Origin of the sequence: Haliscomenobacter sp. (genome assembly GCF_041740695.1) — a bacterium.
Taxonomy (GTDB): domain Bacteria; phylum Bacteroidota; class Bacteroidia; order Chitinophagales; family Saprospiraceae; genus Haliscomenobacter.
Genome location: NZ_JBGSLK010000074.1, coordinates 1 through 57,671 on the forward strand (window position 1 = coordinate 1; position 57,671 = coordinate 57,671).

The 57,671-nt window shown below is 48.9% G+C and carries 43 protein-coding genes (1 of these 43 running past the window's edge); 25 read left to right on the top strand and 18 right to left on the bottom strand.

Going from position 1 to position 57,671, the window contains the following annotated elements; genetic code table 11:
- Positions 1 to 97: 97 nt before the first annotated feature.
- Together ACEW9O_RS15290 and ACEW9O_RS15295 are read right to left on the bottom strand one after the other, a co-directional pair.
- On the bottom strand, positions 98 to 670 hold the full coding sequence (locus ACEW9O_RS15290) for an adenylate kinase (RefSeq protein WP_373551044.1): 573 nt from the start codon (positions 668 to 670) through the stop codon (positions 98 to 100).
- Between the two features lie 190 nt (positions 671 to 860).
- Positions 861 to 1,529, bottom strand: coding sequence for a C40 family peptidase (locus ACEW9O_RS15295; protein ID WP_373551045.1), 669 nt, complete (start codon positions 1,527 to 1,529; stop codon positions 861 to 863).
- A 303-nt stretch (positions 1,530 to 1,832) separates the two neighbouring features.
- Between ACEW9O_RS15295 and ACEW9O_RS15300 the strand changes: the two genes are divergently transcribed.
- Complete coding sequence (locus ACEW9O_RS15300; RefSeq protein WP_373551046.1) at positions 1,833 to 3,182, top strand: MFS transporter; 1,350 nt, start codon at positions 1,833 to 1,835, stop codon at positions 3,180 to 3,182.
- 8 nt (positions 3,183 to 3,190) lie between these two features.
- Here ACEW9O_RS15300 and ACEW9O_RS15305 read toward each other — a convergent pair whose 3' ends face one another.
- Positions 3,191 to 3,580, bottom strand: coding sequence for a type II toxin-antitoxin system VapC family toxin (locus tag ACEW9O_RS15305; protein ID WP_373551047.1), 390 nt, complete (start codon positions 3,578 to 3,580; stop codon positions 3,191 to 3,193).
- Positions 3,559 to 3,792, bottom strand: a complete 234-nt coding sequence (locus ACEW9O_RS15310; RefSeq protein ID WP_373551048.1) for a hypothetical protein — start codon at positions 3,790 to 3,792, stop codon at positions 3,559 to 3,561. The genes ACEW9O_RS15305 and ACEW9O_RS15310 overlap by 22 nt, the downstream gene beginning before the upstream one ends.
- 146 nt (positions 3,793 to 3,938) lie before the next feature.
- Between ACEW9O_RS15310 and ACEW9O_RS15315 the strand changes: the two genes are divergently transcribed.
- Positions 3,939 to 4,757, top strand: a complete 819-nt coding sequence (locus tag ACEW9O_RS15315; protein ID WP_373551049.1) for a 2,3,4,5-tetrahydropyridine-2,6-dicarboxylate N-succinyltransferase — start codon at positions 3,939 to 3,941, stop codon at positions 4,755 to 4,757.
- Positions 4,758 to 5,047: 290 nt separating this feature from the next.
- A complete protein-coding gene (gene pth, locus ACEW9O_RS15320) occupies positions 5,048 to 5,608 on the top strand; it encodes an aminoacyl-tRNA hydrolase (protein WP_373551050.1) in 561 nt (186 codons plus the stop codon).
- 290 nt (positions 5,609 to 5,898) lie between these two features.
- On the opposite strand, the gene ACEW9O_RS15325 is transcribed toward pth, so the two are convergent.
- The 3 genes from ACEW9O_RS15325 to ACEW9O_RS15335 form a co-directional block, all read right to left on the bottom strand.
- Entirely contained in the window at positions 5,899 to 6,300 is a 402-nt protein-coding gene (locus ACEW9O_RS15325) for a cyclic nucleotide-binding/CBS domain-containing protein (protein WP_373551051.1), read from the bottom strand.
- 285 nt (positions 6,301 to 6,585) lie between these two features.
- Complete coding sequence (locus ACEW9O_RS15330; protein WP_373551052.1) at positions 6,586 to 8,172, bottom strand: ATP-dependent DNA ligase; 1,587 nt, start codon at positions 8,170 to 8,172, stop codon at positions 6,586 to 6,588.
- 32 nt (positions 8,173 to 8,204) lie between these two features.
- Positions 8,205 to 10,073, bottom strand: a complete 1,869-nt coding sequence (locus tag ACEW9O_RS15335) for an ABC-F family ATP-binding cassette domain-containing protein (RefSeq protein WP_373551053.1) — start codon at positions 10,071 to 10,073, stop codon at positions 8,205 to 8,207.
- Between the two features lie 131 nt (positions 10,074 to 10,204).
- On the opposite strand from ACEW9O_RS15335, the gene egtB reads away from it, so the two are divergent.
- From egtB to ACEW9O_RS15375, 8 genes are all read left to right on the top strand, one after another.
- The gene (egtB, locus tag ACEW9O_RS15340) at positions 10,205 to 11,470 is read left to right on the top strand and encodes an ergothioneine biosynthesis protein EgtB (protein WP_373551091.1); all 1,266 of its coding nucleotides are present in this window, start codon (positions 10,205 to 10,207) and stop codon (positions 11,468 to 11,470) included.
- 134 nt (positions 11,471 to 11,604) lie between these two features.
- Positions 11,605 to 12,576 carry an L-histidine N(alpha)-methyltransferase gene (gene egtD, locus ACEW9O_RS15345; RefSeq protein WP_373551054.1) on the top strand — a complete coding sequence of 324 codons (972 nt, stop codon included), beginning with the start codon at positions 11,605 to 11,607 and terminating at the stop codon, positions 12,574 to 12,576.
- Between the two features lie 26 nt (positions 12,577 to 12,602).
- Entirely contained in the window at positions 12,603 to 12,872 is a 270-nt protein-coding gene (locus ACEW9O_RS15350) for a UBP-type zinc finger domain-containing protein (protein WP_373551055.1), read from the top strand.
- Positions 12,873 to 12,918: 46 nt separating this feature from the next.
- The gene (locus ACEW9O_RS15355) at positions 12,919 to 14,328 is read left to right on the top strand and encodes a sensor histidine kinase (RefSeq protein WP_373551056.1); all 1,410 of its coding nucleotides are present in this window, start codon (positions 12,919 to 12,921) and stop codon (positions 14,326 to 14,328) included.
- Between the two features lie 144 nt (positions 14,329 to 14,472).
- Positions 14,473 to 16,143, top strand: a complete 1,671-nt coding sequence (locus ACEW9O_RS15360; RefSeq protein ID WP_373551057.1) for an FAD-dependent oxidoreductase — start codon at positions 14,473 to 14,475, stop codon at positions 16,141 to 16,143.
- Positions 16,144 to 16,718: 575 nt separating this feature from the next.
- Complete coding sequence (locus tag ACEW9O_RS15365) at positions 16,719 to 18,104, top strand: TolC family protein (protein ID WP_373551058.1); 1,386 nt, start codon at positions 16,719 to 16,721, stop codon at positions 18,102 to 18,104.
- A 117-nt stretch (positions 18,105 to 18,221) separates the two neighbouring features.
- Positions 18,222 to 19,271, top strand: coding sequence for an efflux RND transporter periplasmic adaptor subunit (locus ACEW9O_RS15370; RefSeq protein WP_373551059.1), 1,050 nt, complete (start codon positions 18,222 to 18,224; stop codon positions 19,269 to 19,271).
- A 27-nt stretch (positions 19,272 to 19,298) separates the two neighbouring features.
- The gene (locus ACEW9O_RS15375) at positions 19,299 to 22,391 is read left to right on the top strand and encodes an efflux RND transporter permease subunit (RefSeq protein WP_373551060.1); all 3,093 of its coding nucleotides are present in this window, start codon (positions 19,299 to 19,301) and stop codon (positions 22,389 to 22,391) included.
- Positions 22,392 to 22,654: 263 nt separating this feature from the next.
- On the opposite strand, the gene ACEW9O_RS15380 is transcribed toward ACEW9O_RS15375, so the two are convergent.
- Positions 22,655 to 23,851 (bottom strand): anhydro-N-acetylmuramic acid kinase, encoded by a 1,197-nt coding sequence (locus ACEW9O_RS15380; RefSeq protein WP_373551061.1) that lies wholly within the window; start codon positions 23,849 to 23,851, stop codon positions 22,655 to 22,657.
- A 25-nt stretch (positions 23,852 to 23,876) separates the two neighbouring features.
- Entirely contained in the window at positions 23,877 to 24,866 is a 990-nt protein-coding gene (locus tag ACEW9O_RS15385) for an ABC transporter ATP-binding protein (RefSeq protein ID WP_373551062.1), read from the bottom strand.
- Between the two features lie 188 nt (positions 24,867 to 25,054).
- On the opposite strand from ACEW9O_RS15385, the gene ACEW9O_RS15390 reads away from it, so the two are divergent.
- Together ACEW9O_RS15390 and ACEW9O_RS15395 are read left to right on the top strand one after the other, a co-directional pair.
- A complete protein-coding gene (locus tag ACEW9O_RS15390; RefSeq protein WP_373551063.1) occupies positions 25,055 to 25,501 on the top strand; it encodes a GatB/YqeY domain-containing protein in 447 nt (148 codons plus the stop codon).
- A 290-nt stretch (positions 25,502 to 25,791) separates the two neighbouring features.
- Positions 25,792 to 27,321 carry an aldehyde dehydrogenase family protein gene (locus ACEW9O_RS15395; RefSeq protein ID WP_373551064.1) on the top strand — a complete coding sequence of 510 codons (1,530 nt, stop codon included), beginning with the start codon at positions 25,792 to 25,794 and terminating at the stop codon, positions 27,319 to 27,321.
- Between the two features lie 141 nt (positions 27,322 to 27,462).
- Here ACEW9O_RS15395 and ACEW9O_RS15400 read toward each other — a convergent pair whose 3' ends face one another.
- Both ACEW9O_RS15400 and ACEW9O_RS15405 read right to left on the bottom strand, forming a co-directional pair.
- Positions 27,463 to 28,239, bottom strand: a complete 777-nt coding sequence (locus tag ACEW9O_RS15400; RefSeq protein ID WP_373551065.1) for an Fpg/Nei family DNA glycosylase — start codon at positions 28,237 to 28,239, stop codon at positions 27,463 to 27,465.
- Between the two features lie 71 nt (positions 28,240 to 28,310).
- Entirely contained in the window at positions 28,311 to 29,405 is a 1,095-nt protein-coding gene (locus ACEW9O_RS15405) for a LacI family DNA-binding transcriptional regulator (protein ID WP_373551066.1), read from the bottom strand.
- A 302-nt stretch (positions 29,406 to 29,707) separates the two neighbouring features.
- Here ACEW9O_RS15405 and ACEW9O_RS15410 point away from each other — a divergent pair, with 302 nt between their 5' ends.
- From ACEW9O_RS15410 to ACEW9O_RS15435, 6 genes are all read left to right on the top strand, one after another.
- Complete coding sequence (locus ACEW9O_RS15410) at positions 29,708 to 32,725, top strand: SusC/RagA family TonB-linked outer membrane protein (protein ID WP_373551067.1); 3,018 nt, start codon at positions 29,708 to 29,710, stop codon at positions 32,723 to 32,725.
- A gap of 22 nt (positions 32,726 to 32,747) precedes the next feature.
- Positions 32,748 to 34,235 carry a RagB/SusD family nutrient uptake outer membrane protein gene (locus ACEW9O_RS15415; RefSeq protein WP_373551068.1) on the top strand — a complete coding sequence of 496 codons (1,488 nt, stop codon included), beginning with the start codon at positions 32,748 to 32,750 and terminating at the stop codon, positions 34,233 to 34,235.
- A 61-nt stretch (positions 34,236 to 34,296) separates the two neighbouring features.
- A complete protein-coding gene (locus ACEW9O_RS15420) occupies positions 34,297 to 36,204 on the top strand; it encodes a hypothetical protein (RefSeq protein WP_373551069.1) in 1,908 nt (635 codons plus the stop codon).
- 20 nt (positions 36,205 to 36,224) lie between these two features.
- Positions 36,225 to 38,732, top strand: a complete 2,508-nt coding sequence (locus ACEW9O_RS15425; RefSeq protein WP_373551070.1) for a glycerophosphoryl diester phosphodiesterase — start codon at positions 36,225 to 36,227, stop codon at positions 38,730 to 38,732.
- Between the two features lie 146 nt (positions 38,733 to 38,878).
- Positions 38,879 to 40,582 carry a sodium:solute symporter family protein gene (locus ACEW9O_RS15430; RefSeq protein WP_373551071.1) on the top strand — a complete coding sequence of 568 codons (1,704 nt, stop codon included), beginning with the start codon at positions 38,879 to 38,881 and terminating at the stop codon, positions 40,580 to 40,582.
- A 54-nt stretch (positions 40,583 to 40,636) separates the two neighbouring features.
- Positions 40,637 to 42,967 (top strand): FAD-dependent oxidoreductase, encoded by a 2,331-nt coding sequence (locus ACEW9O_RS15435; RefSeq protein WP_373551072.1) that lies wholly within the window; start codon positions 40,637 to 40,639, stop codon positions 42,965 to 42,967.
- Positions 42,968 to 43,139: 172 nt separating this feature from the next.
- Here the strand turns inward: ACEW9O_RS15435 and ACEW9O_RS15440 are convergent, their stop codons facing one another.
- Positions 43,140 to 43,898 (bottom strand): hypothetical protein, encoded by a 759-nt coding sequence (locus tag ACEW9O_RS15440; RefSeq protein WP_373551073.1) that lies wholly within the window; start codon positions 43,896 to 43,898, stop codon positions 43,140 to 43,142.
- Between the two features lie 209 nt (positions 43,899 to 44,107).
- Here ACEW9O_RS15440 and ACEW9O_RS15445 point away from each other — a divergent pair, with 209 nt between their 5' ends.
- Positions 44,108 to 44,452 (top strand): PadR family transcriptional regulator, encoded by a 345-nt coding sequence (locus ACEW9O_RS15445; RefSeq protein WP_373551074.1) that lies wholly within the window; start codon positions 44,108 to 44,110, stop codon positions 44,450 to 44,452.
- Positions 44,449 to 47,142: an ABC transporter permease gene (locus tag ACEW9O_RS15450; protein ID WP_373551075.1), complete on the top strand. Its 2,694-nt coding sequence runs from the start codon at positions 44,449 to 44,451 to the stop codon at positions 47,140 to 47,142. Before ACEW9O_RS15445 ends, ACEW9O_RS15450 begins: the two co-directional genes overlap by 4 nt.
- A 41-nt stretch (positions 47,143 to 47,183) precedes the next feature.
- Here the strand turns inward: ACEW9O_RS15450 and ACEW9O_RS15455 are convergent, their stop codons facing one another.
- Positions 47,184 to 47,594: an FdtA/QdtA family cupin domain-containing protein gene (locus ACEW9O_RS15455; RefSeq protein ID WP_373551076.1), complete on the bottom strand. Its 411-nt coding sequence runs from the start codon at positions 47,592 to 47,594 to the stop codon at positions 47,184 to 47,186.
- A 2-nt stretch (positions 47,595 to 47,596) separates the two neighbouring features.
- Positions 47,597 to 49,315 (bottom strand): ArnT family glycosyltransferase, encoded by a 1,719-nt coding sequence (locus tag ACEW9O_RS15460; RefSeq protein WP_373551077.1) that lies wholly within the window; start codon positions 49,313 to 49,315, stop codon positions 47,597 to 47,599.
- A 212-nt stretch (positions 49,316 to 49,527) separates the two neighbouring features.
- Between ACEW9O_RS15460 and ACEW9O_RS15465 the strand changes: the two genes are divergently transcribed.
- From ACEW9O_RS15465 to ACEW9O_RS15475, 3 genes are all read left to right on the top strand, one after another.
- The gene (locus ACEW9O_RS15465) at positions 49,528 to 50,634 is read left to right on the top strand and encodes a DegT/DnrJ/EryC1/StrS family aminotransferase (RefSeq protein ID WP_373551078.1); all 1,107 of its coding nucleotides are present in this window, start codon (positions 49,528 to 49,530) and stop codon (positions 50,632 to 50,634) included.
- 125 nt (positions 50,635 to 50,759) lie between these two features.
- Positions 50,760 to 51,353 carry a C40 family peptidase gene (locus tag ACEW9O_RS15470; protein ID WP_373551079.1) on the top strand — a complete coding sequence of 198 codons (594 nt, stop codon included), beginning with the start codon at positions 50,760 to 50,762 and terminating at the stop codon, positions 51,351 to 51,353.
- Positions 51,354 to 51,377: 24 nt separating this feature from the next.
- Complete coding sequence (locus ACEW9O_RS15475; protein WP_373551080.1) at positions 51,378 to 51,605, top strand: hypothetical protein; 228 nt, start codon at positions 51,378 to 51,380, stop codon at positions 51,603 to 51,605.
- 8 nt (positions 51,606 to 51,613) lie between these two features.
- On the opposite strand, the gene ACEW9O_RS15480 is transcribed toward ACEW9O_RS15475, so the two are convergent.
- A complete protein-coding gene (locus tag ACEW9O_RS15480; RefSeq protein ID WP_373551081.1) occupies positions 51,614 to 53,749 on the bottom strand; it encodes an endo-1,4-beta-xylanase in 2,136 nt (711 codons plus the stop codon).
- A gap of 95 nt (positions 53,750 to 53,844) precedes the next feature.
- On the opposite strand from ACEW9O_RS15480, the gene ACEW9O_RS15485 reads away from it, so the two are divergent.
- Positions 53,845 to 54,147 carry a DUF4286 family protein gene (locus tag ACEW9O_RS15485; protein ID WP_373551082.1) on the top strand — a complete coding sequence of 101 codons (303 nt, stop codon included), beginning with the start codon at positions 53,845 to 53,847 and terminating at the stop codon, positions 54,145 to 54,147.
- Between the two features lie 123 nt (positions 54,148 to 54,270).
- Here the strand turns inward: ACEW9O_RS15485 and ACEW9O_RS15490 are convergent, their stop codons facing one another.
- The 3 genes from ACEW9O_RS15490 to ACEW9O_RS15500 all read right to left on the bottom strand — a co-directional run.
- On the bottom strand, positions 54,271 to 54,918 hold the full coding sequence (locus ACEW9O_RS15490; RefSeq protein ID WP_373551083.1) for a carboxypeptidase-like regulatory domain-containing protein: 648 nt from the start codon (positions 54,916 to 54,918) through the stop codon (positions 54,271 to 54,273).
- A 136-nt stretch (positions 54,919 to 55,054) separates the two neighbouring features.
- Positions 55,055 to 57,109 carry a hypothetical protein gene (locus ACEW9O_RS15495; RefSeq protein WP_373551084.1) on the bottom strand — a complete coding sequence of 685 codons (2,055 nt, stop codon included), beginning with the start codon at positions 57,107 to 57,109 and terminating at the stop codon, positions 55,055 to 55,057.
- A 145-nt stretch (positions 57,110 to 57,254) separates the two neighbouring features.
- A protein-coding gene (locus tag ACEW9O_RS15500; protein ID WP_373551085.1) for a hypothetical protein crosses the window boundary here: on the bottom strand, positions 57,255 to 57,671 show its 3' portion. It continues 9 nt past the right edge of the window; 417 of the gene's 426 nt are visible here — the last part of the coding sequence; the start codon falls outside the window, past its right edge; the stop codon is at positions 57,255 to 57,257.

Below are 57,671 nucleotides of genomic sequence, written 5' to 3' on the forward strand. Positions count from 1 at the left end.
GGTTGAGGCTACCGCGAACAACTTTGACGAGAACTACGTCAACATCGCTCGCGGTAGCCTCAACCTTCTCAACCTTCTCAACCTTCTCGACTCATGATTAAAGACTATCGATCTCAGCGCACAAGCGCTCGAAAATTTCTGTTTTACTGCCCACTCCATCGATTTTAATCGAAAGGTTATACTCTGCATAAAAATCAAACACTGGTGATGTTTCCGCTTTGTAAACGTCGATGCGTCTGTGAATCACGTTTTCATTGGCGTCGTCGGGTCGTCCAGAGGATTTTCCCCGTTCCATTAAACGAACGACCAGCTCTTCATCGGGCACTTCCAACATAATCAGCTTGGAAATGCGCTGGTCTTTTTCAGCCATTAGTGCATTTAACGCTTCACTTTGGGGGATGGTGCGTGGAAAACCATCAAAAATATACCCGGCTACGTCGGGATTGGCTTCCACTTTATTGCGCAACATTCCAATGGTTACAGAATCTGGCACCAACATTCCCCGATCCATGAAACTTTTGGCTTCCAGGCCAAGGGGGGTACTATTTCCTATTTCATAACGAAAAAGATCACCAGTAGAAATGTGCAGGAGCTGATACTTATCAACCAGTTTAGCCGCTTGGGTTCCTTTACCTGATCCTGGAGGACCAAAGAGTATCAAATTGATCATATTTAAAGTAGGTTTTGCGTAGCAAAAGAAGCAAAAGTTATTGAAAAAATTAAGGGTTTGAAAGTTATTAATTAACTTTCAAACCCTCAAGTGATTTAGATGGAAAATGTAAAAGGTCGAGAAAGTGGAAAAGATTGAAGAAATTTAGAAACTAAACCGTATCAATTTTATCCACCTTCTCAACCTAATTTTACCTTCTTGATCCGATCGAAAAGCACCGAGTTTCAATTTCGGCAATCAAACCCATGGGTTCGATTTTTTCTTCGGGCACCAAGTTGAGCTGAGCAGTTACCACCTGAGCGGCAGTGGGTGCAGGAGCCACCTGCATGACTTGTGGGCCATACAACCCAACAAAATCGGCTTTTTGTACAATTCTTCGTGCGGAAACGCTTTTGGCGCTCCAGTAGCTTGATTCTTTCAGATTGTCGATAGCGATGCCTTTGGAGCAGCAGCTATGGATGAATCTGATACCATTTTCATCATTGGAGTAAACCATGGCGACGTGAAAAACTCTGCTGCTGGCCGAACGACGGAAAAAGAGCAGATCACCAGGTTGCGCAGCGCTCAGTTCAACTTTCTCGCCTTCCAGTTCCTGGGCGCGAGATGAACGTGAAACGTTGACTTTAAAATGAGCCAAAACGTAGGAAGTAAACCCGGAGCAGTCAAAACCACTTACCGGAGAATATCCGGCGTAACGGTATGGCAACCCCATGTAAAGCTGTGCATAATCTAGTACGTCCTTGCGGAATCGTTTTTCAGCTTCTGCTACCGTTGTAGGCAGATCGGCTGGAATGGATACGTTAAGCGTCGTAGGTGCACAAGTTCCTAAGGCTAAACAAGTAGTTAATACTTCTAGCATATAATAAGTACGTTGGTTCGCATGAATGATTTATGTATGGGACTACATGGGATGTGTAACTGGGTGAGTATTTGATAAATATGTTCGGATGGGACCGATGCAAAGATAAAGCAAAATTTCTGAAAGTTTCACCACTTGAAAGTGTTAAAACTTTCATTTTATTCATTTTCAAGTGCTTACAGGGAAATTTTGTTGAAAAAAGGTTCGAAAAACTGGCGAAATTTCGCCTCATGGGAGTGGAAAAAACTGAACAATGGCAAGATAGGAAATTTGTTTTGGATTTCGTACATCAATCTAAATAAAATGTCTACTTTCCGAAAAAAAGGAAGTCAATCCATGGAAAAAAACACCAATGAATCCGGCTCTTTAGCGATTCCTTTTGTAAAAAATCAACCCCGTATCCTCCAGGGTTGGGCTTTTTTTGACTGGGCCAACAGCGCTTATGCACTCGTGATAACGGTAGCTATTTTTCCAGGCTATTTTTTGCACGTTACCGCCGATGAGGTGAATATTTTGGGCTTAAAGATTAGTGATAGTGCCCTGTATTCGTATTCCTTGTCTTTTGCATACCTGTTGATTGCGCTGGTTTCACCCCTACTTTCGGGGATTGCCGACTATGGGGGGCGCAAAAAAGTTTTCCTGCGCTTTTTTACCACATTAGGTGCACTGGCCTGTATGGGGCTTTTATTTTTCACCGACATGAAAACCCTCTGGGTTGGGGTCACCTGTTTTATCCTGGCTACCATAGGTTTTTCCGGGGGATTGGTTTTTTACAATGCCTTTTTGCCGGAGATCGCTACGGAGGATCGTTACGACAAAGTGAGTGCCACTGGCTTTAGTTATGGATTTGCGGGGAGTATTATTTTGTTGGTGACCAATTTGATCGTGATTGAAAACTTTGAGTGGTTTGGTTTTTCCGAAAGTTTAAAAGCCGTTCCAGTAGCTTTTGTGATGGTAGGTTTGTGGTGGATAGGGTTTGCGCAAATCCCCCTACGTCGTTTGCCGGAAGACGCGCGCCATCCCTATTCCAAAGAATTACTCAAACGTGGCTATGAAGAAGTCAGCAAAACCGCCCGCCGGGTCTTGGCCCGCCCCAATATGTTGCGTTACCTGTCCGCTTTCTTTTTTGCCAATGCGGGGGTACAATCGGTATTGTACCTCGCCTCCATTTTTGCCGAAAAGGAATTGCATTTCAATACGTCGAACTTGATCGTGCTGATTTTGATTTTGCAGGTAGTCGGTATTGGGGGAGCGTATTTCTTTGCCTGGGTCTCTAGTAAACGGGGCAATAAAAATGCCATGATGTACATGATGGTCATTTGGACCCTGATTTGCATCGGTGGTTATGTGGTCAGAACGGGTCTCGATTTTTACTTTCTTGCCGCAGCTGTAGGCCTGGTGATGGGGGGCATGCAATCCCTGGCCAGGGCGACTTACGCCAAGTTGTTGCCTGAAGACACTCCCGATACTGCCTCTTACTTCAGTTTTTACGATATTCTGGATAAACTCTCCACCGTGATGGGCACTTTTGTTTTTGGTCTGATCACACAACTCAGTGGCGGAATGCGCAATTCGGTGTTGTCACTGGCCGTGTTTTTCATCATCGGTTTGATCCTGATGCGGCGGGTGGTGGTTACAAAGGTGGAAGTTTAAAGACTGACCTATAAAGCAAATGGATTTATAACTGAAAGGTTGTCAATTGACGAAAAATCAGAAGTATTACGCGTGATTAAAGCTAGTTCGTGGACTAAAGCAGTAGCAGCAATAATAGCATCTGGTAATTTGATTTTATGCATTCTGCGAATGGATATGGTCTTTAATGCAACTGCTTTGTCCAAGGGTAGGACAACAGTATCTGCAATTAAGTCTTCCATTTTTTGCAAATCTGTACCTGAATCAAATTTGAAACCCAACACTTCTATTTCAGTAATGACGGAAATCTTCGGATTTGCAGCTATTGCTTGAGATAAAAAAGTTATAGCTTGAGTATCTGATATTCCTTTCTGCAAATAAATCAAAATGTTGGTGTCTAGTAAGTATCTCTCTCCCATGTACTTCTGGTTTCATTGACATAATGTTCAAAAGCACTTACATCCAAAGAAGGTATTCCTCCGTTGTGCTTTTCGAAGAATGAATAGGGCTTGGGATCATTTTTTTGGACTTCTTCATCAATTCTTATCCTTTCCACAAAGTCCATTGACTTTAGAAGCTCAACTAAATAAAGCATTTTTTGCTGGTTGCTCACATCAATATGAATAGTCATTGGTCTTTTTTATTTAGGCCAAAGTTAAACAAACTTCATGATTGAGTCAACCAAGTAAAATTACTGCAGCTTATTCGGAGATGCTTTAAATGGATGGTTCCAATCGTTTTTCTATTTTTGCAGCTCGTTTTTAACATCCAATACAAATGAGCACGCTGCAACAAACGATTGAACAAGCCTGGGAGGATCGTAGTCTCCTGGCCCAGACTGAGGTCAAAGAAGCCGTATTTCAAGTAGTAGAGCTACTGGACAAAGGGCAACTCCGCGTAGCCGAACCCACTGCCGACGGCAACTGGAAGGTGAACGACTGGGTCAAAAAGGGGGTGGTGATGTACTTCCCACTGCGTCAAATGGAAACCATCGAGGTAGGCCCATTTGAATTTCACGATAAAATTCCACTCAAAAAATCATATGCCGAGATGGGTGTGCGGGTAGTTCCTAACGCCATTGCACGGTATGGCTCCTTTCTGGAGCGTGGCGTCATCCTGATGCCCAGCTACGTCAACATTGGTGCCTGGGTAGGTAGCGGCACCATGGTGGACACCTGGGCTACGGTAGGCTCCTGTGCCCAGATTGGCCGCAATGTGCACCTCAGCGGAGGTGTGGGTATTGGTGGAGTATTGGAACCACCCCAAGCCGCTCCCACGATCATCGAAGACGATTGTTTCATCGGCTCGCGCTGCATTGTCGTAGAAGGCGTAAGAATTGAAAAAGAATCTGTCCTGGGTGCCAACGTGGTACTTACCGACAGCACCCACATCATTGACGTGAGTGGCCCAGAGCCCATCACCTATCGGGGTCGGGTACCTGCGCGTTCGGTGGTCATTCCTGGCACTTACACCAAAGAATTTCCTGCCGGAACCTACCAGGTGCCTTGCGCGTTGATCATCGGGCAGCGCAAAGAAAGTACCGATAAAAAGGTATCGCTGAATAATGCGCTGCGGGATTATAGTGTAGCAGTTTAATGACCAATACTCGACATTTTTGCTCGGAGGACATGAATTGCCTCCAGCTTTAGCTGGTGGATAAGCAGTGAACGCTAGTTTTTGGGCTTTAGCCCCGTTTGCAAAATCGAGATTTGGGCTAAAGCCCATTCAAGGCCTGACCTTCGAACCACCAGCTAAAGCTGGAGGCAATTCAAACGCCAGTGCCTAAAGAACGGTCTTTTCAAAAAACTTCATAAGCCTGGGGCAATTCATGTCCTCCGAGCAAAACCGTCGAGTAGTGTGCGATTTAACTCCAGAACCTTGGAACCATGAAATACTTAATTGTCGGCCTGGGGAATGTCGGTGCCGAATACGCAGATACCCGGCACAACGTCGGCTTTCTGGTGGTGGATCAGCTGGCTAAAGATGCTGAAGCCAGTTGGGAAACCGAACATTTGGGTGCCCTGAGCAAAATCAAGCACAAAGGGCGTACCCTCATTTTGCTCAAACCTTCCACTTACATGAATCGCAGTGGCAAGTCGGTGAATTATTGGTTGCAGAAGGAAAAAATTCCCATCGAAAACCTGCTGATCGTGCTGGACGACCTCAATTTGGAATATGGGAAACAGCGCCTGCGCGGCAAGGGCAGCGATGGGGGCCACAATGGCCTCAAGGACATTGACCAGGTCATTGGCAACAACTACGCCCGCTTGCGCATCGGCATTGGCAACGATTTTCGCAAAGGACAGCAGGTGGATTTTGTACTCGGCGAATGGTCAGACGAGGAAAATGTAGATTTGCCCGAAATCATCAAGTACGCTGCCGATACGAGTAAAAGTTTTGCGGCGGTGGGTTTGGCACATACCATGAATACGTTTAATAAAAAGTGATTGCTGATTGCAGACTTGGAGGACATCAATTGCCTCCTGCTTTAGCTGGAGGGAGAGATGGATGTTCGATTTGGGCTTTAGCCCCAGCTTGAAAATCAAGGTTTGGGCTGAAGCCCATCAAGCGAGATGCCCCAAGCCACGAGCTAAAGCACGTGGCAATTGATGTCCTTCGCTTCTAAAAAACTAGGATAGGTTGAAATACAAAGGCACCAAGAGAACAAGTCTCTTGGTGCCTTCGCATTTGTACAGTGTACCATTGTTTGTTTAACCCAACATCAAATAAGCAATTGCTACACAAAAAACAAATGTGGTTGGAAAGTAATCGGTTTACTCGCCACCAATTTCAACAAATCAACTGAACTCAGAATCCCTACCACCGCATTGTCTTCCTTGACCAACAAATGATGAATGCCATTTTTCAACATCAAATTGGCTGCGGCAGCGGTGGAGTCATCATTGTTGATGTAACATAGTTTGGTACTCATCACACTCATTACTGGTAAAGTTGAATCCTTTACGTTACGCAGATCGCTGTCGGTTACAATGCCCATGATGCCTGCATCTGGGCCTTCGTCAGTAATGGGCACAGCACCAATGTCGTGTTGGCTCATTAATTTCCTTAAATCTTGCACAGTAGTCTCTACAGTGGCCATGACGACCGGACTACTCATGAGTTGCTTAATGGTCTTCATCAGTGGTATGGCTTTATAAATGATCAATAGTAGGTCTGCCCTAATCTTTGCAAGATTAGGGCCGTATTCCAAAGATTTTAGTCATGGCCAAGGTTGATTTTGGTCATGGCTATCAATAGCAGTGTTTGGTTATCAGCGTTGCAAGAGTTGGGGTTTTGCAGCAGCGAAAAGGGCTATAAATAAATTCAAGGTGATTGGAGAGGATCTTTCAAACTGCTTCAATTTAAAGCTATTGGGGGATTAATGCAAGGTCATATCGAGAAAAAAACCATCGATTGCACGTTTTTAACACATCAATTGTTTGAGCTTCGCCAGTTGATCGGCTACTGCGGCGGGTTTGTCTTTATGCCAACGCACAATCCGGGGAAAACGCAGCACAATGCCTGATTTGTGGCGCTTGGAAAACTGAATGCCTTCAAAAGCCAACTCAAATACCAACTCGGGCTTCACACTGCGTACAGGCCCAAAACGCTCCAGGGTATTTTCACGAACCCAGGTGTTGATTTCGTGGTATTCTGCATCGCTCAGGCCCGCATAAGTTTTGGTAAAAGGTACCAATTGCTCGCCGTCCCAGACGGCAAAAGTGAAATCTGTGTACAAATTGGCGTTCTCAGCATTTCCACTTTGGGCATAAATCAATACCGCATCTATGGTGTGGGGATCTACCTTCCATTTCCACCAATCGTCGCGCTGGCGGCCAGTGCCGTAAGGAGAATTTTTGCGCTTGAGCATCAGTCCGGTGCTGTTGAATTCACGCGAACGGGCACGTTCTGCATCCAGGGTTGACAAGGACTCAAAAGGTATAGTGGTGGATATTTGTAAAACTCCGCCACCAGGGGATTCCTGCACGAGCGCTTCCAACTGCGTACGCCGCTCGATCAAAGGGCGTTCGCGCCAATCTTCCCCCTGCCACTCTAACAAATCGTAGGCACGAAACACCACTGGAGCTTGTTGGAGCACACTTTTGTTCAGGTTTTTGCGGCTGATGCGGGTTTCTACTACTTGCAAAGGCAAAACTTGCCCATCTTTAAAAGGTAAAATTTCCCCATCGATGACAGTCCCATTGGGCAAGGCGGTTTTAAAAATCTGGAATTCGGGGAATTTATCGCTCAAGAGTTCTTCAGCGCGCGACCAGACAAACACTTCAGCACCTCGCACTACGATTTGCCCACGGATGCCATCCCAGAGGCGTTCTGCGAGCCATTCAGCGGCATCACCCAGGCTTTCAGATGCCTCATCCAAGGTGTAGGCCAAAAAGAAAGGATAAGGTTTGGAGGGGTCGGCTACAGTTTGGCCTGCCAGTACCAATGCCTCAAACGTGATGGAGTCGGGCGTCCAGTTGCTCATCAGGCGATGCGCCAGCACACTTTCCTCTTGGCTGGTCGCTTTGGCCAGGGCTTTGACCAGGATCATTTGGGCGATACTCATGCGGAAACCACCCGTGATAAGTTTGTTAAAAACAAAGCGCTCGTCAGGGTCCAATTGTGCCCAAGCGGCCTGTACCTGCTCCCGCCGCTGAGCTTCTTCGAGATTGGCCAGTTCGCGGATGTAATCAATCCAGTAACTAAGGCTTTCCTGAACTGGTCTTGGTGGATTGGGCAGTATCAAGCTGATGGTTTCGGTCAAGTCACCGACAACCTGGAAGGAGGCTTCAAATAGCCAGTCAGGTATGTTTGTATATTCCTGGGCCCACTCACGCAATTGGGCTATATTGACGCTGCGCTTGGGCCTATGTTGGGCGAGCAGCAAGGCAATGGCCCACAATTTATCTTTCGCTGCGGCTTTTTGGAAATAATCGGCCAGTGCCTCTACCTTGTCATCGGTTTGGGTACTTTGCTCCAATCTTTGAAAAAGCTGTACGAAGTTTTGCATGCTCAATTAAACACCAGAACAGCATCGAAGGCTCAAGCCAGCTCTGCCAATTCCATCCAACGCATTTCCTTTTCCTCGATTTGTCCCGTCAATTGATTGATTTCCTGCGAAAACTTTTTGATGTCATCCGGGGTCAAATCTGTACGATTGAACTGATCCGCCACCTGCGTCTTTTTTTCTTCCAGTTTTTGGATTTCTTTTTCGATGCGGTTCATTTCTTTGCGTTGGTCAAAAGTCAGGCCGGGTTTTGCTTCCTTTTGTTCGTCTTTGACCTTTTGTTGTTCGGCTTTCCCTTGGCGGCGTTGTTCGCGTTCTTTTTCGCGCTGGATTTCGCGGTAGTCGCTGTAGTCGCCGTTGAAGTCGCGGATTTGGCCATCGCCTTCAAATACGAAGAGGTGTTCCACCACCTTGTCCATAAAGTAGCGGTCGTGCGTGACGATGATCACGCAGCCGGGGAATTCGAGGAGGAAGTCTTCCAGAATATTGAGGGTGAGGATGTCCAGATCGTTGGTGGGCTCATCCAGGATCAGGAAGTTGGGGTTGCGCATCAAGATCATCAACAAAAACAGGCGGCGGCGCTCACCTCCACTCAATTGTGATACAAAGACCAACTGTTGTTTGCGGCTAAACAAAAAACGTTCCAGCAGTTGGGCCGCACTGAGTTTGAGTCCTTTTTCCAGGGGGATGTATTCGGCAATGTCTTGCACCGCGTCGATGACCCGTTTGTCTTCTTTGAGCTGGATGCCATCTTGGGTGTAATAGCCAAAGAGGGTATTGTCACCTTGCACAACCTTGCCAGTATCGGGGCGAATTTCGCCAGTGAGGATTTTGAGGAAAGTGGTTTTGCCCACACCATTGGGGCCTACAATGCCTACCCGCTCAAAAGGGCGAAACTTGTAGTTCATGCCCTCCACGATCTTTTGGTCCTTGAAACTTTTGCCGACATTGTGCAGCTCCAGCACTTTTTTACCCATGCGCTGGCCTTTGATGTCGATTTTCATTTCTTTTTCAACGGTGACGCTGGATACTTTTTCGTTGAGGTCGCTGTAAGAATCTACCCGTGACTTGGCCTTGGTGCTACGGGCTTTGGGTTGGCGGCGCACCCAGTCCAGTTCTTTTTTGAGCAGTTTACGGTCTTTCTCCAGCTCGATGTTTTCGTTTTCGGCGCGGGCGGCTTTTTTCTCCAAAAAATCCGAATAATTGCCGCTGTATTTGTATACCTGACCTTGATCCAATTCCACGATCTGGTTGCAAACCCGTTCCAGAAAGTAGCGGTCGTGGGTCACCATCAGGATGGTAAAATTGGGCTGCGCCAGGTATTCTTCCAACCACTCAATCATATCGAGGTCCAGGTGGTTGGTAGGTTCATCGAGGATCAAAAAATCAGGATCGGCCAGGATCATGCGCACCAGGGCGAGGCGTTTTTTTTGCCCGCCCGAAAGGGTCCGTACTGGCTGGGCATGATTGTTGATTCGAAAGCGGGTGAGCAGTTCTTTTAGTTTGGTGTCGAGGTCCCAGGCTTTAAGGTCGTCCATCTGGGTCATGGCCGCCTGCAGGATGGTTTCGTTGTCACTTTGCAACAGAGCCTCTTCGTAGGCTTTGATCGCCTTGAACGCTGGATTGTCGGCATCCAAAGCCGCTTCAATGATGATGTGGTTGGGGTTGAAAACCGGGTCTTGAAACAAAAAGCCTACCCGGGCATCGCGGTGCATGATCATGCGGGCTTGCTCGCCTTCGGACTTTTCCAGCCCCGCTACTACTCTGAGCAGGGTGGATTTGCCGGAGCCGTTTTTGGCTACGAGTCCCACTTTTTGGTTTTTGTTGACTTGCAGGTTGATGTTTTGGAAGAGTACTTTTTCCCCGTAGGTCTTGGTCACGTTTTCCAGCGTCAGGTAATTCACGGCGGTGTAGATTTTAGGGGGCGAAGATAGGAAAAATTGGGCGATGTTATGGGGGACATCTAGGATGGCAGATTTTTCCTGAAACAATTTTCCACTTTGTGTTATTTTTATAAAACCAACCCAAATCCATGATGCCAACAGCTACCCATATTTCCCTACGCACCCGCTATACTCAAATCCGCCAGCAATCCGAACAATTGTGTGCGCCCCTGGCCACCGAAGACTACGTGGTGCAACCCAGCCCCGACGTGAGTCCGCCCAAGTGGCATTTGGGGCATACGACCTGGTTTTTTGAAAATTTTCTACTCGTTCCTTACCTGAAAGATTACACCGTTTTTAATCCAAAATATCCCTTTTTTTTCAACAGTTATTACGAAAGCCAGGGGCCAAGGGTACACCGCAGCCACCGGGGGAACATGACCCGCCCTTCGGTGGAAGACATTTACAAGTTTCGCAAATACGTAGATCAACATTTGTTGGAACTCATTGAGCAAATTGAAACCAGCGATGAATCCTGGGCTACTGAAGCCCGCTTTACCCTCGAAGTTGGCTTGCAACACGAACAACAGCACCAGGAACTACTAGTAACGGACATCAAATACATCCTGGGCAACAACCCGCTTTTTCCGGTATATGATCCCCGCGAACCCTCAAGGGCCGAGCTCATTCGCCTGGCCAAATGGATTGAAATGGACGCCGGTTTGTATACCATCGGCCATCTTGGTGACGATTTTTGCTGGGACAACGAGCTCAATGCCCATCAGGTTTACCTACAGGAATACGCTATCCAGGATCGCCTGGTGACCAATGGCGAATACCTGGAATTTATGCTGGCTGGCGGTTATGACAACCATGAGCATTGGCTGGCAGAAGGTTGGGATTGGGTAAAAGGATTGGAAAGTAAATCGCCATTGTATTGGTACGCGGTAGAAGGAAAAGCTTGGCATCATTATACATTACAGGGATTTCGGCCCGTCGATTTGAACTTGCCCGTCACCCACGTCAGTTATTTTGAAGCTGATGCCTTTGCGCGTTGGAAGGGCTTGCGTTTGCCTACCGAGCAAGAGTGGGAAGCGGCCTGCCGGGTTGCTGAACCACAAATCAGCGGCAATTTTTTGGAACAAAACCATTGGCATCCTCATGGTGTTGGTCAAAGGGTGGCTACCCAGTTTTTGGGGGACGTATGGGAATGGACGGCCAGCGCCTACCTGCCTTACCCCAATTACCCTCGTTTCAAAGGCGCCTTGGGGGAATACAATGGCAAATTTATGATCAACCAGATGGTCTTGCGTGGTGGCTCAGTGGCTACGCCCCAATCGCATATGCGCGTCAGTTACCGCAATTTTTTCCAAACCGACAAACGTTGGCAATTCACCGGAATCCGTTTAGCACGCTAAGGGGCAATAAAAAATAAGTGTTTCATTTTGCCAAAGGATTAGATAATTAAACGGTTCATTTTAAGTGTCTTATCTAATCATTTGGCTCAGGAAAAATGAATACTTATTTTTGCCCCACTACTAAAACTTATTGAATGATTTTGACTGCTGAAACAAATACACAATTGTCTGCTTTTGCGCAGGATAGCCTCAAGGGTCTGAGTAGCCAGCCCAAATATTTGCTTTCCAAATACTTCTACGACGCGGCTGGGGATCGGCTTTTCCAGGACATCATGGAATTGCCGGAGTATTACCTGACCCGCTGCGAAGATGAAATTTTGCGCCAATACGCCGGGGATTTGGCACAATATCTGGGCGAAGCCCCTTTTGACCTCATCGAATTGGGGGCAGGTGATGGGCTCAAAACTCGCATCCTGCTGGAACAGTTTCAAAACCAGGCGCTGCATTTCCGTTACTTGCCCGTGGATATTTCTGCCAATATTTTGGCGCATTTGCAAGAAACGTTGAGTGCTTTGTGGCCGGATTTGACCGTCGTCCCGCTGGAAGGTGATTATTTTACCGCTTTGCACCAAATGCCCGCCGCCGAAACGCCGCGCCGTAAGTTGGTGTTGTTTTTGGGCTCGACCATCGGGAATATGACCTTGGCGGACTCCCGGGCTTTTTTGCAGCGACTCCGCGTTGAGTTGTCTCCCGGCGATTTGCTGCTGGTCGGTTTTGACCTCAAAAAAGACCCGGACATCATTCTGGCTGCTTACAACGATGCAGCGGGAGTAACCAGCGCTTTTAACCACAATCACCTGTTGCGCATCAATCGGGAACTGGGTGCCAATTTTGACGCACAAACTTTTTTGCATTGGCCGTTGTATCAACCTACTACAGGCCATACCAAAAGTTACCTATTGAGCACGATTGCACAAAAGGTGTACATCAAAGCACTGGATGTGAACATAGACTTTGCCGCCTGGGAAGCGATCGATATGGAGTTGTCCAAAAAATTTGATTTTGCAGAAATCGAGTCCCTGGCTGCTGATGCACAGTTAAAAGTGTTGACCTATTTTCAGGATCAAAAGCAGTATTTTAGCGACGTGTTATTTGTACTTGAATAATTTATCCTTGAATAAACAATCCAAACATGGCAAAAGCACCTTGTCAACATATGCCCCCACTCGACGAAGTCAAAGTGGCCAAAGCCCATGAATGCGCCGAGTGTGTCAAAACGGGCGGCCATTGGGTACACCTGCGCACCTGTCAAACCTGCGGCGAAACCCACTGCTGTGATTCGTCACCCAACAAACATGCAACCAAACATTTCCATGAGAGTGGGCACCCGGTGGTAAGCTCTGCCGAACCGGGTGAAAGTTGGTTGTGGTGTTTCGAAGAGAATGTTTTTTACCCGTATTGAATGAATGATCGAAGCAACCTTTTCCCTAAATCAACTGAATTCTTCTGTGAAAATCATCGATAAACACTCCGATTTGTTGTCCACCTTGGCCAAATTCGAAATCTTCGACGGGGTAGCCACCGAGGCCATTCAATGGTTCATCGACCGTGCGGAATACCGGCAATACCTGGAAGGGGAACATTTTATTCGCCCTGGCGACGAGGCCCAATACATGACTCTGGTAGTGAGAGGCCAGTACGTGTTGCGCATGCAACAAGGCAATGAATTTCGGGATTTAATGGAAGGTGGCCCAGGCGACGTGTCGGGGCTTTTGCCCTTTTCCCGCATGAAAAAATACTCCGGCTATGGCACCATCATCTGCCCCAGCATGGAGATTTTGGCACTGCATCGCTCTTGTTTTGCCCCCATGGCTCAGATCAGCTATGAATTGACCCAAAATCTGGTAGCGGCCATGTCTTCCCGCATCAAGAGCTACACCGAGCAGCGTTTACAGGAGGAAAAATTGATGTCGCTGGGCAAACTATCGGCGGGTTTAGCACACGAACTCAACAATCCAGCCGCGGCCCTGGTACGTGGTGCCGATGAGTTGTACCAACGACTACACATGTCCCCCGAACGCTTCAAGTCAATCATCACCATGCGGGTGACCCCAGAGGAAACCGACGCACTGAACGAAATCCTCTTTGCCAAAGCCCGTCAGGGCCCCATCAAAGAACTGAGCTTGATGGAGCGAGAAGGTTGTAAGGATGAACTGTTAGACTGGCTCGAAGACCACGACATCAACAATGCGGACGACATCGCCGAAACCTTCCTCGATTTTGGCCTGCACCTCGAAGACGCCGAAGCCATGAAAACCGCCCTCAATGGCAAGGAACTCAACCCCATGATGTGGTGGATTGAAAGTACCCTGAGTATGGAGCGACTGGTGCAAGAAATTCGGGAGTCGGCGGATCGGATCGGGAGTTTGGTGGGTTCCATCAAAGTGTATACGCACATGGATCAAAGCCAGGATTTGCAGCCTAGCGACTTGCACGAAGGCATCCGCAGCTCGATGATCATGCTCAAGCACCAGTTCAAGGATAAAGGCATTCAGGTGGTCAAAGATTTTGACCCGGAGATGCCTTTGGTCAAATTGTTCCCCGGCCAGATCAACCAGGTTTGGACCAACCTGATCGACAATGCCATCGATGCCATCCCAGCTACCAATGGAGTTTTGAAAGTGCATACCTATACCAAAAACCACAAAGCGGTAGTCGACATCATCGACAATGGTGCGGGCATCCCTGAAACGGTGCTCAGCAAAATATTTGACCCTTTTTTCACGACCAAAGAAGTAGGCAAAGGCACCGGAATGGGGCTGGAAATCACCCGCCGCATTGTGCTCAAACACCACGGTGAACTCAATGTAAAATCTAAGCCAGGCGAAACGATTTTTTCAGTTTGTCTTCCTCTTTAAAAAGTTGAGAAGGTTGAGGGAGGTTGAGGCTACCGCGAGCGACTTAGACAAGGACATTGTCAAAATCGCTCGCGGTAGCCTCAACCTTCTCAACCTTCCTCAACCTCCCTCAACCAATTAATTCAACGCTCAACTTTAACAATCATGGCTTCCGATAAAAAACCCATCATTTTTTCCATCGACGACGATCCACAAGTACTGCGCTCGCTCAAGAATGATTTGCGCAACGCCTACAAAAGTGAATACCGCATCTTCAGCACCGATTCACCCCTGGAGGCACTGAAAAGTTTACCCGATCTAAAAAAGCAAGGTGAAACAGTGGCGCTGTTTTTGTCCGACCAACGCATGCCCAACATGTTGGGGGTGGAGTTTCTGGAGCAAGCCAAAAGGTATTTTCCAGAAGCTAAGCGGGTGTTGCTCACCGCTTATTCAGATACCGAAGCGGCCATTCGCGCCATCAACAATGTGGGGCTGGATCACTACCTGATCAAACCCTGGGATCCACCCAGTGAAAAACTGTATCCGGTCATCGACAAACTCCTGGATCAATGGCAAAACAACTACATTCCTGAATTCCACGGCATCCGGCTGATTGGGTACCAGTATGTTCCAAAATCGCACGAAATCAAGGATTTTTTGGCCGGAAATCTCTTTCATTACCAATGGCTTGACATTGAAAACGATGAAAGAGCCAAAGAATGGCTGACCCTCCACAACCTGGAAACGAAGGACTTACCCCTGGTTTTATTAGAGGACGGCAGCCCGCTGGTAAATCCCAGCATTCCCGAGTTGGCCACAAAATTGGGCCTGGCTACCCAGGCATTGCAGGAAACTTACGACGTCACCATCATTGGTGCTGGGCCTGCTGGCCTGGCTGCGGCAGTATATGGTGGCTCGGAGGGCTTAAAAACCTTGTTGATTGAGCGCCGAGCACCGGGTGGACAGGCTGGTACAAGTTCGCGCATTGAAAACTACCTCGGTTTTCCCGATGGATTGAGTGGGTCCGATCTTACCCGCCGAGCCATCACTCAGGCCGTCCGCCTGGGCGCTGAGTTTTTATCCTCAACGGGGGTGGATAAAATTGAGATTGAAGGCAATTACAAAAAACTGACCCTCAAGGATGGCAATCAGATCAACACCAAAAGTGTAATCATTGCCACCGGGGTGGACTATCGTAAATTGCCCGCCAAGGGGGCGGATCAATTCACTGGAGCGGGCGTGTATTACGGCGCAGCCACCACCGAAGCCAATGCCTGTCGCGACAAGCAGATTTATGTGGTAGGCGGCGGCAACTCTGCTGGGCAGGGTGCCGTGTATCTTTCCCAATTTGCGAACAAAGTCCACATCGTCATTCGCCGCGAAGACCTGACCGCTACCATGTCTTCCTACCTGATTGACCAAATCAAGGCCATTCCCAACATCGAAATTTTGGGTAAAACTGAAATCATCGAGGCCCTGGGACACGACTTTCTGGAATGTGTCGTACTGGAAAACGTGGAAACCAAAACAACCCGTCAGGTCAAAGCGGATTCTTTGTTCATCTTCATCGGCACCCGCCCCGCTTCGGAGTGGTTGCCTTCCAACATTCTCTTAGACGACAAGGGCTTCATCGAAACGGGCAAGGAACTCAAACAATATCCCCAATTCAAATCGATCTGGAAACGCCAGCGCGAACCCTTCCTGTTGGAAACCTGCCAACCCGGGGTTTTTGCCGCCGGGGATGTACGCGCTGGAGCGATGAATCGGGTGGCTTCAGCAGTGGGTGAAGGGGCAATGGCGATTAAGTTTGTGCATGAGTATTTGGCGGAGGTGTAAGCCATTAAGGTTTGTATTTCAAATGATTCTTATAGGCACGATGTGGTGATATCGCTTCGTGCCTTCATTTTTTATGATGCGCCTAAGGCCTGTCGATTCACAAAACCGTACATTAATTGGATTCGGCTTCGCCAAATCTATTCAACACGACGACACAACGCAACGACGACACGACGTCCTCAGTGCTGCGCGCTGAGTTTCCCCAACGCTTGGCGTTGGGTGGTAGCGGGAGCTAATCGTCGTGTCGTCGTTGCGTTGTGTCGTTGTGTTAATACCAAGCAGCGAAGCTGCGCCAAAGCGCTAGATTTAGAAGATGGCAGCCCACTTCTTTCAAGATCGAGAGTTCTGAGGCTAAAAGCACAATCTCGCATTCAATGGGTGGATTTATGGTTTAGGTTCCTTAGGTGGTAAAAAAGAAAAAGACCTGCGAAGCAGGGCATTTCCCCAACAACTCAGACCCCCATACCTACAATTCAATGTCCTTTTGCCACAGCTCGGCAGCTTTCGCTGTCTTAGCCAATAAGTTACCTTTACCTTTACCACAGATTCACCCAAACATTGAATTGTAGTTGATCATGAAAACACCAAGGTCCCCACTCATACGTGGAATCATCCGACTGTTCTTTTTCCCGCTACTGTTTTTGCCCCTGATCGTTGTGGGGCAGTCCAACCCACTGGATGCCTACATCCAGGAAGCCATCCAAAACAGCCACGCCCTCAAAGAAAAGCAATTTGTGCTGGAGCGCAACCTGCTGGCGCTGGAAGAAGCCAAACGATTGTATTATCCCACCGTCAATTTGAACGGAACCTATACCCTCGCGGCAGGTGGCCGTCGACTGGAGTTTCCAGTTGGGGATTTGCTGAACCCCGTGTATTCCACCCTCAATCAAATGACCAACAGCAACCAATTTCCCCAAATTGAAAACGTCAACGAGTTGCTGGCCCCCAATAATTTTTACGACATCAAGGTGCGCACTCAGCAGCCCATCATCAATGCCGAAATCAAGATCAACCGCAGCATCAAAAGTGCCCAGGTGTCCCTCCAGGAAATCGACATGCAGGTGTACCGCCGCGAATTGGCAAAAAACGTAAAACTGGCCTACTACCAATACCTCCAGGCGCGGGAAGCCGCCCAGATTTACCAAAATGCCACCCAATTGCTCCAGGAAAGCAAACGGGTCAACGAAAGTCTGGTGCGCAACGACAAAGCCATCCCCAGCGTGATCACCCGCAGCAATTCCGAGATTGCCGCCGTAGAAGCCCAGGCCGTAGAAGCCCGTAACCAACAGCGCAACGCCGCAGCCTATTTCAATCACTTGCTGGGCCGCAGCCTCGATCAAACCATTGCCATTGATACCATCCAAATAGTTCAGGGGGGCGACCGTATTTTAGTGAGCGAACAGGAAGGTCGCCCCTTTATTTTTGAAAACCGCGAAGAAATTGTCCAGTTGAACAAGGCCCAGGAGATCAATCAACTGGTGGTCAACCTGGAAGAAACCTACCGCAAACCCAAGCTGGGTGCCCAACTCGATGTAGGTTCCCAAGCGTTCGGCCTGGATGTAGGCCCTTACGCGCTGCTGGGCATTTCCCTCGAAATCCCCCTCTGGACGGCCAACCGCAACAAACTACAAGTGCAACAAGCCGCCAGCAACGTCAGTGCCCTGAATGAGCAAATCGCCCAGGTCAAAGACCAGATTCAACTCCAAATCCGCATTGCCCAAAACGCCGTACAAGCCGAGCAGGAAATACTGCAAAGTTACAACACCCAGCAGGACGCCGCCCGCCAGTACTACCGCGACACCTTTCGCCGCTACAAAGAAGGAGTGACCAGTTACATCGAATTGCTTGACGCCCGCACCCAGGTCACCAACCTCGATGTGCGCCGTTCCATCTCCTACTACAACGTGCTGATGCGCAAAGCTGAACTGGAACGCGCCCTGGCAGCTTATCCTTTGAAATAATCTCGGATTTCGAGATTTCGGATTTCGGAGTCGCGTTGCCTTTTTGATGCAAAGCCAGCCCGAAATCCGAAATCGCATATCCGAAACCCTATATCTCCAATTTTACAATTTATTGTCATGAAAATACAGTTTTTTCCCTTACTTCTCTCCTTGTTGATTTTGGCAGCCTGCGGCAAAAAAGACCACAGCACCGAGACCAACAAACCCGCACCCGACACTTCGATTCCCGTAAAAATTGTAGACGTCAGCAGCGAAGTCATCTCCGTACCTGTACAAGTTTCGGGGATCGTGTCTGCGTCCAACGAAGCCCGGCCTGCATTTAAAACTGGCGGCATCATCGCCCGTATTTTGGTTGAGGAAGGTGCTTTCGTGCGCCAAGGTCAACTGTTGGCGACCCTCAACCTCACCGAAATCAATGCCCAGGTACAGCAAGCCAACGAAGCCGTTGGTAAATCCAACCGCGACCTCACCCGCGCCAAAAACCTCTACGCCGATAGTGTGGCCACCTTGGAACAGGTGCAAGATGCTACCACGGGTTTGAGTGTTGCAGAGCAAAATTTACAAATTGCCCGCTACAACCAGAGTTATTCCGAAATCCGCTCGCCGATCAGCGGCAAAGTGGTCAAAAAACTGATGAACCAGGGTGAAGTGGTCGGTCCGGGCACGCCCGTATTTTACATCCTCGGATCAGCCCAGGCCGATTGGGTGGTCAAAAGTGGCTTGGTTGACCGGGATTGGGCCAGACTCAGACTGGGCGACCGCGCCGAAGTACGTCTGGATGCTTACCCCAACCGCAATTTCACCGCTAAAGTCAAGCAATTAGCCGACGTCGGCAATCCACAAAGTGGCACTTTTGACGCTGAGTTTTCCTTCACTGGTACGATGCCGCGCCTGGCGGTTGGCCTGATTGCCTCCTTGAATATTTACCCCAAAGAGGATGGTGCACACCCCATCGTGCCCATTGATGCTTTGGTGGAAAGTAGTGGCACCAAAGCCTTCGTCTACGTGTTGCAAAGCGACAATACGGTCAAACGTACCGAAGTGAGCATCGGACAAATTTTTGAAAACAAAGCCATCATCGCCTCTGGATTGACTGCGGGAAGCCAGGTTGTTACTTCGGGTGCGCCGTATTTGGAGGATGGGAGTAAAGTCAAAGTGATCCAATAAACCCTAAACGACCCGAACCTTTCCAAGATGAAAATAGCCGAATTTTCCGTCAAAAATTACCAGTTCACCATCATCATTTTTGTGATGGTGCTGTTGCTGGGGCTCAGCGCCCTGTTCAATATGCCAAGGGGTGAAGATCCACCTTTTGGTGCCCCCATCTTTGTGGTCTTGGCCGTCTATCCCGGAGCAAGTCCGGAAGACATCGAAGAACTGCTGGCCGACCCCATCGAAGATGCCCTTTCCGAACTGGAAGACATCAAAAAGATCAACACCGACTGCGACGATGGTTTGCTGCGCCTGCAACTGGAATTCACTTACGGAGTAGACGTGGACGCCAAAAACAACGACGTCATCCGGGAAGTGAACCGTTTGCGCAGCAGCCTGCCCGATGACCTTTTGCTCCTGGACATCATCCGGGCTTCTTCTTCCGATGTGGCCATTTTACAAACCGCCATTACTTCGCCCACTGCTTCTTTTGAATCCATGAAAGAACAGGGTGAAGAATTGAAAAAACGTTTGGAAAAAATCCGCGACCTCAAGGAAATTGAAATCCAAGCTTACCCCGAGCGGGAGGTAAAAGTGGAAGTTAATTTGGAAAAAATGGCCCAAAACCGCCTGGGTTTGAACCAGGTATTGGGCGCCATTCAGGCCAACAACGTCAACATTCCCGGTGGCAGCGTGGATGTGGGTTCTAAAAAATTCAACATCGAAACCACCAGCAGTCTTGAAAATCTGGACGATTTGCGCAGCGTCGTGGTGCAAAGCACCTCGGAAGGGCGGGTCGTTTACTTGCGCGACATCGCCAATGTGCAATACGGCGAGGCCGACGAAGCCCACATCGCCCGCTTCAACGGCACCCGCGCCATTTGGGTGATCACCAAGTTGAAAGACCGCAAAAACATCATCCAGGCCGACGAAAAAATCAAACCTGTCGTCGCTGAATTTGCTAAAGAACTACCCGCCGACATGAAGTTGGATACGGGTTTTGACCAAGCAGTGAATGTGGAGCACCGTTTGGGTGGCCTGGGGCGTGACTTTGCCATCGCCGTATTTTTGGTGATGTTGACCCTGGTGCCCCTAGGTTGGCGGGCTTCGCTGGTGGTGATGATTTCCATACCCTTGTCCTTGTCGATTGGGTTGGCCATGCTCAATTTCTTTGGCTATACGCTCAATCAGTTGAGTATCGTAGGTTTAGTAGTATCGCTGGGTTTATTGGTGGACGACAGCATTGTAATCGTGGAAAACATCGAGCGCTTCCTGCGCATGGGCTATAGCCGCAAGGATGCAGCAATTTTGGCCACCAAGCAGATTGGCGTAGCCGTGGTAGGTTGTACTGCCACTTTGATCCTGGCCTTTTTGCCCCTCGCCTTTTTGCCGGAAGGTTCTGGCGAGTTCATCCGCAGTTTGCCCATGGCCGTGATGCTGACCGTGATTGCCTCCCTGTTTGTGGCCATTACCATCATCCCGTTTTTGTCCAGCATGTTGTTGCGCCAGCACGAGCAGGCGGAAGGCAATTTTTTCATGCGGGCCTTCAAACGGTATTTGAACGATCCTTACCGGGTGGTTTTGTTGTGGGGCTTCCGCCATCCATTTCTGACCCTTTTGTTTACGGGTTTGATTTTTATGGGCAGTTTGATGTTGGTACCCAGCATTGGCTTCAGCTTGTTCCCTGCATCGGAAAAACCGATGTTCAACGTGGACATTGAAACACCACTGGGTACCAGCTTGAAAGAAACCGACCGCATTACCCGCAAAGTAGAGGCGGAATTGTGGCGGCACTCGCGCGTGCGCACCGTGAGTACGAACGTAGGCAAAGGCAACCCTCGGGTGTATTACAACGAGTTTCAACGCAACCAAGCCCCCAACTACGCCCAGCTCTTCGTACAGGTAGAACAGGAAATGCAAGTGCCCGAAATTGTGGCCCTCACGGATAGTTTACGACTGGCCTTTGATCAATATCCCGGGGCAAAAATTCAGGTGCGTCGCTTCCAGCAAGGTGCGCCAGTAGCTGCCCCCATCGAAATGCGAATTTTGGGAGACAACCTGGACACCCTGCGCAAACTGGCTTTTGTGGTGGAAAAAATGGTCAAAAGTACCGACGGCACCGTTTATGTGACCAATCCGCTGCAAACCCAAAAAACCGACCTCAAGGTCATCATCAATCGTGAAAAATCGGGGCTCTTGGGCATTCCGGTAGCGGAAGTAGCGCGTACAATCCGCATGGGCATCGCGGGTTTGGATGTGAGTGAATTCCGCACCAACGAGGGGGAAGAATATTCGATAAAAGTGTCGGTAGCGCGTACCGAACAAGAAGCGCTGGAGGTTTTTTCCCGCATTTACATCACTTCATTGAGTGGGGCATTGATCCCCTTGAACCAGATTGCGAAACTGGAATTGGGCGCTTCACCTTCACAGTTGCGGCACTTCAACAAGGAGCGTTACGTAGGCATTACCAGTTTTGTCAAAACGGGCTACAACACTGCTCAACTGACCGATGAAATCCTCGCCAAACTGGCCGAGTATCCCTTCCCAAAAGGTTACACATATGCCGCGGGCGGTGAAAGGGAAAGTGCGGCGGAATCCTTTGGGGGCATCGAGACCATCATCATCATTTCCATCTTTGGTTTGCTGGGGATTTTGGTGCTCGAATTCCGGACTTTTAAAAGTACGATCATCGTGTTGTCGGTGATTCCCCTGGGCATCATTGGGGCACTGACCATGCTTTGGCTGATTGGCGAAACCTTGTCCTTTGTGGCGACCATTGGTATGATTGCCCTGGTGGGGATTGAGATCAAAAACTCGATCCTGTTGGTGGACTACACCAACCAGTTGCGAGAACAGGGCATGCCCCTGGAGCAAGCAATTACGGAAGGCGCCGAGACGCGCTTTTTGCCCATCCTGCTGACGACCATTACGGCCATTGGGGGTTTGATTCCGCTGGTGTTGGAAAACTCGCCGCTGATTTCGCCACTGGCTTGGGTTTTGATTGGGGGGTTGATTAGTTCAACGTTGTTGAGCCGTATTGTGACGCCGCTGTTGTACAAGTTGTTGCCGCCGAAGGTGGAGGTGAAAAACGTTGTCGAAGATATCGATGAAGCAAATTTGGAATTGGCACATTGAGCAAGTTTGTGACAACCCCATAGTAGCTCAAAGTGGCATTTTTTTATCACAAAGAAAACACCAAGGGGCACAAAGGACACAAAGTTAGACGTTGACGACGCTTCGCTTTGTGTCCTTTGTGTCCTCTTTTTTCCCTTTGTGCTAAAAAAATGTCGTTTTGGCAATGTTTGAAGTAAAGTGATACTCAATCCTCTTTAAAAGTCAAATCAATCTCAGTGGATAAGACCGACTGTGAGGCAATTGGTTTGAAATTGAACAGTTTTTTAGCCCGGCCAACAAATCTTCCCCATCACCACCGAAGGCACCTTGTGCCGATCCCCAAAAGAAGTAAACCCTCCTGCCACCGCCTCATTGGCCAAAATGGCAAAAAGCACCGCCTCCTTGGCATCACCCGGCACGCCCAATACATCCGTCGACTGAAAACTGCCCCCCGGAAATTGCGCCCGAATCGCTCCAATCAAAGCCGGATTGTGCGCCCCACCACCACTCAAATAGAAAGCAAAAGGTTGGCTACCAATGGCCCGTTTGATGCCGGCCACAATCGTATCCGCGCTGAATTGCACCAGGGTGCGCAGTAAATCGGGGGCACCCAAATGTTGGGTATTGGTCTTTTCCTGCGCCGCTTGCAGATAGCCCAAATTGAACACCTCGGGCCCGGTTGTTTTAGGGAAAGGGGCTTCGAAGAAGGGATGGCTTTTTAAAGCATCCAATAGGGCAGTATTGATTTGCCCCGATAAGGCAATTTTTCCATCTTCATCGTAATCCAGATTGGGATAAAATTGGCGGGTAATGGCATCCAGCAGGGTATTGCCCGGTCCGGTATCCGTGGTAAAAACTTTGCCAGCATCCAGGTCGCCGGGCAGGTAAGTGAAGTTAGAAATGCCGCCCATGTTCAGCAAAATGCGGTCTTCCCCGGCTTTGCCCAGCACAAAATAATCTCCATATACCGCTAGCGGTGCACCTTCGCCCCCCGCCGCAATGTGGCGCATGCGGAAGTCGGCCAAGGTGATGATGCCCGTGGTGTGGGCCACGTGATCGCCATCTCCAATTTGTAAGGTCGTATTGCCGTACTCCGCTAGCCCATGTTGGGTTTTGGGCGCGTGGTAAACCGTTTGTCCGTGGCTAGCTACCAGGTCTACCTCCGCTGCTGGGATGCCCCATTCCAACAAACAAGCATTGATCATTTGGCCATGCAGGATGCCAATTTTGGGATTCAGGAGGCAAAGGTCTTGAAAGTCGATTTCCCGTTTGGCAAACACCTGGCGGATTTCCGCTTTGAGCGCTGCATCGTAAGGCACGGTGCTGAATTTTAACAACTCTACCTGAGTATTGGGTCCTGCGCCACGCAAAGCGCAAAGTGCTACGTCCAAACCATCCAGCGAGGTGCCCGACATCAAACCAATGATGTGGCGAACGGGCTTTTGTGCGATGTCGTAGAGTTGTTGCAAATATGGGTTCATTGGCAGTTGATTTTGATCAAGCAGTTTAAGTCAACTCAATACACACTTTTTGCTTTTCTACTACCATTTTATCACTATAAACAATCAAATCGATTGCTCCTAAATGTACACCAACCCGATAACGACTCCCTTCAAATACACTCCAGCGTACTTCGGCTTCCAGGGAACCAGCACATGGGATTGTTTGTACTTTCAAATATTCCGGACGAATGAGCACCCGATCATCGGGTAAAACTTGCCAATTCTGCATGCCGAAATACTGAACGACCAGTTTTTGCTCCAGAAGATTGGCCTCTCCGGTTAAACCCGCTACATAGGCGTTGCACGGTTGATGGTAAATTTCTTGCGGCGTGCCCATCTGGATCAAACTTCCTTGCTGCAAAATACCCATCCGCTGCGACAATCCCAAAGCATCTGTAGCATGATGGGTTACAAAAATACAGGCGGCCCCAGTCTGCGCCACCGAATTGCGGATGGTTTCTGCCAGGCGGCGATTGTTTGGTAAATCCAGGTTCGCAAAGGGTTCGTCCAACAATAAAACTCGCGCCTCTTCAGCCAGTGCTCGGGCAATGGCGGTGCGCTGCTTTTCACCTCCAGAAAGCAGCTTAGTCGGGCGTTCGGCCACTTCCTGCAATTGGCACAATTCCAACAACTCCTCAATGCGGGCATCGCGGTAATTTTTTTCGTAGTACCGCAGCGCGTAACGGATGTTTTCCCGCACCGAAAGCGCAGCAGAAAGTTGATAATCCTGGTGTACAATTTTGATGTCGGGATGCCCCGGAATGAGCAAATCGCTGGGCAAGGTCAGTTTTTCACCCTCCAGCCATACCTCACCCGCATCGGGATTGATCAGGTTCGCGGCCAATTGTAAAAGGGTACTTTTGCCCGCTCCACTTTCGCCCAATAAGCCGAAGATCTCTCCCGCCTGCAAGTCCAGACTGAGTTGATCAACAACCGGCTGATCCTGCTGATAAGCCTTACTGATGTGGCGGAGTTCAAACAATGGTGTGCTCAACAAGATGATTTTTTGGGTAAAACGTTCAATGCGCCGGAAAGTTAAGCATTATCTCGAATTCTCTTTTTGTTTTGAGACTTGATCCCGTACCTTTGCGGCTTGGAACTAAACCATTCCATTTGCTTGTTTGTCTTCCAATTACAATAGACTTTATGAACAAAAAGTCTAATCATTAAACAATCATTAAAATGACCTTAGAAGATCGGATCAACGAAGCCCTGAAAGAGGCAATGAAGGCCAGAGACGAAGCCGCCAAACGGGGCTTGCGTGAGATCAAAGCCCAAATTTTGTTGGCCAAAACCGATGGATCTGGCACGGAGATAAACGAAGAGCGCGAGATCCAGATTTTGCAAAAAATGGCCAAACAACGCCGCGATTCCTTGACCATTTTTGTGGAGCAAAACCGCAATGATTTGGCCAAAAAAGAACAGGAAGAATTAGACGTCATCGAAAAGTTTTTGCCCAAACAACTCAACGCTGAAGAACTGACCGTCATCCTGCAAGGCATCATCGCCGAAGTAGGTGCCAGCTCGCCCAAAGACATGGGTAAAGTGATGGGTGCAGCCACCAAACAATTGGCGGGTAAAGCTGATGGACGTTTGGTGTCAGAGGTTGTGAAGCAGCTCTTGAAATAAAAACGTGAGTCATCCCGAATTTTTGAAAAGCCAAAATCGGGCTAAAATCTAATCGTGGAGCGATTGAATTTTGAATAGCCCCGGTCGTCCGGGGTTAATAGTAGGGCCAAATTGGTTGCAACCACGGCAGTGGTTGAACTCAATAGAGCATAAAATTCAACCGCATCCGCGGTTGCGAAACCTTTTGCTACTGAAATAACCCCGGACGACCGGGGCTATTCAAAATTCAACCGCTTTCGCGGTTCATTTTCCCAAAAATTCGGGATGACTCGTGTTTAAAGCCTTAACCAATGAACAAAGATTTTTTACAAGTGCTCGGTTTACAGGAAAAAAACCACGGAACCAGCACCGGATTGGAGTCCTCCAATCTCTCTCAGGTGTACCTCGACTCCTACTCGCCCGTCGATGGCACTTACATTGCCAGTGTCAGTACGACCAGCCGCAAAGAATACGACCTCACCGTAGTCAAAGCCCAGGAAGCCTTCCAGGCCTGGCGCAGTGTTCCTGCCCCCAAGCGGGGTGAAGTAGTCCGCCAATACGGTGAAGCGCTCCGCAAAAACAAGGATGCATTGGGCAAACTGGTCTCCTATGAAATGGGCAAAAGCCTGCAAGAAGGCCTGGGTGAAGTCCAGGAAATGATCGACATCTGCGACTTTGCCGTAGGGCTTTCTCGCCAGTTGTACGGATTGAGCATGCACTCCGAGCGCCCCGGTCACCGCATGTACGAGCAATGGCACCCGATGGGGGTGGTGGGCATCATTTCTGCTTTCAATTTTCCGGTTGCAGTTTGGTCTTGGAATGCCATGATCGCCATGGTTTGTGGCGACACCTGCATTTGGAAAGCTTCAGAAAAAACACCGCTTTGTGCTGTAGCCTGCCAGAATATCCTGCACGAAGTCCTGCGCAGCAACAATGTACCCGAGGGTGTTTCTTGCATCGTCAATGGCGACTACCGCGTAGGCGAATACATGACCCAGGACAAGCGAGTTCCACTCATCTCTGCCACGGGTAGCACACGCATGGGCCGCACCGTTGGGGCAATGGTAGCCGCGCGCATGGGGCGTAGTATCCTGGAATTGGGCGGCAACAACGCCATCATCGTGACGCCAAGTTCTGATTTAAAAATTGTCTTGACAGGCGCCTTATTCGGGGCAGTAGGTACCGCAGGCCAACGCTGTACCAGCACCCGCCGTTTGATTGTACACGAGAGCATTTACGATACCGTGCGCCAAGCATTGGCCAAGGCCTACACCCAATTGCGCATCGGCGACCCCTTGGATCAAAACAACCACGTTGGTCCGCTAATCGATCAGGCGGCGGTACGCAATTACAATAAAGCGCTGGAACAAATTGAGGCAGAGGGTGGCAGTATGTTGGTGCAAGGCGGCGTATTGGACGGCCCCGGCTATGAAAGTGGCTGTTATGTCAAGCCATGTGTGGCTGAAATCAAGCACAATGCTGCCATCGTACACCACGAAACCTTTGCCCCGATCCTTTACCTGCTCAAGTACTCCGATTTGGAAGAGGGCATCGCCATCCAAAACGAAGTTCCACAAGGACTTTCTTCGGCGATCATGACCAACAACTTGCGCGAAGCCGAACTTTTCCTCTCCAGCTCCGGTTCCGACTGCGGCATCGCCAACGTCAACATCGGCACCAGCGGCGCAGAAATTGGCGGCGCTTTTGGTGGAGAAAAAGAAACGGGCGGCGGCCGCGAAAGTGGTTCCGACTCCTGGAAAGCTTACATGCGCCGACAGACGAATACGATCAATTACAGCACGCAGCTGCCACTGGCGCAGGGGATTAAATTTGAGCTATAATGAGTGAAAAGTGAAAAGTGAAAAGTGAAAAGTGAAAAGTGAAAAAAATGCACCTCCCTTTGCCATCCAAACTTTTAGGCAATAAAACTGCATACAACAGTTAAAAAACAATTGGTGTACCTGCTTTTCACTTTTCACTATTCACTTTTCACTCAAAAAATACGTCGTTCTTCCCGCAATCGTCCCTTTCTTCACCACACCCTTGCCATCGGCGGGCACAAAACCTTCTACCCGCCATTGCCAGAGCCAATCTTCGGGGTAGTCTTTGTAATAGGCTCGGCGTTCTACCGCGTAGTTCAGGATCTTTTGCAGGGTGTGGAAGAGCAGTTTTTTCTCCTCTTGGGATAGGTCTTCAATGCGTGCCGCCGGGTGAATCCGGGTTTGGTAGCACAGCTCATCGGCGTATAAATTCCCGACACCAGACAAGTATTGTTGATTGAGCAAAAAGGCTTTGAGTTGGCCTTTTTTGGCGTTGATCAAGTCCAAAAAATCGGCTTCGGAAATGCGCAGGGCATCTTCGCCAAGTGGAAGGGAGTCGATGTAAGCCTGCAAATCTTCCAGGTACAGGATGCGGGCAAACTTGCGGGGATCATCAAAACCCAGTTGAAAGCCATTGTCGAATACAAAGGCAAAACGTTCGTATTTGGGTCGATCCAGGGGGTCTTCGTAATATTTGATGTCGCCCGTCATGCCGAAGTGCAGCAAGACGTGGTGGCCGTTGTCCAAACTCCCAAAGAGGTATTTTCCCCGGCGGTATGAGCCCGTGAAGCTGCGCCCTTGCAGCCGCTCGGCAAACTGCGCCCCATCCATGTTCCGAATGATTTTATCGTCGTGTACGTCAACGCGCTGGATGCGTTGGTGCAGGGCACTGGCGTCGAAGTAGCGCTGGAAGGTGTTGACTTCGGGGAGTTCGGGCATGAGTACTTGGATTTTGGATGCTAAACAAGCTTTGGTGGAAATGGTTAAAAAAGTGTGTATACTTATTTCGCTCAGCCCCTCCTCCGCGACGAATCCCTCACAATCAACCTCGTCTTCAACACCTTCGTCTCCAACCTCGGCTGTTCCAACTGCTCCAGCAACAACTGTGCCGATTGCTCGCCAATTTCCCATACTGGCTGCTCCACCGTGGACAAGGAAGGTTCAATAATCGCCGAAACCGGATCATTGCTGAAACCTACAATGCCCAAATCCTGAGGGACTTTAATGCCCCGTTTTTTTGCCAACAGCAGTACCTCCAGCGCAGAGGGGTCATTGACCGCAAATATGGCTTCGGGAGGCTGCGGCAAATCCAACAAATGCCGAGCACAAAGCCGGGCATTCTCCTCAGTCAAGTCATGGTAGACGATCAAACTTTCGTCCATGGGCAGCCCATGTTTTTGCAGGGCATCCACATAGCCTTGCATCCGCAGCCGGGCGATTTGTAAGATACTTGGCCCGGCCAGGTGCGCAATGCGCCGGTAGCCTTGTTCGATCAAGTGTTCCACCGCTTGGAAAGCACCGGAATAGTCGTCGATGATGACTTGAGGCGTGTCCAGTTCGGGGCATACCCGGTTGAAAAACACCACTGGGACTTCCTTTTGCAGTACGGTGCGGAAATGGTCAAAATTCTCGGTTTTGCCAGTGATAGAAACCAGCAGCCCGTCCACCCGACTGCGCAGCAGGGCTTTTACATTGGCAACCTCCGTTTCGTAAGACTCGTCGGATTGAAAAATCATCAGGTTGTAACCAGCCTTCGAGAGCACGGCTTGTGCCCCCATGATGATGGTGGGAAAAAAATAATGCCGAAACTCGGGCACCAGCATTCCGATGATGTTGGTGCGGCGTTTGAGGAGGGCATTGGCGAGCGGGTTCGGCTCGTAGTCCAGCTCTTTGGCCAAATCCAAAATCATCTGGCGGGTACCCTCGTGTATGTCCGTGTGCCCGCGTAGTGCCCGCGAGACAGTAGACTTAGAAATGCCCAACTGTCGGGCAATGTCCATAATGGTGACTTCGTGGTGGCGCTTGGGTTCTTGTGGTGTATTTTCATCACCAATTGTAAAATGGTAATCACAGGACTTGCAGTAGTAGCGTTGCTTCCCCCGCATGATGCCCGATTTTTGGATAAACTCGACCTGATTACACTTTTTACATTTGATCATACCTCTGGACTGAACTCCTAAAAAAAAGAGAAGGTACACATTTGGCTAATTTTTTTTACCGAAATCTCGCTATCGCTACCCGTTTCGAGAACCTTCCCGATAGGTTTTGTCCCGATTCGCCTATTCTATACAGTTGATTATTTTGACATTGACTTTATTTTCGGAAAAAAAATCGGCTCACTAGGTTTTTTGAACCTAAAAAATTGGTTTTAAAAAATCACTTATCACCGACTTTAACCTTTCTACCTATGTCAGGCAAATTACAAATATTGCTTGTGTTTTTTGGTCTGTTGACCAGTGCCCAAGCCCAAAATCTCTCCCTACGCGGAAAGATATCCGATTCCAGCGGAGAAATGCTAGTTGGTGCCAGTATCGCTATAAAAGGCACCACTAGTGGAACTGTCTCTGAACTCGATGGCACCTACCAACTGGAAGGCGTTTCACCGCAAGCCACACTGGTTATTTCTTACACCGGGTACCTCACCCAGGAGGTTTCGGTCAACAACCGCACACTCATTGATGTTGTGCTCGGTCTGGATGTAGAGGCCCTCAATGAAGTTGTGGTAGTCGGCTACGGTACCCAGCGCAAATCGAGCACTACGGGTTCCATCGTATCCATCAAAGCCTCCGACCTCATGCAAACGCCCGTGGTCAACGTGGCGCAAGGCATCCAGGCGCGAGCCTCGGGGATCCAGGTCACTCAAAACTCGGGGGCACCCGGTGGCAACGTCAGTGTACGCATTCGGGGTACCAACTCCATCAACGGAACCTCCGAACCCCTCTATGTAGTGGACGGGATTCAGGTATCCAACGGTGGGGGTATCAACGACATCAGCCCTTTGTCGACGATCAACCCGAGCGACATCGAGAGCATTGAAATCCTTAAAGACGCTGGAGCTTCAGCCATTTATGGTTCACGCGCGGCCAACGGGGTAGTTTTGATCACCACCAAACGGGGTAAAGCTGGGGCAACCCGCGTGACTTTCGACAGCTACTACGGCATTCAGAAAGTGCTCAAAACGCTGCCCGTACTCAACGCGACTGAGTTTGCTCAAGTAGAAAATGAGGTTTTTAAAAACAACTATTACAGTGACCCTGCCGCGCTGGGCGAAGGAGTCGACTGGCAGGGCCTCATCTTTCGGGAAGCGCCCATCCAAAACCACCAGTTGTCCATCAACGGTGGCAATGAGAAAACCCAACTGGCGGTTTCGCTCAACTACTTCAACCAGGATGGGATCATGATCAATTCCAACTTCAAGCGCTACTCCTTCCGTACCAACCTGGATCACCGCATTAGCAAAAAATTCAAGGTGGGAACCAGCATTTTGGGCAGCTACTCTATCAACTCCGGGATCACCACGGGCTCTACTAGCGTGGGCGACGGCGGGGTAGTAACGGGCAGTATCCTGGGCGCTGCCATTGGTGCGCCGCCCGTCTTGCAACCCTATCGTGCCGATGGCTCGATCTTTCCTTTTGGCGAGCAGGCAGATGGGCGCTACCGCGAAGTAGCCAACCCCTTGGGCTTTGCCCAAACCCTGAACCGTACCGATCTGCGCCGCACTTTGGCCAACTTCTACGGCGAAGTAGAGATTTTGAAAAACCTGACCTATCGGGCTTCTTTCAACATCGATTTGCAAAACAACCTGAATGACCGTTACTCGCCTCGTTCGAATGTGGCTGTACGGGACTTGAATGACAACTCAGGCTCTGGTTCCAAATCGAACTCCAGCTTTACCGGGCTTTTGCACGAAAGTATTTTAACTTATGCACAGAGATTGGGTGAAAATCAAACCCTGAAATTCACTGGCGTTTTTGCCACCCAATCCGACCTGAGCAACAGTAATTCTATTAGCGCTTCTGGCTTCCCCAACGACGCTACCCAAAACGAAGCACTGCAATTGGCGCTCAATCGCACGGTGAGCAGCGGCCGCAGCAAACAACGCCTAGACTCCTACATGGGCCGGATCAACTACGGGTTTAAGGACAAATACTTCGTTGACGTAGTGGCTCGGGTGGATGGTTCCAGCCGTTTTGGTGCCGAAAACAAGTACGGCTTTTTCCCCGCCGCATCCGCATCCTGGAGGGTCATCCAGGAGCCTTTTATGGACAATGTGAAGTGGATTTCCGATTTCAGAATCCGTGGCGGCTATGGCATCACGGGTAATGCTGGCGGTATTTCGCCTTACCAATCGCTGAGTACCGTGGCTTCGGTGGGTAGCGATTATGTTTTCAACAATGCCTACGTGACCGGGATCAACCCTACCGGGATTGCCAACCCGGCGCTGCGTTGGGAAAAATCCAAACAAGCCACCTTGGCCGTTGATTTGGCCTTCTTCAAAGATCGCTTTAGCCTCCAGGCCGAGGTATACCACAAAACAACTGAAGACCTGTTGTACATCAAAACCCTGCCCTTGAGCTCTGGCTACACCAGCATCACGGGCAACTTTGCTTCCATGGAAAACAAGGGTCTTGAACTCATGGCCAATGCCCGCCTCAGCGACGGCGCAGTAAAATGGACTGTAGCTGCCAACGCCACCATCAACCGCAACAAAGTACTCGACCTGGATGGCGGGACGACCCTGGAGCGTTTTGTGACTTCTTACACCGTTCTGAAAGTAGGTGAGCCTTTGGGTTTGATCAAAACCTTCGTGTTTGATGGGGTCAACCAATCTGGTGAAACCATCCTACCTGGTTACGATGGTCGTTTGGGTGGCCACAAGGTCAAAGACATCAATGGCGACGGTGCCATCAGCGCAGCTGACCAAATCATCGTTGGCAACCCCAACCCGGATGTCATCTTTGGTTTTTCCACCAATCTGTCTTTTCTGGGGTTTGATTTCAGTACCTTCTGGTCCGGCACCCAAGGCAACGACATTTACAATGTCAGCCGCTTGTCTTTTGAAAACCCGTTGGGGCAACGCAACCTATATGAAGGAGTGGTGAACCGCTGGTCGCCAACCAACCCCAGTAACCAGTATGTAAGTGCTGCTCAAGGTGGCCGTTTGCCCGTAACTGACTATGCGCTAGAGGATGGCTCTTATGTCCGCTGCAAAAACATCACACTGGGGTATACCCTCAAAGGCATAAAAGGGGTCCAAAACATCCGTTTGTACGTGAGTGGAAACAACCTGATCACCATCACCGATTACTCTGGTTTTGATCCTGAAGTCAACACTTTCGCAGGTTCCAATACCGTAATTGGCATCGACAACCTCGTGTATCCTCAGGCGCGTTCCTTCATCGGCGGCCTACAAGTGAATTTTTAAGGATTTTTTAAAAGTAAAAAACATGCGAGCACCATATCAATTCATCGGACTAGGTTTGGCTTTTTGCCTGCTGAACACGTCCTGCGAACTGGAGGAAACCATTTATTCCTCCATTTATACCGAAGCTTTTTACAAAACTGCATCGGATGCCGAAAAAGGGCTGGTCGCGGTGTACGATCCCATCGGCGACATGGGCTCAGGGCCAGCACTGACCATTGTATCAGACTTTAGCGCCGACCAATGCTACCCTCGGGCAGTAGTAGGTCGCAATACCCTGACCATTTTTGCTTACGATGACAACTACACCACCCAACGCACCGCTGGCCGAATCAACGAATCACCGCAGCAAATCTGGCAATCCTGCTACGATGGCATCGAAAAAGCCAACTGGGTCATTGCCAAAGTACCTGACGCGGTGATGGACGCTACGCGTAAAAATCAGATCATCGGCGAAGCCTATTTTCTGAGGGCTTTTTACCACTGGAACCTGACCAAAAACTTTAGAGATGTGGTCATTAAAACCGCGCCGAGTACTTCGGAGGCGGAAGGTATCGTGGCTAAAAGCCTCAAAGCAGATGTGTACAAACAAATTTATGCTGACCTGGACTTGGCCCTTGCGGCAGGTTTGCCTTCTTATCCCGCCGTGGAAAAAGGCCGCCCTTCTAAAGAGGTAGTCAATGCCCTGTACGCCAAAGCTGCTTTGTACAATGAAGATTGGGCCAAAGCCTCGCAAAAAGCCCAGGAAGTAATCAGCTCTGGCAAATACAGCCTGATGGCCGATGTACGCGATGTGTACCGCTACGACAAGGAAGACGCCGCCCGGATTGAAAACATGTGGGCTTATGAATCTGCCCCCATTTCTCCGGGTCGTAGCCATCAGTTGACCAGCCTTTGTGGCCCTCCAGGTAGTGCGGGCGCAGATTATTCCCGCACTTCTTTTGGATCAATGTTTGCGTATCAAACTTTTTTTGATTCTTTTGATCCAAGCGACAAACGCCGCCAGTTGTTGGATACCACTTATGTCAACCGCAGCGGGGTTACGGTTCCTCAGCGCAGCATTACGCCCATTACCCCCAAAGCAGTTTTGATCAAAAAATACCAGGATCCGATTTCTGTCACAGGTTTGATCTCCAACATTCCCATCCTCCGTTTGCCCGACATGTACTTGATCGCCGCAGAAGCAGAAGCCCGCTTAAACGGTGCAAGCGCTGCCGCGTATGGTTTTGTCAATCCAATCCGCAAACGAGCCGGTTTGAGTGACCTCACGCCAGGTTTGAGCAAAGAGGCATTTATTGATGCGGTAATTCAAGAGCGCGCCTGGGAGTTTTTTGCTGAAGGAGACCGCTGGTACGACCTTACCCGTACCAACACATTCCTTACTGTTGTACCTAAAGCGGTGAACAACGTATATCCTGTACGTACTCCACTAGCCAAGCACCGGTATTTCCCCATCCCCTTGGATGAGTTGAATGCCAACCCGAAAATCGAGCAGAATCCAGATTGGAAATAAATACAACCTTCATGTCCCCGGTAAAACACGGCAATGTTTTACCGGGGCTTTTTTTTACCTGATGAACGCAATTCATACCTTGATTTTTCTGCTAGTTGGCATGGTCGCCTTCGCCCAAAACAAACCCTTGGTCAATCAAGCGGGATACAACCTGGGTGAAGCCAAACGGTTCGTTTGTGTAGGTGCCAAAGACGGCACCAAATTTAAAATCCTCAACAACACCAGCAAACAAGTTGAATTTGAAGGCGAAATACTGAATCAGGAGGGCTGGTTCAGCACCTTTAACCCCATTGCCAAAAATGAATTTTACATCGACGTAACCGGGCACGGCCAATCAGTTCCTTTTTGGATTGCCGACCATTTGATGGAAAAAATTTCTACTAAACTCGCCTACGATTTTTTCATCGATGTGCGGGGTTCTGAAGATGCCTCGATAGCGGATTTGAGTAAAATCTACGGCGGCGGCCCCTCGCGCGACGGCGGCGCGTATGGGCTCGAAACCATTTTTGAATGCCTCTACTACGCCTCGAATCCGGCGCTATTTGACCGCTGGAAAACGGAATTGGGGGACAACAATGTACCTGACCTCATTGACCTGATCCTTTGGCACGCCGAATTTGCCTATAACCATGTCGCCTACCAGGGCCCGGTGGCCAATCGGCACGGCAGCCTGGGTTACGAGGGCCAGCCGCGAATGCAGTACGATTATTGGAACCACCTGGATCAACTGGCAGTGGTTTGTGCAGCTTACCACGATTTTTTAAAACCATACCTATCTCGCGAAAAGTACCTGCTTTACCGCAAGGTTTGCAACGAAAAATGGCTGGCCTACGAGCGCCACCGGGAAAACCGCTACTGGACGTACAGCACCAAATGGGTCGACTTTGGTTTTCAGGAATTCAACGAAATGGGCAATGCCTTTGGGCAGTCGGTTTTCCGCAATTTATTCATGTACTATTGTGAAAAAAATGAGGCGGATGGCCAGTCTGCCAAATACCTGAAATGGGCCCATGAAAGCGCCCTGGACATCATCCAAAACTGGGACTTTAACAACCCGCGCCACATGTGGTGGATCCGCAATGCCGAGCACATTACGCCCCAAGCCCTCGCCTATTTCCTGCTATTGGCACCCGATCAAGCTCCCAACGGAACACGTGAAAAACTGAGCGCATGGGCCATCCACATGCAGCAAAAAACAAACAATTTCTGGAAATACCGCGTACACAGCGAAACGGAATGGGCGCACCCCAAAACCAAAGAATTGGGTGGGGCTCCGGCATTGGGTGGCTCTCTATTTGCTGTGGCGCACTTGTTGAAAAATCCACGACTCCGCGACATTGGCTGGGCCCAGGTGGATTTTGTTTTTGGCGTCAATCCCATCGGCGCACACTTGAGCAACAAAAGCCAAGATCGGCTAGATATTGGTGGGTATTGGGCTGGCGTCGAGAATGGTTGGCCCGGAGCGCACCCCAACGGTTACGGGCAATTGGGCAAGGTGCGGGGCACCCTGGATGGCTCACCTTTGGACAAGGATTTTCAACAAAAAGTGACTGCCGCTGCTGGACAAGAACCTCAGGATCAGATTGGCAAAGACGCCTACGCCACCGAAGGTTGGTGTGTGTCCAATCGGGGTTGGATGGCCACGCTGACTTTTTCTACTTTGGGCAGCCAGCATGTCAAAATTTTGAATACCCGTGGCGCAGTCCTTACCCAAGCCAAAGTTGCTGAAACCGTGACCATTGAACTAAAAGCTGCTTTGAACCTGGATTGGGATCAGGTAGAAAAAGGGAAGGTTTGGGTAAAACTAGATCAAAAACCCGCAATTGCCTTTGAAGTGACAGAGACGGGCGAAAATACTGGCATTTTTAGGGCCAACTACAAAGTGCCCAGTACTGGACGCGCCTTACAAGTTAGCTATGGTTCTTTGGGATTTGCCCAAAAAGCCAGCATCAACATAAAGGCACCGTAGGCAAACAAAAAGCATTAGACATGAAATTTTTATTCTCTTTTTTGTTCAGCAGTATAATTCTGAGCCTCGCAGCGCAAACGCCGCAGGTCCTCAACCTGGCCAATGCCAACCTGCGCCTGCGTTGGGAAAACAGCGGATCGGGCTGGCGCATCAAAACCATCACCGTTAAAAAAGGCCAGACCTGGGTCAATCTGGAGCAGCCCTCAGGAGAACACACTTTACTGTACAGTGCCGAAAAACCCAAAACCGACCCCGACTCAACCTTCAAAAGCATCATTGGGCAAAAATTCCCCGAAGATCTTTACCATTATCAACAAAAAATTTGGGCGGAAAGCATCAACCCGGTTTCCCTCAACACCGCCGGACAGGCACTGCATTTTTTTGCACAAAAAGGGCAGCAAATCGCCCCGAATCAACTGCGTTTTGAGCAATCAACCGAACTGGGCACCTTGGTAGCCGAATGGCGTTTTGACCCCAAGTTTCCCAACGACATCCTCCTGACTCAAACCCTCAAAGTAAAAAAAGATGGCTACTACTCTTTAGCTACGCCGTGTTTGGCCAACATCAGCGAAAGTAACCTGGCCTGGGCCTCGGTGCCGGGCTATTTTCATGGAAATTACATTCAACCCAACTTTGCCTTGTCCTACGCTTATGGGCATGGTGTTCCTGCCTTGCCGGTGGTTTATCGCGAGCGTTCGGCTAGTACGCTGGCACCGCTGGTCAGCACCAAAACTGGACTGACCCTGGCCCTGATTGCCGACCCGAGCCTGTGCCGCGATCCTTGGGCCAAAGACAAAAACACGCTCCACGACTGGAACATTGGCCTTTCGCACAAAAACCGCAAAGCGCAGTTGTCGCCTACCTTGTACTTTCCCGTTTTGGGCGAGCCCAAGTCTTTGCTGAAAGCTGGCGAAGAAATCACCTACACCTCGCGCTATCACCTCGGCACTGGTGATTGGTTTCAGGCCATCAAACACGCGGCCTACGATGTGTACCAACTCAAATCTGCCCTGGCGCTGCGCCAAAGCAAACAATCCCTAACCAGTCGCATCCAACAAATGCACCACTACCTGACCGATCCACAAACTTCGCTATGGAACGTTGAGGAATTTCAGGGGCGAAAAATTGGGGCACAATCCTACCTCGGCGGCGTAGTGGGTTCGAATAAGGACGCCATGAAAAACTCCGATTACGGGGCCATGTGGATGTTGGCGAATGCGACGCAAGACACTTTGCTGACCAAAAATGTACTGCCTTACGCGCTCAATTTCAAATTTGTACAACAAATCAGCGAGCCCGGTTTTTTCAACGGTTCACTCGCTGGGCAATACTACCTGGCCAAAAGCAAAAAATTCGTAGAAGAGTGGGGTGAAGTGGTCGAACCCATCGCGGTGACCTACTACACCATGCTCGACATCGGCAATATCCTGCTTTTTGAACCCAATAACAGCGAATTGAAAGCGCGCCTACGCGCTGGGGCAGAGTGGTTGTTGAAAAACCAAAAAGCCGATGGCAGTTGGGCCGTAGCCTACGACCGCAAGAATGAAGCCGAATTGTACAAAGACATCAAGGATTTGCGGGCTACTTTTTATGGTTTGATTGTGGCTTACCGCATTTTGAAAGACCAGCGGTACCTGCTTGCCGCGCAAAAGGGAGCTGATTGGTTGTTGCAGGCTGCAGTAGCCAAGGGGAGCTACCTGGGTGTATGTGGGGATGCGCGTTACGCCCCCGATTTTGCCACGGCTCAGACCGCCCAAGCTTTTCTCGACCTTTTTGACCTGACCCAACAAGTGAAATATAAGTCTGCGGCCATCAGCGCAGCCAAGATATACACTACTTCCATTTTCACCCACCCTATTCCTACTACTGCTGCTAAAACCGTGAATGGGGTGGAGCGACAGGACTGGGAGATTGCCCAGTATGGACTCAGTTTTGAACACGGTGGGATTTTTGGTTCTTCCAATATCCACGGCCCGATTCAATTGTGCAGCCACGCGGGTTTATTCATCCGCATGTACCAGCTTACCAAAGAACCCATCTTCGCTGATCTCGCGCGGGCGGGTGCCTGGGGCCGCGATGCTTTTGTGGACGCCAAAACCAGTGTCGCTTCTTATTACTGGAACGCGATGAACCGGGGTGCCGGGCCATATCCACACCACGCCTGGTGGCAAATTGGCTGGTTGACCGACTACCTGATGGCTGAAGCGGAATTGCGCTCGAATGGGCAAGTGCGTTTCCCTCGGGGGTTTGTAACCCCAAAAGTGGGGCCGCACCAAGCATATGGTTTTGCGCCTGGCACCGTCAATGGGCAAAAAGCGCGGCTGATTGTGGATGAAAACCTGGTCAAAATCGACCACCCGGCGATTGATTACTTACTGGCGACTACCGAGAAAAAAGACAAAGTCTTTGTGATTTTGATGAACAACCGAGCGCAGGCTACGGATTTTCAAATCAGCATCAAGGGCGCTGCGGCAAAGGCCAAGCAGCTACCAGCGCTGGGCTTTGAAATCCTGACGATCACACCTTGAATGGTTTTATTTTTATGTATCCTTCCTTAGGTGTGTCTTTAGTGCCTTAGGTTTCTTAGATGGTAAAAAAACTATTTCACCACCTAAGAAACCTAAGGCACTAAAGACACACCTAAGGACGAAACAACATTTACCAAAACAAGCACATGTTGAACGCCTACATCGATACCGCCGTCATTTTTATCTTCTCTGCCTTTGTGTTGGGCATTGGCTTACTGTTTGCCCGCACCGGCCGCAACCTCAAATCCTTTTTTGCCGGCGGTGAAGCAGTGCCCTGGTTCATTGGTGGTTTGTCGCTGTTTATGTCTTTCTTTTCGGCGGGTACTTTTGTAGCATGGGGTTCCATTGCTTACAAACATGGTTGGGTGGCGGTGACCATTCAGTGGACGATGTGCCTGGGAGCCATTGTAACTGGGTTGTTTCTGTCACCGCGTTGGCGGGCTACGGGCAACCTCACTGCGGCGGAATTCATCCGGGAGCGTTTGGGTGAAGGGGTACAAAAAATTTACATCGGGATATTTACCCTCGTTTCCTTGTTCATCAAAGGTTCGGTTTTGTATCCTGTCGCGAAATTAGTAAGTGTTTCCCTGGGTTTCCCACTCTTTGAATGCACCATAGTACTGGGCATTTTTATGATCGCCTACACCGCGGTGGGGGGCCTTTGGGCGGTGATGGTCACCGATATTTTGCAGTTTGTGATTTTGTCGGCGGCGGTCTTCATTTTGCTACCACTGTCCTTAGGCAAGGTGGGCGGATTTGAGGCCTTTACTCAAAAAGTTCCTGACGACTTTTTCAACCTACTGAATGGTGAATATACCCTCGGGTTTATCCTGGCTTTCATTTTTTTCCACATCGCTCAAATCGGGGGCAACTGGACTTTTGTGCAGCGCTACACCAGTGTGGACAGCCCTCAATCGGCGCGTAAGGTTGCCTTTTTATTCGCAGCCTTGTACCTCGTTAGCCCTGTGATCTGGATGCTGCCGCCTATGATTTACCGGGCGATTAATCCTGATTTGGTGGGCTTGGATACCGAAAACGCTTATTTGAAAATTTGCCAATTGGTACTGCCTCCTGGTTTGTTGGGCTTGATGCTGACCGGCATGTATTTCTCTACTTCGGCCAGCGCGAATACAACTTTGAATGTCGTATCGGCGGTATTCACCAATGATGTTTATCGTGGCTTCATCAACCCGACGGCTTCGGATCGGCAGTTGATTCGGGTGGCACGGCTGTCCTCTTGGGGTTTTGGCCTAGGGATGATCGGCATTGCTCTGTTGGTGCCAGCGGCGGGAGGAATTGTGGAAGTGGTGCTGAGTATTTCAGCTATTTCGGGTGGACCCTTGTTGGCTCCGCCACTCTGGGCTTTGTTTTCCAAACGACTCAATGGGCGCACCACTTTTTGGATCACGCTGATTGGTCTTTCTGTCAATTTGTTCTTCAAAATCCTTGCCCCGATGTTGCTCCACTTCAAACTTACCCGGAGTGTTGAGACAATTGTGGGCATTGGCCTGCCGCTACTATTGCTCTTAGCCTACGAACTCTACGCTCGGGCTAAAGGGAAAATTGCACCAGAATACTTGCAATACCTCGAAACCAAAGCCAAACGTACTGCGAATGCACTGGCTGAATCGCCTGCCGAGGCATTGGAAATCAAAAAGCAAAACCGCTATGGCATGCAGGTGATTGCTGGTGCCCTGGTCTTTGTGGCCATTATTCTACTCATTTTGAGTTTTTTGACCAGCTCAGGAGGGCTGGTGACCCGGATTATTTCGATGGTGATTTTGTTGGGGGCGATCATTCCCTGGCAGGCAGCGCGGAAGATTCAAATTGAGGCCAATAGCCATACTTAACGCACTGTCAAAAGTGAAACCTTCCCATTAAAGTAATTTTCTACACTTAAGATCATGATAAAAGCAGCAGCAAGCGATAAAAGAAACCCCAAAAACATCACCCTGAACAGTGAACTGGTGGTGGTGGGTGGTGGTTTGTCCGGCTTGTGTTCCGCCATTACGGCGGCACGTGGAGGCATTCGGGTAACCCTGGTGAGTGATCGGCCAGTACTGGGCGGCAACTCTTCCAGCGAAGTGCGTTTGTGGGTATTGGGCGCTACCTCCCACATGGGCAACAACAACCGCTGGGCCAGGGAAGGGGGCGTTTTGGACGAGTTATTGGTAGAAAACATGTACCGCAACCCTGACAGCAATCCGCTCATTTTTGACACCATTTTATTGGAAAAAGTGGTAAGTGAGCCCAACATTACCTTGCTGCTCAACACCGCTGTATACGATTTGAAAAAAGCGGATGCAGATACGATTTCCAAAGTATATGCCTTTTGCGCCCAAAATTCCACCCGTTATGAATTAGTCGCACCTTTGTTTTGCGACGCTTCGGGCGATGGCATTGTGGGTTTTCTGGCCGGGGCGGCTTTCCGCATGGGGGCGGAGGCGCAGGAGGAGTTTGGGGAAAAATTCGCGCCTTCCAAAGCCTACGGTGAGTTGCTGGGGCACAGCCTTTATTTTTACTCCAAAGACGTAGGCAAACCCGTCAAATTTGTGGCACCGAGTTTTGCACACGATGTCACCCAAAAAGTACCCAAGTTTCGCTCCTTCAATACCCAGGACTTTGGCTGTAAACTCTGGTGGATCGAATATGGAGGCCGACTGGACACTGTGCACGACACCGAAACCATCAAATGGGAACTTTGGAAAGTGGTGTATGGCGTTTGGAATTACATCAAAAACTCGGGCCTGTTCCCGGAAGCTGAAAACCTGACCCTTGAATGGGTTGGCCATATTCCCGGCAAAAGGGAAAGCCGGCGTTTTGAGGGCGATTACATGCTGATCCAGCAAGACATCGTCGAGCAACGTGCGCATTACGATGACGTAGCTTTTGGCGGCTGGTCGATCGACTTACATCCTGCCGACGGCGTTTTTTCGGAAAAAGAACTCTCCAGTTGCAATCAATGGCACAGCAAGGGGATTTATGGCATTCCTTACCGCTGCTTTTACTCGCGCAACATCCAGAACCTATTCATTGCCGGGCGGATCATTTCGGCCAGTCACGTGGCGTTTGGCTCTTCCCGGGTGATGGCCACGAGCGCACACGGTGGGCAGGCGGTGGGGATGGCAGCTAAATTGTGTGCAGAACACGGGTTGTTGCCCCGTGATTTGGCGAAACCAGAATTCATTCAATTGTTGCAGCGGGAACTGCTCAAAAGCGGGCAACACATTCCAAACCTGCGTTTGCAGGACCCGCTCGATTTGGTGCAAGGCGCCCGCATTTCCGCCAGCAGCGAGTTGCAATTGGCCGAACTTTTGCCTGCTGGCGAAGCAGAGCCAATGCCTTTTTCCCTGGCACAAATGGTACCCCTACAATTTGGCACAAGCCAGGCCCCACTCCAATTTGTCATTCATCCATATGCCGATGCGGCTACGGAACTGGAGATCGAACTACGTGTATCCAGCAAAATGGACAATCATACCCCCGATGTCATTTTGGCAAAACAGGTTGTAAATCTACAGCCGGGGCGCAACTGCGTACCGCTCAGTTTTATCTTGAATGAACATCCACTTTTGGCCAAAAATAGCCCTGCTGCGCAACTGCAGACTTATGGCTTTATAACCATTTTGAAAAATGAGCAGGTCAAATTGCAGTTTTCGCCACAACGCATCACGGGCATTTTGACGGTGTTCAACGCCATCAATAAAGCCGTTTCCAATTACGGCAAACAGAAACCCTTGGAAGACATTGGGGTAGATGCCTTCGAATTTTGGTGCCCCCAACGCCGCCCGGCGGGTAAAAACCTGGCCTTAAAATTTACACCTGCACTAACTGCCTTTGCTGCTGAAAACATTCGCAATGGTGTTCAACGCCCCACGAAGCAGCCGAATGCCTGGGTAGCTGATCCTGCTGACGAACACCCTAGCTTGCACTTAAGTTGGGAGGAACCTCAAAACATCCGGCAACTGGTGCTGCATTTTGACACCGATTTTGACCATCCCATGGAAACAGTCTTGATGGCACACCCGGAAAATGAAATGCCTTTTTGTGTAAAACGGGTACGGGTGTGGAACGATCGGGAGGAGTTGGTAGCGGAGATTGTGGACAATCACCAGAGTCAGCGGAGGATTGATTTCGAAGAGACGGTACATACAAAGATGTTGCGGATTGAGCTGGAGCATCCATCAGCGTTGGTGCCTGCTGCTTTGTTGGAGGTAAGGTGTTATGGAGGGTGATGTGGCTAGAAAACTCGTAATTGTATAGTTATAGCCAAAATGAAGGTTCATTTTGGCTATAACTGGTCTTTTTAATACACTTATAGCTGAGTTGGGTGTAAAATGAGTTGATGATGGAGGTATTGTTTGACCTTTGAATTCAAGTTTTACTAATCATTTTGCTCCCACATTTTTAGTTCAGTCTATTAAGAATTTTTTGCTCAACTTCTTCGATTAATGCTTTTTGATCCTTTTCTTCTATTAGCCGTGAAAGATCTATGCCAATCAGCTCCACTTCCGTTTCACTTGCACTCCTTTCTTGAACTGAAATCTCAAGAATTGGCTCCCCATAAAAATCTAAAGGAATGAAAAAATAAACCTTACCTGAATGTTCACCAAGAGAATCGAGCCTCAAAACATGATTAAGTGAATCAAGTCTACTATTCATGCGGGCAATTAGAGTGTCTTTAGAGAGTGAATATGTGTATATTTTTTCAACCTTAAACCCAAAATCTTTACCTCGACTCGTCGCCACAAAAGCAAAGCACGCCACCAACATAGGCAAAATGGGATTAAACTTGAGCTCGGGTGCTTTCGGGACTATTTTGGAAAATAATCCAGCGAGGGGCAACATCAACAATGCAAAAAAATCAGTATAATCAACAACACGATGAATGCTGAAAATGGAGAGGTGATTCCAAAAATTTATGATCGGCTGCGAAAAAGGTGATTTCCAAAAAATGAACAAAATTCCCGTAGCATAAAGCACAACTTGCCTGTACTTGGGGAAAACGGCAATAAAAAACAGCGAAAAGACAAACAATCCAGCAAAGTCAGACAGTTTGCCTGTCAACCAACTGCCATAAATATCCTTCAAGATAAAATCGTTCAACAACAAAATGGCTAGGGCAAGATTGAACCCATAGGAGTTGAAAATATGCTTATTTTCCATTGAACACCAGATTTAAAAGCAATATAACAATTTAAAAACTACAATCCAATTTTTGAACTTTTTAACAATTATCCCGTCCACTCCCGCACACCCAACTGTCCACATCCGGTCACAAGTAAAGCCTTTTCAATCTCTACTTTCTTCAAAAACAATCGTTTATCTTTTTGGCATACCATTTGTTCTACAAAAGTTGATATAATCACAAAGCCATGCGCAGAACCTACCTGGGAGAATTTGAAGAAATAGTATTACTCACCGTTGCCGTGTTGGGCGAGGGTGCTTATGGTGTATCCATCACCAATGAGCTCGATGAGCAATCGGGGCGCAGCGTCAGCCTCAGTGCGGTGCATGCCGCTTTGCAGCGCCTGGAAGAAAAAGGCATGTTGAGTTCTTACATGGGCGACGCCACTGCCGAACGTGGAGGCCGCCGCAAACGCCTATTTTCGGTCACCGCCCAGGGTAGTCAAATTCTGCACGAAATCCGTTCGGTACGTGAGCGCCTTTGGGGTTCCATTCCGCCCAATTCCTTGCCTTCAATTGCCTTCGAGCTATGAGTACAAAACTTCCTCAACCACCCAGCTGGGCAGACTGGCTGTTGGAGTTTTTTTGTGCGCCACACCTGCTCGAAGAAATTCAGGGGGATTTGTACGAACGGTTCCAGCGGCAGGTACAGCTCTTTGGACTGCGCAGTGCCCGGCAACAGTACGTTTGGGCCGTACTAAGCTTCCTCAAACCCTTTGCCCTCAAACGCAAACCGAACCCTTATCCAAAATCATCCTTATTTCATCCGGCTATGTTACAAAATCAATTTAAAATTGCCTGGCGCAACCTTTGGAACCACAAGGCTACCGCCGCCATCAATCTCCTCGGCCTTACTCTGGGCATCAGTGCCTGTTTGGTATTGGGCGTGATCATCCATTTTGAGCTCAGTTTTGATCGTTTCCACCCCGATCAGGAGCGCATCTATCGCGTGGTGGGGCAAGCGAAATTTGGCAAGGAGGGCACCTTTAACCCCATCGGTTTTGTGCCACGCGCCGTTCCGGCTGCCTTGCGGGAAGAGCTCGTGGACTTGGAGGTTGTGGCTACTTTCCACAACCTGGAATCGGCGGTGGTGGTGCCCCGTGCAGGACAAGATTCCAAAACTTTCCCTGGCCGCAACATGGACAAAGACCCCGCTCAAATCGTCCTGGCGGAGCAGGAGTACTTTGACATTTTCAGCTACGAATGGTTGGCTGGTGATCCCAGTTCCGCACTGAGTGAACCTTACCGCGTGGTGTTGACTGAACCCAAAGCCCGCCTGTACTTTGGAGAAGGCGACCTCAATTCCTTCCTGGGCCGCGAGTTGGTTTACCGCGATTCCGTCCGGGCTACGCTGAGTGGCATCATCAAGCCTTGGGCTCAACACACGGATTTGGGTTTTACCGATTTTGTTTCCGCAGCCAGCATCCGGGCCAGTTTTTTGAAACGGGAAATCAACCTGGATGAATGGAACGACATTTGGTCATCTTCTCAGGTGTTTGTAAAACGGTCCAAAGCGAGTGATGAGGCCAAACTGAACGCCCAATTAAAAACCTTTTCCCAACGCCATTTTGGCCCCAAAGCAGGAACGGGCGACTTTGTGGTCAACCTACAATTGCAGCCCATTTCCGATCTACATTTCAACCCTGCCTTTATGGACAATTATTCCCGAAAGGCTCATTTGCCCACTTTGTACGGCTTAGCAGGAGTAGCTCTGTTTATCCTGATCATCGCTGCGATCAACTTCATCAATTTGTCTACCGCGCAGGCGACCAGGCGCTCGCGGGAGGTGGGTATGCGCAAGGTATTGGGCAGTAGTCGGGGTAGTTTGATCGGGCAGTTCATGAGTGAAACTTTGATTTTAACCAGTCTTTCGATGTTACTGGCATTGCTGGTCGCCAATCCCATTTTGCAAAGCCTAAGGTCATTCATTCCCGCAGGAGTGCATTTTACCCTTTTTAACCCAACAGTAATGTTCTACTTGTTAGGCATCACACTGCTGACCGTATTTTTGGCGGGCTTTTATCCAGCGATGATTTTATCAGCTTATCGGCCTGCACTTGTGCTCAAAGGAGCGACTGCCCTGGCGGGATCCTCCAGGAGTTACCTGCGCAAGGGTTTGATCGTTTTCCAGTTTACCGTGTCGCTCATTTTTATCATTGGCACGCTCATGGTGGGCCGCCAGCTGAATTTTATGCGCAACAAAGATTTGGGTTTTTCTGCCGATCAGGTCATCATGATCAATACCAAACACGATGACAAAAGTTTGGTATTGGCCGAAAAAGTTCGACAAATCGCGGGCGTAAAACAAGTAGCCATGCAGTGGTCAGCGCCGTTGAGCGAGTGGTACTCCCTGACCAACCTCAAATACAAGCGTGAAGAAGAAAAAGAACTGGAAGTGTCGGGCAAAATGGGCGACGCCAATTTTATCCCCCTGTACCAGCTCAAACTGGTAGCGGGTCGGAATTACCGCCCCAGCGATACCCTCACTGAACTGGTGATCAACCAAAGTCTGGTCAAAAGTATGGGTTTTAAAGAGGACGCCCAAGCGCTAGGCCAATTACTCAACCTCAATGGCCGCGATTACCCGGTGGTTGGGGTGGTAGCCGATTTCCACGAGAACTCCTTACGCGCCCCCATCCGGCCCACTTTTATCGCCTACATCCCCGGCATGTCCAAAAACCTGGGTGTGAAGCTCAATACCGCGGGACAAAGCATGGGTGAGGCGAAAGTTGTGTTGGACAAAATTCAAAAAGCCTGGCAGGCTGTATATCCTGACGACAAATTTGAGTATACTTTTTTGGATGATGCCATTGCGAACTTATACCGTGGGGAACAAAAAATCAGCACCTTGGTCAATACTGCAGCGGCCATTGCCATCCTGATTTCTTGTCTGGGCCTACTTGGCCTTGCCACCTTTACCGCTGAGCAACGCACCAAGGAAATTGGGGTACGCAAGGTACTGGGGGCCAGCATCAGCAGCATCGTTTTGCTGCTTTCCCGAGATTTTGTGCAATTGGTCGTTTTGGCCATTGTCATTGCCAGCCCGCTGGCTTGGTGGGCCACCCAGCTATGGCTGAAGAATTTTGCCTATCGGGTCAACCTGGAATGGTGGGTATTCGCCCTGGCCGGAGTCATGGCCGTGGGGATTGCCCTGTTGACGGTGAGTTTTCAGAGTTTGAAAGCAGCCATCAGGAATCCAGTTGAGAGTTTAAAGTCGGAATAGTCTTACCAGAGAAAAAATCACTTGAGGGGAGGGTACCAAAATCATCTTCCCCTCAACCCCACAAACTCCTCATAACTCCGAATGTAATCCGTTGCCACATACTCCGTATCCGTCAGCACCAGCTGCACCGCATCGTGGCTGTATTGCATGGTATGCCAGGTGAGCGGGGGCATCCATACCCCTACGTCGGGTCGATCCAATAAAAAACTGTTTTTTTGTCCGTTGAGCATCTCGGTGTGTACCTCGATCCGGCCATGCACCGCAATCAATACCATCGAGGTGGCATGGTGGGCGTGCCGACCCCGGATCACGCTTTGGGGTGTGAAATAAGTCCAAAACAAACGTTTGACCACAAAAGGAATGTCCTGCTGGATTTGCGCCACAGCCAAATATCCAATGGCTGATTCACCATGGGTGTGGAATTGGATCAATTGTGGTTCGGTGTTGCTCATTATTATTTTTTCTTCAACAACATCACATAACTCCCACTTTGTGGCTTGTAGGTACTCGCTGCCGCATCGGAAACGATTGTGGGGTTGTAAAAATCCACATAGTCAGCCCAGGCGACGGGGTTGTAATTTTCCATGACCCAGGAATACGAATTTTGATAAAAACCCTGGTTCGAATCCGGCTTCAACATCCAGGACATCGACACAATGTTGAACACCACGTAATCGGGTTTTTGCGCTTTGAGTCCCTCCAAGGCTTCATTATGCCAGGTTTCGGTAAAGCGATGTTTCCGCGATAAAAACGCCGTATAAAAATGCCGACTTGGAGCTTTACGATTGAGGTAAACGTAAATTTGGGGCTCAGAACCCATTACGGCCACCGTTTCATCGGGTTGAATTTGTGCTTCAAGGATGCGCGCAAAAAGCTGGTCTTCCACAAAGGGATTCCCCCCAAACATATTCCGCATCAAGGTATTTGAATCGGTTTTTAGCCAATGCGTACTGGATAAAGCCACCCCAATCAGCAAAAACAAACCCGCTAAGGGCAAACTCAAGCTTTTGGCAATGCTAAGACTGGGCCTTTCGCCCAATTTTTCCAATTTGAAAAACAAATGGGCAAAAAGTAGTGCCACTGCGGGTAAAAATTGAATCCAGTAGTGCAGGTAGTATCTTTGACCGGGTGTAATGGTTAAAAAAGAAAAGAGGGCCAGCGCCAGTAAAGCAATATTTGCCTTTTTGCTCATTCCTTTCAAAGCAATGGCCAATACTCCCAGGCCTGCCAACACCCACAAAATCAGTTGGTGCTGGGTCAAACTGTTGAAGTTGTATTGTAAAAGATTGATTTCTGCATTTCTATCTTCTCCCCCAGTGTAAAGTCTAGGATATTCCAGGTTCCAGAACAAAAATTCATCCCAAACCCCAAACCCCATAATGATGGCTGCACACAGCAAAACTGGCGTGAGCGCCCCCACCGAAAACCAAAGCCCTTGTCGGACCAATTTGCCTAAACGGGCTTTGAAATTATCTCCGTCGGCCAATAAAACCAAAACTACAGCTGCAAAGCCCAAGAAAAACACCGCAGATTGTTTGACCATCACACTACTGCCAATCAGTACTCCCGCACCAATTAACCACCAACGCTGCTGCTGGGGATTCCCTGCTTCGTTTAACAATCGGCACAAAAACCAAATCCCATACAAGGCGAGTGCCATCACCAGCAATTCCGACTCCTCAAAAACCATACTGGTATAAGGATTCGCACTGAATAAAGCTAAAACCAGGGCAGCCAGTAAGCCATATTTGGGACCAAAAAAACTACGTCCGATCAAATAAGTCCCACCACACATCAACCAGGTTAAAAACCAGGCACCCCAACGCAATCCTGCCAGGCTGTACCCAAAAACCAGATCCAATAGTCCATACCCATAAAACAACAAAGGGGGTTTCATTTCATAAAAATCCCGATAAGGTGCTAAGCCCTCCATTGCTCTTTTACCCAAATAAGCATACGCACTTTCATCGCGCTCCAGAGGCAAATCCATTAAACTCAGGCGCAGAATCAGCAGAAAAACCGTGATGATGCCAAGGTGCAGCCAAAACAGGATGCCAGGCTTCCAGGGTTCACTGGGCTTGTCAACTTTGCTGGGTGCAGTAGATTGAGCGATAGGTTTGTTGGCAGGAGCCCCTGGATTTGGGCGTTTTTTCTTTGCTTTATTTTTGTCCATTGGGTCAATAGGTGTGCTTAGCAGTGGGGCAAAAATAAGTGTTCATTTTTTCTGAGCCAAGGGATTAAATAAGACACTTGAAATGAATCGTTTACTTATCTAATCCCTTGGCAAAATGAACACTTATTTTTTTATCGCCCTTATTTAGGCGACAAGTTAATTAAATTGCCGTGAATTAACCGCGCCAACTCAAAGCCAAACCGTACACCTGTATGCAAATTCCTTTTTTTTCCTCCGCCCCTATGCACCAGCCTTTAAAAGTGGAGCTTGATGCTTTTTGGCAAAAATTTTACGATTCCAATTGGTACGTGTTGGGGCCAGAGGTGGAAGCATTTGAGGCGGCTTACGCCGCATTCAACCAAACTCGTTTTTGTGTGGGAGTGGCCAATGGTCTGGATGCCTTGCACATCGCACTAAAAGCGCTAGGGGTTGGCCCGGGCGACGAAGTCATTGTGCCCTCCAATACTTACATCGCTTCCTGGTTGGGGGTGTCACAGGTAGGCGCCATTCCAGTTCCGGTGGAGCCTGACCCTCACACTTGGAACATCGACCCTCAACGCATTGAAGCCGCTATCAGTACCCGGACTCGTGTCATTATGCCCGTACACCTTTATGGGCAAGCTTGCGAAATGGGGCCAATTATGGAGCTGGCCACCCGTTATGATGTGGCCCTAGTGGAAGACAATGCCCAGGCCCATGGGGCACGTTGGCAGGGAAAATTGACCGGAAGTTTTGGGCAAATCAATGGGGTGAGTTTTTACCCCACCAAAAACCTGGGTGCATTGGGTGATGCGGGCGCGGTAACTACCAACGACTCCGCTTTGGCCGACTTTGCCAAAATGTACCGTAATTATGGCTCCAGGCAACGGTATTACAATGAAATGCCAGGGCTAAACTCGCGTTTGGATGCTGTGCAAGCGGGTATTTTGCGCATCAAATTGGCGCATTTGGCGAGCTGGAATGCGGAAAGGGAAGTGTTAGCAAACAGGTATTTGGAACAACTCCGAGGAATTAAGCAGTTGCGCTTACCCACGCTTGGCACAGATTGTACCTCGGTTTGGCATTTGTTTGTGGTATTGGCCGAGCGGCGGGATGCCTTGCAGGTTTACTTGCAGGAGCGCGGGATTGGCACCTTGATTCATTATCCCTTGCCACCACATTTGCAGGAGGCTTATTTTCCTTTAGGATTTAAACGAGGACAGTTTCCCATTGCGGAGCAAATTGCGCAAAAATGCTTGAGTTTGCCACTCTATCCGGGAATGCCAGTAGCCCATTTGGATCAGGTAGTGGACGCCATCGGCGCATTTTACCAGTCTTAAAACTTTATTAAAGTTTAGCTTGCTTAGCGTGCTGAAGAAATAATTCTTGTACATCTGCTGTTTTAGTTGTCGAAACCTTTTTGAGACTTTTTCGTAGTTAGCTATAGTACACAAAAAAGAACCTTATGGCCACACGTCGACCCACCAAATTCCAAATCTGGATGTTCAAGACCAAACGCTTGTTGTTTTTGCTGCTTTTGGTATGGTTGGCCGTACGTTGCAATGTACTACGCGATCTGACGACAGACCGGACGAAGGACCCCGTTGAAAAACCGGGTACCGATTATGGCCCCGTTCCACCCTCCGTTTCTACCAAAGAAATGTTGCTGCGCAAAGACATCACTACTTTTGCCCAAAACCAGATAGGTGCCATCTACCAATATGCGGGTAAAAATCCAAGCACTGGGTTCGACTGCTCTGGATTTACCTCTTATGTAATGAGTAAATATGGCATCAAAATCTCCTCTAGCTCCCGCGACCAAGCCTTGCAAGGCAAATCCATCGATGTTTCTAAGGTGAAACCCGGCGATCTGATTTTTTTCCGCCGCAGCGCCTCCGAGCCAATTTTCCACGTTTCCCTGGTTGTTTCCAATGACAAACAAGGCATTAAAGTTGTACACAGCACCACTTCACGCGGCGTAATTGTCGACAACATCACGGCGAGTAAGTATTGGAAACCGTATATCGATTCGGCGAAGGATGTGGTAGCGAAGAAATAAACAGCTAGTCGAATAATTCCCCTGTTGCTAGCCCTTCTACTCCCCGAAGCCAGCATCTCATTTATATTCTACTGCATCTATCATGTAGCCAAAACCATCAAAACGGTTGAATTGCAAAGAAAGGTCACTTTCAGTGATTTTATTGCAGAGTTTTTCCTGGTTTGGTTTTTCCCGATTGGGGTGTGGATTTTACAGCCGACCATCAATAAATTGGCGGCAAAAGACGATGATGATTTCAATGAGATTTTGTGAATAGTTAGCTAGTGTACCAATAATTTTTCTGCCCATAACTGGCCATTAGTCAGCTGTACCCTAAAATAATACAACCCAGGTGTAGTTGGTGTAACCAGGTTGAATTTTAACCCAGGTTTATTCACTTGCTGCAAAACTCGCCCTTCCAGGCTAATGAGCTCGGCATGGAGGGGTGTTTCTGAACAACTAATCGTCACTACAGCCCCTCGCTCCACAGGGTTTTTAAATTGCAACTTGAATTTATCTCTACTCGGATCATTTAGCCTAACCGAGGTTGGCAGACTGACTACCAGATTGGTGTTTTCACTCAAACTCAATGTGTCCACATAACCCACTTTGCCGTTGAGGCTCACCGTAATTCGATATTTTCCTTTGAAACCCCGTACTTGTGCCACACCACTGGCATTGGTGCTAGTGCTGGTATTGGTCCACCACTTGTTGAACAACAAATCCGATACTGCTCTTCCTGCCGGGCGCATTGACCAATCCAAACGGAAAAAAGGGCCATTGCTTAACCAATGCGCACCGTGCCAAAAACCCCAACTCAGAAAACCATCTACGGAGGGGTGGCTAAAACACATCGTCAAAAAATCGGCGGTGAACTGGGCGGCGAGGCTATCGCCCACCAAATTCCCGTAGTCGTATTCGGTGATTTTGGCCCGGGCACCGAAGGTGGTGTAAAAATCATCCAGCGTGGTTTTGACATCGTACATCGAAACCAAGCCTGAACTGATGTGGCCTTGGAAACCAATGCCGTCAATTTTGATGCCCGCATTTTGAATTTCCTTGAGGTATTGTTTGGTACGTTCGTACACCACGCTACCTGGCAAATTGCCTTGGTCAATGGTGCTGTAATCGTTGAGGTACAGTTTGATTGTGGGGTCTATTTCTTTTACTTTTTTCAGTATATCGACGTAAATTTCCCGGCCAGTAACATAACCAGGACTCCCCGCCAAGGCCTTCGCTAATTCTTCGTTGAAGGTAATTTCATTGAGTACGTCCCATTCTTTGACCACCCCTTTGATGCCAGGATAATTCAGAATTTCCGTTAAGTGGCTATTGATGCGTTGTTTGAGATAAATTGGATTGCCCTGATTCAATTGCATGTCATCGGGCAGGTATTGCCAGGCGGGCCAGACCAAATTGTGCCCACGCACCGCCACCCCCCGGTCGTTCAACCAGGTAGTCGCTTTGGCCACTTCGGCATTGCTGACAAACCATTTTTCTTCCCAGGCATCCCATTTCATATCGTTTTCAAAAACCACTTCGTTGAATCCATGGCCTTTGCCGTCAAAATCGAAGATTTTTTGCTGGTAGGTATTGTCTTGTTGTTTGTTTCCGGCAATGCGGTTGGCGGTGATGGCGGAACCAAATTTGAATTCGTGTGCCAACATTTCCATTTTTACGGTCGCGCCAGCTATGGGGTCACCGTTCGCCTTCGTTACATTTAGCATAAAATTGGCCTTGCGGATTTGTTCAATCCGTTGATCGGCTTCAGTGCGCCAAGCAGCATTGGCCTCGGAGCCAGCATAACTTTGGTGCAATTCGATGGGGAAACGATCGATGGTGTATTTGTTTTTAAAATCGATCAAGGCAATCCCGGCAATTTGGATGCTTTGCGCTTTGTACCCGGTATGGAAACCAAAATTGAGTTGTTGCGCTGCATAGTCAAAATCGGCATCAAAAGGGGCAACGAACTGCTGCCACTCCGCGCCAATTTCTGTAGTGAGGAAAATTTCCTTCTCATAAGTATTGGCACGTTCCAGGAATAAATTGACTTTGGCTTTTTCAGCACCTGCCGAACGCACCCAAATCACCATCAAGCAGATTGAACCTTTGGTGATGGCTTGGGTGTTACTACAGCTGATGCCGCTGCTCCAGGCTTCCGTACCAGGGGAACTGATGGTCATTTGCCGCAAGCGGGTGAAGCTTTGTCCGGTAGTTGTAGTGCTGGCACCAAATGTGCCGCCATATCCGCCAAAATTACTGAGGGCTAGATTTTCATCCGCGGGGAGCGACCAAAACCCTCCCGAAAGCGTATATTTGCTACTCAATTCATTTTGCAAATTGATGTAATACGCGCTTTGTGCATTGAGCTGAACAAAAAATGATCCAGCGAGCAGGAGTAAAAAAAACTTTTTCATAATGGACTACTTGTTGCAGGTTTTTTGGGAATACAGCTCAGCTCAAGGTATGGCTTTTCCATTTACCCAAAAAGTAGTCAATCGAATAAAGTACCATGATTGTGTACAACGAAACCATAAAAATTGAAGGAAGCATCCACGAAGAGTGGCTGGCCTGGATGAAAACTGTACAATTGCCAGAAATTATGGCCACTGGCAAATTCAGTGAACACCGCGTTTGTCGCCTCTTGCACGACGATGAGGATGACGGAGTAACCTACGCCATTCAATACTATAGTCCAGATATGGAAACTTTTCAACGCTACCAGCAGGAGGATGCTGCGCTATTTCAGCGCAAACATATGGAGCGGTATCGGGATCGGTATGTGGCGTTTCGGACGCTGATGGAAATGGTTTGAAAAGATGAAAGATGAGAGATGAAAGATAAAAGATGAGAGATGCTACCGCAACGTTTTTGACGATGACCTCTGTCTAAGTCTCTGCGGTAGCATCTCTCATCTTTTATCTTTCATCTTTAGAATTTACTCTTTCTTCTTAAAGTCCCCATCCTTCCAGGCCTTGAAGAACTTGCCCCAAGCGATTGGGTTGAAGATATTCATAGGGGGCGCTTGCCCATAATAGTAGTAGTTGCTGGCCTGACGGCGCAGGTAGAAGTCGGCGTTTTCGTCGCCGTCGAAACGGGTGCCCACCTCGGCTTTTTTCAAGGATTCTGTGGCGAGGTTTTCTGTAGCGCGTTTTTGCAGCTCTGGCGTGACGTCCATTGCCAGGAATTCCAGGCGGAAGTGATCGCGGCTAGGCCAGGGAAAAATGACCGTTTCGGGCAGGTTGACTACATCCTGGGTCATGAGCTGCACCAGAGAGTAACGATCCTCCGATAAATCTTTAGGGATTTTGTATTCTATCGTTTCATAGCCCACCGTGGAAAAACGAATCACGTCTCCTTTTTCTACTACAATGGAGAAAAATCCTTTGAGGTCGGAGTAAGTACCCCGGTTTTTTCCTTTGATAAACACGTTGGTATAGGGGACGGGGATGAGCTGATCATTGCTTCCGTCCAGAACCAAACCTGAAAACTGAACCAAATTGGAATCTCGTTGCGCCTGCAATTCAGCCCCTAAGCTCGTGATGCCGACCAAAAACAATATCCACCAGATGCGCTTTATCATCATTCCAAACGATTTTCTATTAAGACCTCCCGAAAGGGGGAAAGGTTTGTTTAGACACGGAAAAAATAAAAGTATCTTTCTTATCCGTCCCTAAGACACTGCTAATTTACAATTTTTCCAACGATTGTCCATTTATAGTCTATTTATTCGCGGGATTTGCCCCCTTTTGAGCAAATTTCTGGGCGATCTCAGGATCAATTTGTTGCGCTTGAGCCAGGGCTTGCTGTGCTTTGCTCAGGTCACCTACTTTTTGATACGCCATTTGCAGCTCAAACCAGGCATCAGCACTTTTCGGTGCCAAATCTCTGGCCTTTTCGAAATAAGCCAAAGCCGCTTGTTGGTTTCCTCCAAAACTATTGGCTACGCCCAATAAACGCACCGTCGTGTAATCATTAGGGTTCAAAGCCAAGGATTGTTGCAAATACTGCAATGCTTGCGCCAGGTTTCCTCGTTTTTCTCCTTCCTCCTGTCCCAGTAGGCGATAAGCCACTGCCAGGTTGTTTTTGGTATTGGCATCGCTGTTGTTGAGGCTATACGAGGCATTGAGGTATTTGACCGATTCGGCATATTTACCCAAATACAGATTACAAGTGCCCAGCAGGAAAAAGCCGTCTTTGTAACCTGGATGGATTTGTACCGCCTGCAACAAATGGGTTTCCGCCTCTTGCAAGAGGGCAATACGCCCCAGTGAATCGTTTTTCATTTTTTCCGAATCCGAAATCAACTGTCCCCCCAATGCGTTGTGCACTTTGGCACTGTTGACCGAGGTTTTTGCATCGGTGCGAAAGAGCGTCAGGTTGTTTTTCCAGGCAAAATTTCGGACAATCGTCAAGCCACCAAAAATCAAAGCTACCAGACCGATCCCAATCAGAAGGGTTTGGGGCCTTTGCGTTTGAGGCGCTTTTCCATACCATAAATTGGCCAAAAAAGCCACCAGCGCAAAGCATAAACCCACCGAGGGCATAAAGATCAAACGCTCCGACATGTTGGTACCCACTACGAGCCAAATGTTGGAAACGATGGAAAGGGTGGCCAAATAAAACAATAGCCCATACGCAACGGGCGATTTTTTGCGCAAGCCCATCACCCCGACAATCCCCATACCCAAATACAACAAAAAGCTCAGCATCGCCCCAGGTTGCCCCCAACTCATGCGTGGGATGTGGTTGGGGTAATAATCGTGGGTCAGTGGGTAGGGGAACAAAAACAACTGGATGTATTTTCCCAGGGTATAAAACACCGTAGCCTGCCGCTCTGCCCCGCTGAATGGGACGTATTGGGTGCCCTCCAGTTTCAGGAAAGGGTTGTTCATCAATTCATTGGACGCGGTGCCAATCTGGGCATTGGGCAATACACTTGAACGCACCAGCAAAAACAGGATGGCGATCGCTAAAAAAGGAGCCGTCTGCCGCAGGATTTGGGCGATTGAAGCATTGGTGAAAAACCAATAGGTGAGTGGCACGACCGCCAAAAAAGTAATGGCATTTTCTTTGGAAAAAATACCGATCAAAAAAGACACTGCGGCCAGCGCTTCCCAACCCAGATTGCCGGATCGAAAACTGCGCAGTGAAAAATACAAGGCTGCCAAACTGCCCAATAAGGCCATAATTTCGTCTCGTCCTTTGATGTTGGCCACTGCCTCGGTATGCAAGGGATGCGCCACAAAAAGCAATGCTGCCACAAAGGCTAGCCAAGCACTCAGGGTTTTGTTCCAGCGGTAGGCAAACAAGCCACTCGCTAGCAAATAAAACACCAGCCCAGTTAGTCCATACCACAACACATTGAACAAGTGCCCCCAAAAGGCGGCTTTGCCAAAAATGCTCAGCTCCACCGCAAACATGGCCAGGGTGAAGGGACGATAACGCCCACCTTCCAGCAAACCTTGCTTGTCCGTTTTAAAAAAACCGTGGAAAGTATCTTTGTTAAAAATGTCGGCCAGCCCTGCCCAACCCTTTTGAACGTGCATGTTGTCGGTGATGACAATGGCATCGTCGAGCGCAAATTGGTGACCTAGGGTATTTGTGTAAAGCAGAATACTCAATACCATCAGAACAATCAAATGTAGCTGCAAAGGCGGATTGCCTGAATCCACTACTGTAGGTATGGCACTGGAACTCGAGGGGTTGTTTGAGGTAGGCTTATTAGGACCCATTTTTCCTCCTGTATTTTTCCTTCCTTTGGGCGCTTTGCTCATGGCAGACGATTGATTTTGAATGCTCGAAGTTAGAGAATATTGCGCCGCACACAAAATGCTACATACTTAAGCTTTCCAAAAGTGTAAAACTTTTGGAAACTATTCTTAAATTTTAAGCGACATTTAAAAAAAAGACTCAGCACCATCAATATTGCCCCGGGCAAGCCCGATAACGCCTCCGCCAAGCCAATTGCCAACTCAACAATCGAATCCAGCGGATCAACCAAATGATTGGGTGCGTTAGAATAATGACCATTTCTACCAACAATAGAAAAGCCAAGATGACGGCCATAAATTGAGTTTGACCATTGCGAGACAAGAAAAAAAGACCCACATATCCTGCGAGAATCAACACCAGAGTGAATACTGTCCAGATTCCTTCGCGCCCTACTTTGATGGGTGCAAATACTCTGACAGGGCGGTGATACGTCTTCAACTTAGGTCGATCACGATTCTTTTTGGGCTGAAAATCATTGCATTCAATTGTGGAGGCACAGATGATAGTGGCCGATAAGCGTTGATTAATGCCTATAAAGCAAACCAAGGTTAGCGTAAAAAAAAG

What these genes read in the sequence shown, in the direction of transcription:
- ACEW9O_RS15410 (WP_373551067.1), top strand. Translation starts at nt 29,708, where the DNA reads ATGTCAGGCAAATTACAAATATTGCTTGTGTTTTTTGGTCTGTTGACC.
- pth (WP_373551050.1), top strand. Translation starts at nt 5,048, where the DNA reads ATGAAATACTTAATTGTCGGCCTGGGGAATGTCGGTGCCGAATACGCA.
- ACEW9O_RS15490 (WP_373551083.1), bottom strand. Translation starts at nt 54,918, where the DNA reads ATGATGATAAAGCGCATCTGGTGGATATTGTTTTTGGTCGGCATCACG.
- ACEW9O_RS15365 (WP_373551058.1), top strand. Translation starts at nt 16,719, where the DNA reads ATGAAAACACCAAGGTCCCCACTCATACGTGGAATCATCCGACTGTTC.
- ACEW9O_RS15290 (WP_373551044.1), bottom strand. Translation starts at nt 670, where the DNA reads ATGATCAATTTGATACTCTTTGGTCCTCCAGGATCAGGTAAAGGAACC.
- egtD (WP_373551054.1), top strand. Translation starts at nt 11,605, where the DNA reads ATGATTTTGACTGCTGAAACAAATACACAATTGTCTGCTTTTGCGCAG.
- ACEW9O_RS15415 (WP_373551068.1), top strand. Translation starts at nt 32,748, where the DNA reads ATGCGAGCACCATATCAATTCATCGGACTAGGTTTGGCTTTTTGCCTG.
- ACEW9O_RS15455 (WP_373551076.1), bottom strand. Translation starts at nt 47,594, where the DNA reads ATGAGCAACACCGAACCACAATTGATCCAATTCCACACCCATGGTGAA.
- ACEW9O_RS15295 (WP_373551045.1), bottom strand. Translation starts at nt 1,529, where the DNA reads ATGCTAGAAGTATTAACTACTTGTTTAGCCTTAGGAACTTGTGCACCT.
- ACEW9O_RS15460 (WP_373551077.1), bottom strand. Translation starts at nt 49,315, where the DNA reads ATGGACAAAAATAAAGCAAAGAAAAAACGCCCAAATCCAGGGGCTCCT.
- ACEW9O_RS15325 (WP_373551051.1), bottom strand. Translation starts at nt 6,300, where the DNA reads ATGAAGACCATTAAGCAACTCATGAGTAGTCCGGTCGTCATGGCCACT.
- ACEW9O_RS15495 (WP_373551084.1), bottom strand. Translation starts at nt 57,109, where the DNA reads ATGAGCAAAGCGCCCAAAGGAAGGAAAAATACAGGAGGAAAAATGGGT.
- ACEW9O_RS15440 (WP_373551073.1), bottom strand. Translation starts at nt 43,898, where the DNA reads ATGGAAAATAAGCATATTTTCAACTCCTATGGGTTCAATCTTGCCCTA.
- ACEW9O_RS15330 (WP_373551052.1), bottom strand. Translation starts at nt 8,172, where the DNA reads ATGCAAAACTTCGTACAGCTTTTTCAAAGATTGGAGCAAAGTACCCAA.
- ACEW9O_RS15390 (WP_373551063.1), top strand. Translation starts at nt 25,055, where the DNA reads ATGACCTTAGAAGATCGGATCAACGAAGCCCTGAAAGAGGCAATGAAG.
- ACEW9O_RS15420 (WP_373551069.1), top strand. Translation starts at nt 34,297, where the DNA reads ATGAACGCAATTCATACCTTGATTTTTCTGCTAGTTGGCATGGTCGCC.
- ACEW9O_RS15430 (WP_373551071.1), top strand. Translation starts at nt 38,879, where the DNA reads ATGTTGAACGCCTACATCGATACCGCCGTCATTTTTATCTTCTCTGCC.
- ACEW9O_RS15310 (WP_373551048.1), bottom strand. Translation starts at nt 3,792, where the DNA reads ATGACTATTCATATTGATGTGAGCAACCAGCAAAAAATGCTTTATTTA.
- ACEW9O_RS15350 (WP_373551055.1), top strand. Translation starts at nt 12,603, where the DNA reads ATGGCAAAAGCACCTTGTCAACATATGCCCCCACTCGACGAAGTCAAA.
- ACEW9O_RS15380 (WP_373551061.1), bottom strand. Translation starts at nt 23,851, where the DNA reads ATGAACCCATATTTGCAACAACTCTACGACATCGCACAAAAGCCCGTT.
- ACEW9O_RS15305 (WP_373551047.1), bottom strand. Translation starts at nt 3,580, where the DNA reads ATGGGAGAGAGATACTTACTAGACACCAACATTTTGATTTATTTGCAG.
- ACEW9O_RS15300 (WP_373551046.1), top strand. Translation starts at nt 1,833, where the DNA reads ATGTCTACTTTCCGAAAAAAAGGAAGTCAATCCATGGAAAAAAACACC.
- ACEW9O_RS15395 (WP_373551064.1), top strand. Translation starts at nt 25,792, where the DNA reads ATGAACAAAGATTTTTTACAAGTGCTCGGTTTACAGGAAAAAAACCAC.
- egtB (WP_373551091.1), top strand. Translation starts at nt 10,205, where the DNA reads ATGCCAACAGCTACCCATATTTCCCTACGCACCCGCTATACTCAAATC.
- ACEW9O_RS15375 (WP_373551060.1), top strand. Translation starts at nt 19,299, where the DNA reads ATGAAAATAGCCGAATTTTCCGTCAAAAATTACCAGTTCACCATCATC.
- ACEW9O_RS15470 (WP_373551079.1), top strand. Translation starts at nt 50,760, where the DNA reads ATGGCCACACGTCGACCCACCAAATTCCAAATCTGGATGTTCAAGACC.
- ACEW9O_RS15435 (WP_373551072.1), top strand. Translation starts at nt 40,637, where the DNA reads ATGATAAAAGCAGCAGCAAGCGATAAAAGAAACCCCAAAAACATCACC.
- ACEW9O_RS15400 (WP_373551065.1), bottom strand. Translation starts at nt 28,239, where the DNA reads ATGCCCGAACTCCCCGAAGTCAACACCTTCCAGCGCTACTTCGACGCC.
- ACEW9O_RS15465 (WP_373551078.1), top strand. Translation starts at nt 49,528, where the DNA reads ATGCAAATTCCTTTTTTTTCCTCCGCCCCTATGCACCAGCCTTTAAAA.
- ACEW9O_RS15405 (WP_373551066.1), bottom strand. Translation starts at nt 29,405, where the DNA reads ATGCGGGGGAAGCAACGCTACTACTGCAAGTCCTGTGATTACCATTTT.
- ACEW9O_RS15370 (WP_373551059.1), top strand. Translation starts at nt 18,222, where the DNA reads ATGAAAATACAGTTTTTTCCCTTACTTCTCTCCTTGTTGATTTTGGCA.
- ACEW9O_RS15445 (WP_373551074.1), top strand. Translation starts at nt 44,108, where the DNA reads ATGCGCAGAACCTACCTGGGAGAATTTGAAGAAATAGTATTACTCACC.
- ACEW9O_RS15315 (WP_373551049.1), top strand. Translation starts at nt 3,939, where the DNA reads ATGAGCACGCTGCAACAAACGATTGAACAAGCCTGGGAGGATCGTAGT.
- ACEW9O_RS15450 (WP_373551075.1), top strand. Translation starts at nt 44,449, where the DNA reads ATGAGTACAAAACTTCCTCAACCACCCAGCTGGGCAGACTGGCTGTTG.
- ACEW9O_RS15480 (WP_373551081.1), bottom strand. Translation starts at nt 53,749, where the DNA reads ATGAAAAAGTTTTTTTTACTCCTGCTCGCTGGATCATTTTTTGTTCAG.
- ACEW9O_RS15425 (WP_373551070.1), top strand. Translation starts at nt 36,225, where the DNA reads ATGAAATTTTTATTCTCTTTTTTGTTCAGCAGTATAATTCTGAGCCTC.
- ACEW9O_RS15485 (WP_373551082.1), top strand. Translation starts at nt 53,845, where the DNA reads ATGATTGTGTACAACGAAACCATAAAAATTGAAGGAAGCATCCACGAA.
- ACEW9O_RS15360 (WP_373551057.1), top strand. Translation starts at nt 14,473, where the DNA reads ATGGCTTCCGATAAAAAACCCATCATTTTTTCCATCGACGACGATCCA.